We start from the raw sequence: 57,671 nt of genomic DNA on the forward strand, positions 1-57,671 counted from the left end.
TCCTATCAAAGTCGGAGAACACGAATCTCAAGCAATCAAATTGGTCGTGCAGAACTCACCTCAATTGCTCGACGGAAATGGCAATCCTCCGGTTATTGTAAAAACAGAAGTCTCTGAAATTGAGCCGTATTTACAACAGGAAGTTATCTTAAGCGTCCAGCTTTATACTTCTGTTGCTCTACAAAACGCCAACCGTTCCGTACCATCACACCCCGATCTTGTTATTGAGCGCTTAATCGATGACCAAATGAGTTATCAGACGATTAATGGCACACAGTATCAGGTGATTACACGAGAATATCTTGCATTTCCTCAGCGCAGTGGCTTGCTCACCATTCCACCACAAACGTTGCAAGCCATGATCAATACATCAACTGGCAGAAGAATGATTAAGGTGCAAAGCGAGCCGTTGAATTTGCAAGTGCTGCCTATTCCTGCAAGCTATTCTAGTGACACTTGGTTACCAAGCTCTAATGTGACTGTTTCAACAAAGCTAGAAAAAACCAACGACTCGCCACGAGTGGGAGACACATTGATCTGGACGATTGATATCAAGGCAAAAGGTGCGCTTCCTGAGCAAATCCCTACCTTGGATTTCAACAGCACACGCGATTACAAGCTCTACCCAAAGCCACCTAAATTCAATACGCAAAAAACAAGTAATGGCGCCACTGGAAACCAAACAATCACGGTCGAGGTTGTACCCACAGCAGATGGAGCCCTTCAGCTACCCGACGTGAACATTACTTATTGGGATACGGAAACAAGAGCAATCAAAACAGCTTCAGCCACCACCGAAGAAATCTTGGTTGCACCTTTACCAAGCAGTGCAACACAAAATCAAACCGATTCAAGCACTCCTAAGATCAGTGAGCCTCTTCCTGCTCAACCACGCTCTGTTGCGCCCATATCCTTAGCGAAAACACCAACGAAAAAGGCAGACACTGCAAATGAACCGGCTTCAATGGAAGTCGCCATTACAGAAACTTCTTCTAGTTGGTCATTACGAGATTATTTAATTGCTGGACTGCTGTTGCTCTCTTTATTGACGATCGCTGGCTGGTTGGCTATCTGGTTTAAAAAGCGACAAAAGAGCGCTCCTGAAAGCGCAACACAGGTTCCAACATTACAAGATTTCGCTCCATTGAGCACAGCAGATGAAAACTCGGCTTATAAAGCCTTGATTGAATGCTGCCACAACAACAACCTTTCGGAACTGAGATCTTGCTTATTAGAGTGGGCTAGACACCGTTGGGGAGATCACGAAATTCATAGCGTTGATGACATAAAACGGCTCACATCTGTTGAAGTAACTCAACTACTCATGGAATCAGAGCTTCTTATGTATTCCAACAACCCGATTCATGAGTGGTATGGTGAGTCTCTCGCAGATGCTTTAGAAGAATTTACTAGCGGCCAGCCTAAGCCTTCTCAGGCTGGACAGCTAAAAACACTTTACCCAAACTTTTAAGATAAACCGATTACAAAAGGACTATCTGAATGACTTCATTCCAATCCGGCATTATTGCTGAAGCGTCGAGTGACGCCCTTTTTATTACTCTTAACATTAAGCACTCAGATATTAGCAAAGCTAAACAAGCCCTTGCTTCTGTCCCTTCTATCGTGAAAGAAACACAAGAACAGTTCCCTGACGGGCAACTGCATGCTTCCGTTGGATTAAGCAGCCAAGTGTGGAGTGAGTTCGACCAGAAACAACCAAAAGAGTTGGCACCCTTTCCTCACATTAAAGGTCAAGAAATAGACGTTGTTCCGACTGATGTGGATTTAGTATTGCACATTCGTTCATCACGACACGATGCCAGCTACGAGCTTGGCAATAAGATCTTTTCTGCATTTGGGTCCAGTGTTGAACTCGTTGAAGAAGTCAGCTGCTTTAAATATTTAGATAACCGAGACCTAACTGGCTTTGTCGATGGAACAGAAAACCCAGAAGGTGAAAACCGCAAGAAAGTAGCTCTTGTTGGAGAGGAAGATCCTGATTTCAAAAACGGTTCTTACTTTAATTTAATGCGCTTTGTTCACGACCTAGAAAAATGGGAAAAACAACCCATCAAAACGCAAGAAGACACCTATGGTCGAACTAAGTATGACAATGAAGAATACGCTTCTGCAGATAAATCTGTGCATGCACATACCAAGCGTACATCGCTTAAAGACGACAATGGGAACTCAATAGAGATTTTACGTCACAGCATGCCATTCGCTTCATTAACTGAAAAAGGCTTGATGTTTGCGAGCTATGGAAAAACACCAACCGCATTTAACCTTATGTTAGAAAGCATGGTGAAAGGTGATGAACACGGCAACACGGATCACTTAATGAAATATACCAGCATTAAGACTAGCCAAGCTTTTTTTGTTCCTGCCGTTGAGTGGTTTACCTCTCTGAAAGATTAACCTTGTCAGCTGATATTTAGACAATAAAACAAAGCAAAGGCCTGCAAGAACACACAAAAAAGCCACTCAATAGAGTGGCTTTTTTAGTAGCAATGGCGACCAATTAACGTTCTATCGTCGCTTTACCTTGTAGATAACTTTGCTGACCTTCTGTGCTCAAGCTCGCTTGAATTTGATTCAAGTATTGCTCGTAAGCAAGTTTCTGCTCATCTGCAACTGAGTCTTCACCAACTGTTACGGCATTCAATCGAATCAAGACCAGATCACCATTAGCAAGGCCTTTAACCTGTAACTCAGGACCCGAAGTTGGGTGAGGCAGAGAAAAAGCCAATGAGGCAATTTCATCTTGGCCACGCTTAGCATTGGCAACAGACGTCCATTCCGTATCAGAAGCCTCTTTCGCAGCTTCTGCTTTCGCTTGAAGCGATTCTAGTGCTTTGTTTTGAATAACAATGGAAGCAACCTGATCTTTAGTCTCTTCAAAAGTCTGGAATGCTTCAGCCTTGTGATCATTCAAATGTATCACAGCAACTTGATCATCACTTAATTCAAGTAAATCACTGTTTTGATTATCTTCTAAAACAGAAACACCAAAAGCAGAAGCGATTACAACAGCATTACTGGTAATTTCGTCATCACCGCCTTCACGACCAAAGTACGCACTTTGAAGCACGTCTACGCCATATTCTTTCGCGATATTATTTAGGTTGTCACTTGCGTAAGCCAAATCTGTAATATCTTCGTGAGCGCTTAGCAAAGCATCTCTGGCTTTAATTTCGATTAACTGTTGCTTAAGTTCAGCTTCTTGTGAAGCAAAGCTTGGTACATCTGCATCAACGATATCGTTTAGCTTAATCAAATGATAACCAAATGGGCTTTTAGCAGATTTAACTTCATCTTTTTCCATTGAAAACAATGCATCATCAAATGCTTCATCAATAGAGCCTTTCTCAATGTAGCCAAGATTACCGCCATCATTCTTCGACCCGATATCGTCAGAATATTCCGCAGCCAAATCCGCAAAACTTACACCAGAATCCAGTTTAGCTTGCACTTCATCAAGACGAGCTTTTGCTTCTTCATCACTTCTTTCTGACGTATCAATTAAGATATGGGAAGCGAATCGCTCTTCTTTCGCTAAGCCAGCAATAGACGCTTCATACGCACTCTGCAACTCTGCATCTGTTACTTGAACTTTTTCATAGAAGTCAGAACTAGAAATAACAACGTAATTTACTTTTACTTGTTCTGGTGTTTTAAAACTTTCTTTGTTCTCTTCGTAATAAGCCTGTAGCTCGTCATCGCTAACACTCGTCACTTCTGATTCATCCGCTAGAGAATACGTAGCGTAATCGTATGAACGCTCTTGTGATTGTAAAGCAGAGACACTGTCGACTTGATAAGGTAGAACGAATTCCGAGCCAGCTATTGCATTTCGCGGCTGCTGAATAAGAACATCTTGTTTAATGCGCTCTTTAAAAGCCAAAGGTGTAAAGCTCAAAGACTGAATGAAGCTGAGATATTTATTCTGATCAAATTGACCATTTGTTTGAAACTGCTCAGCTTGCAATAAATAGGAATCTACTTGAGCGTCTGATACACCTAGCCCAAGATCTGCCGCTTGATTTGTTAATACAGCACGTTGAATCAATTCATCCAAAGCACGGCGTTGCAGCAAACTATCTTCTAATAACTCAGGGCGAATCTGCCCACCCATCATGGAAATTAATTGGCGACGTTGAGTTTCGGCACTTTGTAACAATTCTGTACGTGTAATTTCAACGCCATCAACTTCGGCAACCGTTTCCGAAGAGTTAAAACTTGTAACTAAAGCGTCTACGCCAAATAGAGCAAAAGTCACAACGATAAAGCCAACAATGATCTTTACCACAATGCCTTGCGACTTATCTCTGATATCTTGGAGCATTACTGCCTCCGAATGAATGAATTAAATAACTAATAAAAAAGGTGCATTCCGCTCGGAATACACCTTTTGTGTCTAATGGCGGAACAGACGGGACTCGAACCCGCGACCCCCTGCGTGACAGGCAGGTATTCTAACCAACTGAACTACTGCTCCAAAAACATTAGTTTACAGCGTCTTTAAGACCTTTACCGGCTTTAAAACCAGGTACTTTCGCTGCTTTAATTTGGATTTCCTCACCTGTTTGAGGATTACGACCTGTACGCGCCGCACGTTCTTTAACTGCAAAAGTACCAAAACCAACTAGTGTAACCTGGTCACCTTTTGCTAACGCTGCTTCAATTGTTTTCAAAGTAGCATCAAGCGCATTGCTTGCAGAAGCTTTAGATAAATCAGCAGACGCCGCAATAGCATCAATCAATTCAGATTTGTTCACGTTGTACCCCTTCAGTATTTTCGTGGTTCCTTAGAATTATTTTCGGCGCAATATAAATGCCTACTCACAAGGCCGAGCGAGAAGTTATACAAGCCCGACCTACTTCCTGTCAACACAGGATATGACTTTAATGATGACTGACAGTTTCTTGTTCATCAACAGTTTTTTCACTCGAAGGTAAGGTTTCTACCTTTTTTGGCGAGGGAATATACTCCAAAGCAATATCAAGTACTTCATCAATCCATTTCACAGGAACGACCTCAATGTCAGCCTTGATATTATCAGGAATTTCTTTCAAATCACGAGCGTTTTCTTGAGGAATTATCACCGTTTTAATCCCTCCCCTGTGAGCCGCTAGGAGCTTCTCTTTTAGGCCACCTATAGGTAGCACCTCTCCTCGCAGAGTAATCTCGCCAGTCATCGCCACAGAAGCTTTAACAGGGACCTTTGCCAACACAGAAACAATTGCTGTACACATGGCAACACCTGCACTTGGACCATCCTTCGGAGTCGCCCCTTCTGGCACATGCAAGTGAAGGTCGGTTTTTTCATGAAAATCATCATCAATTCCCAAGCCAGCAGCACGACTTCGAACAACTGTCAAAGCAGCTTGAATGGATTCTTGCATCACATCACCAAGGGAGCCGGTTTTAACATGGCGACCTTTACCTGCAACACCAGCCGCTTCGATGGTCAATAATTCACCACCAACAGAAGTCCAAGCCAAACCTGTTACCTGACCAATTTGATTTTTTTCTTCCGCTTTTCCATAACTAAATTTATGAACACCAGAGAAATCTTCCAAATTAGCAGCACTTACTTCAACTGCTTTCGCCGCTTTGCCTTTGCTTAAAGCTTGCTTTTTAACCACTCGACGGCAAATTTTACTTAATTCGCGCTCTAATCCACGAACACCCGCTTCTTTCGTGTAATAACGGATAACATCCATTAAAGCATCGTCAGTAACTTGAATTTCATTCTCTTTTAAACCTGCCAACTTAACTTGTTTTGGTAACAAATAACGCTTAGCAATGTTCAGTTTCTCATCTTCTGTGTAACCCGGAATACGGATAACTTCCATACGATCAAGCAAAGGACCTGGAATATTCATACTGTTAGAAGTACAAATAAACATAACATCAGATAGATCGTAATCGACCTCAAGATAATGGTCATTAAAGGTATGGTTTTGCTCTGGATCAAGCACTTCTAATAATGCAGAAGCAGGATCCCCACGCTGATCCATGCCCATTTTGTCGATTTCGTCCAATAGGAAAAGTGGGTTCTTAACTTTCACCTTGGCCAATTTCTGTATTAATTTACCTGGCATAGAGCCAATATACGTACGACGATGTCCACGGATCTCCGCTTCATCTCGAACACCACCAAGCGCCATACGTACATATTGACGGTTTACCGCTTTCGCAATTGATTGACCCAATGAAGTTTTACCTACACCTGGAGGCCCAACCAAACACAAAACAGGACCTTTTACTTTTTTCACGCGCTGCTGAACAGCCAAAAACTCAAGGATTCGCTCTTTTACATCTTGAAGGCCGTAGTGGTCTTGATTCAACACTTTTTCTGCGTAAGCCAAATCATTACGAACTTTGCTGCGTTTCTTCCATGGTAAAGAGATCAACCAATCAATATAACCACGAACAACTGTTGCTTCCGCAGACATAGGAGACATCATGCGAAGCTTTTTCAATTCCGCTTCCGCTTTATCTTTTGCCTCATCGGTCATTCCAGCTTCAAGAATTTTTTCTTGTAGCAAGTCGAGCTCATTACCACCATCTTCCATATCACCAAGCTCTTTTTGAATGGCTTTCATTTGCTCATTCAAATAGTACTCGCGCTGGCTTTTTTCCATTTGCTTCTTAACACGGCTACGGATGCTTTTCTCAAGGTGAGCAATATCCAACTCACCATCCATTAAGCCAATCAAATACTCACCACGCCCAACCAAGGAATCAATTTCCAAGACTTTCTGCTTATCTTCAAGCTTTAGGCTCATATGACCTGTAATGTTATCAATCAACTTAGACAGATCATCAATAGACTTTAAAGAAGCAACAACCTCTGCTGGGATACGCTTACTACCGGCAACGTATTCATCCAGTTGCTTTAATAATGCATTACGGATAACACCATATTCACTTTGATCTTCTTCTTTTAGGTCTAGCTCAACGACGCCACCCAAAACAAAACCATCTGCTTCTTCCATTTTTTCAAGACGAGCACGATTACCACCTTCAACCAACACCTTTACAGTGCCGTCTGGTAGTCGCAACAATTGCATTACTTTTGCAGTGGTACCAATAGAATAAAGATCGTCTAACGTAGGATCGTCTTTGGATGCATCCTGTTGAGCAACAAGAAAGACATACTTATCATTTTCCATCGCAGACTCTAGTGCTGCTATAGATTTAGCTCGGCCGACAAACAATGGCAAAACCATATGTGGATATACCACCACATCACGAAGTGGCAGCATTGGCAGGAGTAAGGAATCCGTCATATTAATTTCCAATCTGGGCGCATAAACAAAAGCGCACTTTATATTTCAACATTGATTAGGAAAGAGATAAGGGCAAAGCCTTAAATTACAAGAGTAATACCTATTTGATTTTAGCCTATAGAAAAATTTTAGAGGTAAAGGAACATAAAAAAACCGAAATGAAGCTAAATATTCATTTCGGTTTTTTAGTCATGTATTTAAGATCAGACCATTACGGCTAAGCGTTTTTCGCTAAATCTTCTTTCTCAACCACCATCAAAGGCGCTGATTCGCCGCGAATAGATGATCCATCCATAACCACTTTAGAAACATCATTTCGTGTTGGAAGTTCATACATGCAATCCAACAAAGCAGATTCCAAAATACTACGCAAACCACGAGCACCTGTTTTACGCTCTAGCGCTAACTTTGCAGCTTCACGCAAAGATTCAGGAGTAAACTCTAACTCAACACCTTCAAGCTCAAACAAATGCTGATATTGCTTAACAAGCGCATTTTTTGGCTGACTCAAGATGGTCATTAAAGCTTCTTCATCAAGTTCAGATAAAGTCGCAACCACTGGTAAACGACCAACAAACTCAGGAATCAAACCAAACTTAACCAAGTCTTCTGTTTCTACACGATGAACCGCTTCTGAAAAAGATTTCCCTTCCTCTTTACTCTTCACCATAGCCGAGAAACCAATACTACTTTTCTCTGTTCGATCACTGATTACACGTTCTAAACCTGCAAACGCACCACCACAAATGAACAGAATATTAGAAGTATCAACTTGCAAAAATTCTTGCTGAGGATGCTTACGTCCACCCTGAGGAGGAACAGAAGCAACGGTTCCTTCGATTAGCTTAAGCAATGCTTGCTGCACACCTTCACCGGAAACATCACGAGTAATAGATGGATTGTCAGATTTTCTAGAAATCTTATCAATCTCGTCTATATAAACGATCCCACGCTGCGCTTTCTCAACATCGTAATCGCAACTCTGTAATAGCTTCTGAATAATGTTTTCAACGTCTTCACCAACATAACCCGCTTCTGTCAGGGTTGTCGCATCAGCAATGGTGAAAGGCACATCAAGAACACGAGCAAGCGTTTGCGCCAGCAAAGTTTTACCGCTACCTGTTGGACCTATTAGCAAGATATTACTCTTACCTAATTCAATATTAGTATCTGACTTACCTTGGTGACGTAAACGTTTATAGTGATTATAAACCGCTACTGCTAATACTTTTTTCGCCTTGTCTTGACCGATAACATAATCATCTAAAGACGCGCTTAGTTTCGCAGGCGTTGGCAATTCATCTTCTGTCTCTCCGCCTTCTACTGTAGCTTGAGACAATTCTTGAATGATAATGTTGTTGCATAAATCCACACACTCATTACAGATATAAACCGATGGGCCTGCAATAAGCTTTTTGACTTCGTCCTGACTCTTTCCACAAAAAGAGCAATACAATAGTCGATCCGAGTGGTCACCACGGCTAAAATTATCGTCCGACATTTATTCCACCCTTTTTAAACTGTACGTTTCTGTAAAATATCATCAATTAAGCCGTACTCTTTTGCCGTTTCCGGATTCATAAAGTTATCACGGTCAGTATCAATAGCGACTTGCTCTATATCTTTACCAGTATGGAAAGAGATAATTTCATTAAGCTTATGTTTAATACTTAGAATCTCACGAGTGTGGATCTCAATATCAGATGCTTGCCCTTGATATCCACCTAAAGGCTGGTGAATCATCACGCGTGAATTTGGTAGACAATAACGCTTACCTTCCGCACCCGCAGTCAGTAACAAAGCACCCATGCTTGCTGCTTGACCAATACACATGGTGCTTACATCAGGCTTAATAAATTGCATTGTGTCATAAATAGACATGCCCGCTGTTACGGAGCCACCTGGCGAGTTGATGTATAAATGAATGTCTTTATCTGGGTTCTCAGACTCCAAAAACAAAAGCTGAGCAACAACCAAATTGGCCATGTGGTCCTCGACTTGACCAACCAAGAAAATCACTCGCTCCTTCAACAAACGCGAATAAATATCAAAAGATCGCTCGCCTCGGGCTGTTTGCTCAATAACCATAGGAACAAGGCCATTACTTGTAATTGCAACAGGGCCTGTAGTTGGGTTCGTCAAATTCATATTGCATTCCTTAAAAGCAAAAAAGCCGACATAACATGAGCTATGTCGGCCTTTATTAAAAAGATAAGCTAATGCTTATGCTTCTTCCCCAGCTTCTTCAGCTTGGGCATTTGGCTTGATAGCATCTTCATAACCCAAAGTTACTTCTGTAACTTGAGCAGATTCTAACAGTTTATCAACAACTTGCTCTTCAAGTACAGCGGATTGCACTTGCGCTAGTTGCTCTTTATTCTTCAAGTAAAATTCAACAACTTGCTGTGGTTCTTGGTAAGCTTGCGCCATATCTTCAAGGAAAGCACGAACACGTTCGTCATCTACTTTCAATTCGTTTTGCTTGATTACTTCAGAAATCAAAAGACCAAGTTTAGCACGTTTCGTTGCTTCTTCTTGGAACAATTCTGCAGGTAATTGGGAAGCATCAAAGCCTTCACCACCAAACTGGCTAGCAGCTTGTTTACGCAAAGCATCAACTTCTTGATCAACCAATCCAGAAGGAACTTCCACTTCATTGATAGAAAGCAAACCATCAAACAAAGCATTTTTCAGTTTAGCTTTAACCGCTTGGTTAAGTTCACGCTCCATGTTTTTACGCACTTCTGCACGCAAGCCTTCAATTGTAGCGTTTTCTAAACCGAATTTTTCAACGAATGCTTCATCCAATTCAGGAAGTACTTGCTCAGCTACTTCAGATACTGTGATCTTAAAGCTAGCTTCTTGTCCTTTTAGGTTTTCTGCTTGGTAATCTTCTGGGAAAGTCACAGAGATCGTACGCTCTTCACCTGCTTTAGCACCAACGATGCCAGATTCAAAACCAGGAATCATAGTGTTAGAACCAAGAACAAGCTTATGACCTTGAGCTGCACCACCTTCAAACGCTTCATCACCTAAGTAACCAACAAAGTCGATTGTTACTTGGTCGCCGTCAGCAGATTCACGCTCAACAGCATTCCATTCAGCATTTTGCTTACGCAAAGTTTCTAGCATCACATCAAGATCAGCATCAGTTACTTCTGAAACAACACGATCAACTTTGATTGCAGAGTTATCAGCTAAAGTAACTTCTGGGTAAACTTCTACTTTAACAACAAACTCAAGATCTGCGCCTTCAGCGAAGTTCTTAGGTTCAATAGAAGGCATGCCAGCTGGCTGAATAGACTCTTTTTGAATCGCTTCAACATAAGCATCACGCATAATTTGCTCAACAGCATCCATACGGATACCTTGACCGTAGCGCTTTTTAACTAGGCTAACAGGAACTTTACCTTTACGAAAACCATCGATGCGAACTGTTTTCGCAGTTTTCGCCACTTCAGCACTTACTTTTTCTTCGATACGAGCAGCAGGAACACTAATTGTTAAAACGCGCTCAATTGGAGACGTTGTCTCTACAGAAACTTGCATAAAACTTCCTCACGGGAACTTGCTTTAATTTGTTGGTCATCTATCAATCAATAAGACATAGATTTAATCGTAACCAACAAAACCTAAATAAAAACTTAATTAAAGTAATCGACTGAAATGGTGCTCCGTACTGGATTCGAACCAGTGACCTACCGCTTAGAAGGCGGTTGCTCTATCCAGCTGAGCTAACGGAACTAATGTCATTACATTTCATTTGGTGGGCTATTATAGGGATGGAATAGCAATCGTCAACAGATAGACATAAAAAAGCCCAGTAAACTGGGCTAAAATGACTATTTGCAACTAAGGAACCGAGAATAGCTTTAGAAGCTATCTCTTCAGCACAAATATCACAAAAGGAACAAGACGAATAATACAAGTCTATTCAAAGAAAAACAAGCCGAGTGCGCCAAATAAATGCACCTTGCACCCTATTTGTGCAATTCAATTCCAAAGAAGTTTTTATAATCTATTTGCAAGCTGTGTTATCTTGATAGCATCACTTTCAAAACGATATAAATCATGCAAGATCACACATCTCACTCACTCTTAACGCTCAAACGATATGCATTGCTAACAGCAAACCGATTTAAGCGCAGCCAACTCCCTCAAAAGGCCGCCCAACTCACGCTTTCAAGTTTACTTGCTGCAGTTCCGATTATCACAATCATTCTTGGGATACTCAGTTTTACTCCCGCTTTAGAAGCCATGCAGGCACAGCTTTTTCAACTGCTTGAGCAACATCTGGCACCTGGCTCTAGTGACATCGTACTTCCTCATTTAATGAAGTTTGCCTCTCAAACTAAAAACCTGCCTATTGCGGGCCTTGTCGCCCTTTTTTTGACTGCTTTACTACTACTAAACAGCTTTGAAAGCAGCGTTCAATCTATTTGGCAAATTGAGAAAGCCAGAAAATTAAGAGAACGACTACTAACTTATTGGGCAATCCTAACCTTGGGGCCCATTATCTTCGCGACATCCTTGAGCCTTTATGGGACGCTTATTTCCATCCAAATAAGAAACGTCGATGAGAGCATTTGGCTTAGTAGCCTATTAGAAGCAGGTAGTATCATTCTGTATTTTCTAATGCTACTAACATTAAACTTTCTAACACCCAATGCAGATGTTTCAATTAAGTGGGCTGCGGTATCCGCACTAGTTGGAAGCATAGGCTTATATATTTTGAACACTATATTCGGCTCATTCGCACAGTTTTTCACAAACTACCAAGTGGTTTATGGTGCCTTTGCCGCCATTCCTATTTTCCTCATCTGGTTACAGAGTTCTTGGCTAATCGTACTTGCCTCTATTTGCCTTTGTGCCACATTACACAGCATAAAGACTTAGCATCAGGTCAGGATTAATGTAAAATCGCGCAAATTTTCTATAATAGGCCCAGCATGACCAACACGATTACCGACTTAAACAAAATACTAGATGAAGCAGATTGCTTAGTTGATGAAGCAGAACTGAACAAAGCGCTAGATAAAATGGCGGCTCAAATCACTACAGACCTTTCTGATAAGCTACCTCTTGTTCTTTGCGTTATGAATGGTGGATTAGTCCCAACAGCAGCTTTGATAGAAAGACTTAATTTCCCACTTGAACTAGACTACATTCATGCAACTCGCTATGGAATGGACACAGAAGGTGCGACCTTAAACTGGTTAAGCTACCCACAAACTAGCTTAAAAGACAGAACCATCCTTGTTATTGATGATATTTTTGACCAAGGCCATACATTGCAAGCCATCCAAAAATGGCTAGAACAGCAAGAAGCCAATAGCGTTTATACCGCCACCGTCATCAATAAATTACACGACAGAAAAACAAACATGACTCCCGACTATATCGGTACAGATGTAGCTGATCGCTTCTTGTTTGGTTACGGCATGGATTACAAAGGATTTTTCAGAAACCTTAAAGGTATCTATGCAATAAAAGACAGCTAATTCATTCTTTTATTTCTAGAGTAATAGCCATAAAAAAACGCCTGACTTTCACAAGTAAGGCGTTTTTTTTATTTCTACAAAGCGCAATTAGAAAACTCGGTTAAAACCATTTAGTGCGGCAACACGATACGCTTCAGCCATCGTTGGGTAGTTAAATGTCGTATTCAAGAAATACTTCAAGGTATTCTGTTCGCCCGGCTGTTTCATAATAGCTTGACCGATATGAACGATCTCAGAGGCTTGGTCACCAAAACAGTGAATACCTAGCAATTCCAAAGACTCACGGTGGAAAAGGATTTTCAGCATCCCGACCGCTTCCCCTGTAATCTGAGCACGCGCTGTGTTCTTAAAGAACGCACGCCCTACTTCATAAGGTACTTTTTCGGCAGTCAACTCTGCTTCCGTTTTACCAATGGAACTAATCTCAGGAATAGTGTAGATACCAGTAGGCACTTCACTAATAAATTCACCACCTTCCAAGCCAAACATATTCGCAGCAACAGATCGACCTTGATCATAAGCAGCACTTGCCAAACTAGGCCAACCAATGACATCACCAGCGGCATAAACATTTTCAACTTGAGTTTGATAATTATCGTTCACTGCAAGCTGACCACGGCTATTTACTTCTAAGCCGATTGATTCTAGACCTAAATTATCTGTGTTGCCGGATCGGCCATTACAGAATAATAAAGCATCAGCTCGTAGTTTTTTGCCTGAAGCCATATGCATAACAACACCGCGATCTGTAGCTTCAACTGATTCATAAGTTTCATTATGACGAATCAGAACACCACTATCGCGAAGGTGATAACTTAATGCATCTGTAATCTCATCATCCAAGAAGCTCAACAGTTTCTTGGCAGGGTTTATAAGTTCTACACGAACACCCAATCCACAAAATATTGAAGCGTATTCAGATCCAATGACACCCGCACCATAAATAATTAAGGAACGAGGAGTATGACTCAAACTCAAAATAGTATCTGAGCAATAAACACGAGGATGAGAGAAATCAATATTGGTCGGTCTATATGGACGAGAGCCAGTAGCAATAACAACCTTCTCTGCAACAAGAAGCTCAGGGCCTTTCTCGTACGTGTTTACTTCTACCGTATTGGCATCTTTAAACTTGCCTCGACCAAAGTAAATATCAATGCGGTTACGAGCATAATATTCTGTGCGACCTAAAACTTGCTTATCGATCACTTTATTTGCGCGATCCAACACTTTAGGAAAAGAGAACCAACGAGGCTCACCAATATCACGGAACATTGGGTTCGTGTTGAAGACAATAATTTCTTTTACAGCATGACGCAAAGCTTTCGACGGAATGGTCCCCAAATGCGTACAGCTCCCGCCAACTTGCGAGCTCGCCTCAATAACAGCAACTTTCTTACCCGCTTTAGCTGCACTCATAGCAGCACCTTCACCCGCAGGACCCGTACCTAAAACCACAACATCATAATGCCTTGTTGTCATAATACCCTCTTCCCGTTAAATTATTTCGATGCGTCATAAAACGTATCATCTGAAGTTTGTTCAGCAATGCCTTTTTTCGTTTCTTTCTCGCATTTGCCTTTATCGCCACCACAAATATCGCAAGCGACTTCCATACCTAAAGAGCTCATTCCGCCGCACGATCCAGAGATAGGCTTACGTCCCATCAAAACACCGACAGCCATAGCTGCAACCAATAAAAGCATTAGAGAAAATGCCAAAACAATTGTTAACATAAAATTTCTCCTAAAATCTAAACTTACTTTATTTCAAATAAGACTGAAACGCATCCGAATAAAGCTCTTCAAAACCAAAATCTGTCTTTACCAATAGGTATGCAGAAATGCCATTATCCTGAGCAAACGCCAAACCTTTTTCTGGACCAAGCACGGTAATCGCCGTTGCTAGACCATCGGCCATCGTCGCCGTCTTATCAATTACAGTAACAGAAACCAAACGATGTGTTATTGGTTTTCCCGTTATAGGGTTTATCGTGTGAGAATAACGAACACCGTTTTTCTCAAAATAGTTTCTGTAATCACCCGATGTGGCAACCGCTACACCATCAAGTGATAAAATACGTTCAGCCATAGAGTGACCACCGGCAGGACTCTCAATCGCTATCTTCCAAGGAGAACCATCAGGCTTCACACCTCGAGATGAAATCTCTCCGCCAACTTCGACTAAGTAGCGTTCTACACCTTTATCGCGCAGCACTCTTGCGACTTCATCAACACCATAACCTTTTGCGATAGAAGACAAATCAACATAAATGTCTTTCTCTTTTGTCAAACGCTGATCATTAAGTGTTAAGTATTCATATCCAACACGTTCTTTCGCTTCATCTATTGAAGCTTGACTTGGTACTTTATCTTCTCGTTTACCTGGACCAAATCCCCAAAGATTAACTAGAGGACCAACAGTCACGTCATACTCACCTGATGTCATTTCGCTTATCAACAAAGCTCTATCAACAACGTATGCCATATCCTTGCTAATGTCTGCAGATTGGCCAGCAGGAAGCTTGTTAAATTCCGAAAGCTCTGATGTTGGATCATAAGTCGACATCAACTTATTAACCTTGATCAAAACATCATCAACATCATCTTTTAAATCCCAAGGATTACTCACTTGCTCTGTAGTATAGAACTTAACAGTGTATGTTGTTCCCATTGTAGGGCCAGAGAAGCTTACCAATTCAGGAGAAAAGGAGGAAAGACGATAAACGATAGCTGCCGCTATAAGAAAAAAAGCAGGGAACAGTATTTTTTTGCGCATATAAAATCTTTTTCAATCATCAACAAAATAAAGACCCACCAAGTGGTGGGTCTTTATTTAGATACTAGCCGCCGAAATCATCAAGCAAGATGTTTTCTTTTTCTACGCCTAGATCTTCTAGCATTTTAATCACCGAAGCGTTCATCATTGGAGGCCCACACATGTAGAACTCACAATCTTCTGGTGCTGGGTGATCTTTCAAGTAGTTCTCATATAGAACATTATGAATAAAGCCAGTCTTACCTTCCCAATTATCTTCAGGTTGTGGGTCAGACAAAGCTAAATGCCACTCAAAGTTATCATTCTCTTCTTGTAGCTTATCATACTCTTCCATATAGAATGCTTCACGCATACTACGAGCACCGTACCAGAAAGACATCTTACGCTTAGAGTTAAGACGTTTAAGTTGGTCAAAAATGTGCGAGCGCATTGGCGCCATACCTGCACCACCGCCAACAAAGACCATTTCTGCTTCAGTGTCTTTAGCGAAGAACTCACCAAATGGACCGTACACTTTGATCTTGTCGCCCGGTTTCAAACTAAAGACGTAAGAAGACATCTGACCTGGAGGCAAATCATCTTTACCAGGTGGTGGCGAAGCAATACGAATATTAAACTTCACAAGACCTTTTTCTTCAGGGTAGTTTGCCATTGAGTAAGCACGGATAACGGTTTCATCAACTTTAGAAGTAAACTTCCATAGGTTGAATTTATCCCAATCACCTCGGTACTCTTCTTCAATATCAAAGTCTTTGTAATGCACTGTATGAGCTGGCGCTTCAAGCTGAACATAACCACCTGCACGGAAGTCTACGTTCTCACCTTCAGGAAGCTTCAACGTTAGCTCTTTAATGAAAGTAGCAACGTTCGGGTTTGACTCAACTGTACACTCCCAAGCTTTAACACCGAATACTTCTTCAGGAACCTCTACATCCATATCTTGCTTAACAGCAACCTGACAAGATAGACGGTAACCTTCTTTTTCATCTCGGCGAGTAAAGTGAGATTGCTCTGTCGATAGCATAGAGCCACCGCCGCTTGTCACTTTACATTTACATTGGGCACAAGTACCACCACCGCCACAAGCAGATGATAGGAAAATGCCACTGTTTGCCAAAGTTTGAAGTAATTTACCGCCCGCTGGAGCAGTAACTTCTTTTTCACCATTGATGCGAATTGTAACGTCACCAGTACTTACCAAACGAGCACGTGCAGCAAGGATAATTGCCACTAGCGCAAGTACGATAGCTGTGAACATCACCACACCTAGAATAATCTCTAAGTTGACCATGTTAGTTAAACCTTATTCTTGGTTGTCCCACTGTGCAGCAAATTAAAGCTGCACACCAGAAAATGACATGAAACCTAAACTCATTAGACCAACAGTAATGAACGTGATACCAAGACCACGTAAACCTGCAGGAACATCTGAATACTTAAGTTTCTCCCGAATACCAGCAAGCGCAGCAATAGCAAGCGCCCAACCAACACCAGCACCTACACCGTACACAAGACTTTCACTGAAGTTGTAATCACGCTCTACCATGAACAAAGAAGCACCCATGATTGCGCAGTTTACAGTGATAAGAGGCAAAAACACGCCCAATGCGTTATACAATGCAGGCATATATTTATCTAATGTCATTTCTAAGATTTGAACTACTGCGGCGATAACACCAATGTAGCTCAACAAACCTAGGAAGCTAAGATCAACACCTGGCAAGCCTGCCCACTCAAGTGCACCGTCTACCAAAAGGTTCTGATACAACAAGTTGTTCAAAGGAACTGTGATCGCCAAAACAACCACAACGGCAATACCTAAGCCAATTGCTGTTTCTACTTTCTTAGACAAAGCCAAGAAAGTACACATACCTAGGAAAAAGGCCAAAGCCATGTTTTCTACGAAAACAGCCTTAATAAATAGACTTATATAATGTTCCATTTATAGCGCCTCCTGAGCACGTGAGTTGGCAGCAATCTTATATTCTGGCTCTTCAACTTGCTCAGTTTTGTAAGCGCGTAACGCCCAAATAACCAAACCAATAACGAAGAAAGCACTTGGTGGCAACAACATCAAGCCATTAGGCTGGTACCAACCACCATTCTGAATAGTCGTGAAGATTTCAACACCAAACAACTTACCAGCACCTAACAACTCACGAAAAATAGCTACGATGATCAACATTGCGCTATAACCCAAGCCATTACCGATACCGTCAAGGAAACTCATCACTGGACCATTTTTCATGGCGAAGGCTTCAGCACGACCCATTACGATACAGTTAGTGATAATCAAACCTACGAAAACGGAAAGTTGCTTGCTGATTTCAAAAGCAAAAGCTTTCAATACCTGATCAACCACAATTACCAAAGAAGCGATAATGATCATTTGAACAATGATACGAATACTGTTTGGAATATGATTACGAATAATAGCAATGAAGAAACTAGAAAAAGCCGTTACCAAGGTAAGCGCGATCGCCATTACCAAACTAACACTTAAACTACTCGTTACCGCCAAAGCAGAACAAATACCCAAAATCTGCAAAGCAATTGGGTTGTTCGCAAGAATTGGCCCAAAAAGGACTTCTTTCACATTAGACATTATTGAGCTCCTTCGCTACGTAGCACTGACAAGAAAGGACCAAAGCCTTCTTCGCCTAACCAGTATTGAACAAGGTTTGTAACACCACGACTTGTTAATGTGGCACCAGACAACCCGTCTACTTTATGAATTGCTTGTGGATCAGCACTGTCTACACCACCTTTAGCAAGCTGAATAACAGCTTCACCTTGGTCGTTATAAACTTTTTTACCTTCCCACAATGCTTTCCAGTTAGGGTTATCAACTTCACCACCTAACCCTGGTGTTTCACCTTGGTCATAGAAGCCAAAACCGATAACAGTATCAAAGTCATTTTCTAGTGCGATAAAACCGTACATAGTTGACCACAATCCGTAACCGTGAACAGGTAGGATTACACGATCAATGCCAGCATCAGATTTCACCAAATAAACAGAAGCAAACTTAGCGCGACGCTTAATACTTGCAGGATCATTTGCACCAGCAAGAGCAACAGACAAGGCAGGATCTTTCGCTGCAGCTTGCTGATCGTAAGTATCTGGAGAGATACCCGCAGCATCAAGCTCTTCTTGAGTTGCAAAAACACCTGTTTCAAGGTTTACAAGGCGCGTTTCAATTCTTTCGAATACCTCATCAACAGATGTTGAAGCATCCAACATATTTGCCGCAGACAAGATATTACGCTTACGGTCTAAGTCTTTATTAGCGCTCTGTATTGGCTTTAAACCTACCGCTGCTGCTGCAACAAATATAGAACATACTAGACATAGAGCCAAAGCAACCGTAATGGTTTTTTGAATACTATCGTTATTGCTAGCCATTGCGTGCAATCCTCCGTTTAATGTTCGCCTGAACAATAAAGTGATCTATGAAGGGCGCAAATAAGTTTGCAAACAAAATCGCCAACATCATACCTTCTGGATAAGCTGGATTCACTACGCGAATCAAAACAACCATGACACCAATCAAAGCACCATAGAACCACTTACCACGGCTTGTCATTGAGGCAGAAACCGGATCCGTCGCCATGTACATCATACCGAATGCAAAGCCACCTAAAACAAGGTGCCAGTACCAAGGCGTAGAGAACATTGGATTCGTTTCGGAACCAATCATATTGAATAGTGAAGAGGTAACAACCATACCCAAGAACACACCAGCAACGATACGCCAAGCAGCAATACGCATTACTAACAGAGCACCACCACCGATCAAGATTGCAAGAGTCGATGTTTCACCCATGGATCCTTGAATAAAACCAAAGAAGGCATCTTGCCAAGCTACAGTTAAACCAGCAACGCCATCAGCAGCCAATTGGCTTAATGCTGTTGCGCCAGAGAAACCGTCGATCGCAGTCCAAACCGCATCACCAGACATAGACGCTGGGTAAGCGAAGAACAAGAAAGCACGACCAGCAAGTGCTGGGTTAAGGAAGTTTTTACCTGTACCACCAAATACTTCTTTCGCCAAGACAACACCAAAAGTGATACCTAAAGCGACTTGCCATAAAGGAACAGTTGCAGGTAAAGAAAGCGAGAACAGAATAGAGGTAACAAAGAAACCTTCATTCACTTCATGCTTACGAACAGAAGCGAATAACACTTCCCAGAAACCACCAACAACAAAGGTAACAAGATAAACAGGCAAAAAGTACATTGCACCGTAAATCATATTATCCCAAAGGCTAGACACATCGTAGTTGGTCAAACTTCCAATAATAGCGTGACGCCAAGAATCAGGAGCAGAAACACCCATTGCATCAATAGCGCTGTTCGCTTGGAAACCAATATTGTACATACCAAAGAACATAGCAGGGAATGTACACATCCAAACCAAAATCATGATGCGTTTCATATCCACAGCATCACGAACGTGTGAACCATTTTTAGTAACAGAACTTGGACGATAAAAAATAGTATCTACCGCTTCAAAAAGCGCGTACCAGTTTTCGTATTTTCCACCTTTGTGAAACTCAGGTTCTATTTTATCGAGTACTTTTCTAAGACCCATGAATTAACCCTCTTTCTCTATTAGAGTTAGACAATCCCGAAGGATCGGGCCGTATTCGAACTTACCTGAACAACTGTAAGTACACAAAGCCAAATCTTCATCATCCAGTTCAAGCGCACCAAGTTTCTGTGCCTGTTCAGTATCATTTACAACCAACGCTCGTAGTAATTGAGTTGGTAAGATATCTAACGGCATCAGACGCTCAAAGTTACCAAGTGGCAACATGGTACGATCACTGCCATTTGTCGTTGTTGACATATCAAACGACTTTTTACCCGTAAGCTTAGATAAGAAAACATTCATAATAGAATGCTTCTCTACACCAGCACGTAGGTAATGCATCATTTGACGTTCACGACCTTCAAGCAATACAGATACTTGAGTGTGATAACGACCTAGGAAAGCAAAAGGGCCAAACGCATTACGACCAGAAAGTACAGAACCAGAAATCACACGATTTTCACCGTCTAACAACTCGTTCGCAACCAAACCTTCTAAGCTTGCACCAACTTGAGTGCGAACTAAGCGAGGCTTTTTAACTTGAGGGCCAGCAAGAGCAATAACACGCTCAGAGCTCAATTCACCTGACACAAACAATTTACCAACAGCAACAACATCTTGGTAATTGATAGACCAAACTGTTTTCTTATCGCTTACTGGATCAAGAAAATGAATGTGTGTACCAGCAAGACCCGCTGGGTGAACACCAGCAAACTCTTCAACAGTCACATCAGCAGTTGTTGGAATTTTTGCACCTGGAGCCTTACAAAGAAAAACCTTACCTTCAGTCAAACGTGTTAACACTGTAAGACCGTCAGCAAATGCTTCTGCTTGATCAGCAAGAACCGCTTCAGGGGAAGCTGCTAATGGATTAGTATCAATAGCAGTAACAAAAATAGAGTTTGGCACTGAAGCAACTTCAGGAACCTTAGAGAAAGGACGCGTACGGAATGCAGTCCACATACCCGATTCGACTAGATTCTCAACTACTTTTTCGCGCTCTAATGATTTTAATTCAGAGCTAGAATAAGCAGCAAACGTTTCAGACTCATCGCCTTCAACATTAATCACGATCGACTGAAAAACGCGACGTTCGCCACGATTAATGGCAGCTACCGTTCCAGAAGCAGGCGCGGTGTACTTAACACCTTCCGTCTTTTTATCTGTAAAGATAACTTGCCCTTTTTTGACCTTATCTCCTTCCTGTACCAGCATAGTAGGTTTCATACCATGGTAGTCAGGACCGATAACAGCAACTGCTGTTGCAGCGGCCGCACTCTCAATCACTTGATTGGGAGCACCGGATATCGGTAGATCTAGGCCTTTTGTAATTTTAAACATATGTTCTGCCCAACAATAAATTGAACACAAAAAGCGTAATGTGCAGCGCTTACACCCCCCTCCGGGAAAACATGCATAAGCAAACAACTAACGTAAAGTTAATTGTAAAGCACAAACTCACTTCACCAAAAAACCGAAGTATTATAAAGATCATTGATCGCCTTGACTAGCGCAGGACACCGTCTTTGAGCGCCAACTTTTACTTAAAAATGAAACTTTATCCTTATCTGATGATATATCGAACAAAAAAAGATCACTTCTTAACCATTTGATTGCACTTATTTAAAGGCAAATAAATAACAAGTCTTAAGAATTAAGAAAATCCAATACAGAGACTGGTAACGTATTCATCTTCATCGCCTTGTTAAGTTGCCTTACAAGACCGAAAACAGCACAATATCCTCTCATTAAATGAGCCAATTAAGCGGAACCACTGACATGATCATGCCAGAAGCTCAAATACACATTAAAAATCTACGTTTACGAACGTATATTGGATTCAACGAATCTGAAAAAAACAACAAACAAGATGTTGTGATCAATGCTTGGATTCAGTACCCAGCCAATCACGCTTACGACACAGACAATGTAGAACACGCGGTAAACTACCGCACTATTTGCAAAGCGATGATAGCTCACACAGAAAATAACCGTTTCCTTTTACTTGAAAAGCTAACAGCGGAATTACTCGACCTCTGCATGCAACAAGAGTGCGTTACTTTTGCAAAGGTCGAAGTCGCAAAACCTCATGCTTTACGCTTTGCCGACTCCGTATCTCTCACACTTTCCGCCACAAGAGAACCATAAAACCAAGATGTCCGATTCTGTATCAATTACGTCAAAACCAGGCTTTAAAAATTTAATCAACGGATTGAATGGCAGCCAAAAGGCCCTACAACTATTAGCCATTGCCGATCAGCACAAAAAGCCCATTCTTTTTATGGTAAATACGGTTGCTGAACTAAACGAGCTTGAAGACGAAATACAGTTCCTTAATCAAGGAAAGAAAGAGCTACTAAGATTCAGTGATTGGGAAACCCTTCCCTACGACGCTTTCTCGCCGCATCAAGACATTATTTCTCAGCGATTAGAAACTCTCGCAAAGATATCTGAAGTAAAGAACCCTATTATTCTCACAACCGTTGCTTCTTGTCTAACTAGACTTTGTCCAAAGCAGCACATTGATGCCCAACGCTTTCACCTACAAGAAGGGCAAGAACTGCCTCTCGAACAACTGTCGAAAAAACTTACTAGCGCCGGATATCTAAACGTCGAAAATGTTCACGGTCATGGAGAATACGCCATACGCGGCGCGTTAATGGACATTTACCCAATGGGTGCAGACAACCCAATCAGGGTAGATTGGTTCGACAATGAAATTGAGTCAATTCGCTGGTTTGATCCAGAAACACAGCGCAGCATAAATAAAGTCTCAGAAATAAAAATGCTGCCGGCCAAAGAGTTCCCTACGACATCACAAGGCATTCAACAGTTTCGCCAAGCCTTTCGCGAGCGATTTAATACCGCACCGCTTTCAAGCCCCATTTATCAAGACATCTCAAATGGCCTAATTCCAGCGGGCATTGAATATTACTTACCTTTATTTTTTGAACAAACCTCAAGTATTTTCGACTATTTACCAGACAATACGTTTATTGTTCGTTCAAACAATTTCAACGAGCAAGTCGCTAGCATCCAGCTGGATTTTCGCAGTCGTCACGAATCACTTAACTACAACATAGAGCAACCTATTTTAGAGCCAAATGAAATTTGCCTAAAAGAAGACGAACTGTTTGCTCAATTAAACTTATTCACTAATGTGATTTTCTCAGCCGAAGGACAGCACCCTGCTTATCAAGCTCTTGAAAGCGTCAAAATTGATTCAAAAGCGCCTTCACCGTTAGGAAGATTACAGAGCTTTTTAGATCAAACCAGTGCGCGAGTACTGATCGTTGCGGAATCCGCAGGTCGCCGAGAAGCACTTTTAGAGCTTCTCAAAAAACACAAAATAGCTCCAAAACAAGTGAAAGACTGGCAAGACTTTAAAAAGTCAAAACACGCCATCGCTATTACTGAAGGCAATATTGGCCGTGGTTTTATCATTAATGATGAGCTGGCTTTAATCGCTGAAAGTGAAATTCTGGGTGAACGTGTCTCTCAACACCGCAGACGAAACAAGCAAAACAACATCAGTGAAGACGCTATTATTCGTAACCTCACTGAATTGCGCATGAACGCTCCCGTCGTTCATATTGATCATGGTGTCGGGCGCTATCTTGGCCTCACCAATTTAAGCATTGATGGACAGGAAACCGAGCTATTAACTCTAGGCTACGCTAATGATGCCAAACTCTACGTTCCCGTTTCGTCGTTACAACTTATTTCTCGTTACACGGGCGCAGATGAAGACACAGCCCCACTTCACAAATTGGGCACAGACAAATGGAGTGTCGCAAAACAAAAAGCCGCTGAAAAAGCCCGCGACACCGCAGCTGAGCTTTTAGAAATCTACGCAAAACGCGAAGCTCGCGTGGGTTATGCTTTTGCGAAGCCGGACGATCAATACGAGTTGTTTGCAGCCGGATTTCCATTTGAAGAAACTCCAGACCAACAAATGGCCATCGATGCTGTTATGAAAGATATGTCAGCGAAAAAGCCGATGGACAGATTAGTTTGTGGTGATGTTGGTTTCGGTAAAACAGAAGTCGCCATGCGTGCTGCATTCTTAGCAGTTCAAGATGGCAAACAAGTTGCCGTACTTGTGCCAACCACTCTACTCGCTCAACAGCACTATGAAAATTTCTGCGACCGCTTTGCTGATTGGCCGGTTGAAGTTGAGTTACTCTCTCGTTTCCGTTCGGGCAAACAATCTAACGCCGCCATTGATCGACTCGAACAAGGCAAAGCAGACATTGTTGTCGGCACTCACAAATTAATTCAAAGTGATATTAAGTTTGCCAACCTTGGACTGGTTATCATAGATGAAGAGCACCGTTTTGGAGTAAAGCAAAAGGAGCAATTCAAAGCTTTGCGAGCGGAAGTGGACATTCTGACACTGACAGCCACGCCGATTCCTCGAACACTCAACATGTCTCTTTCTGGCATACGCGATTTATCCATTATCGCCACACCACCAGCCAAACGACTGTCGGTTAAAACCTTTGTGAAGCAAAAGGATGACCACCAGATAAAAGAAGCCATCTTGCGAGAACTCCATCGTGGCGGGCAAGTTTACTTCCTTCACAATGAAGTGCAGACGATTCAAAAAGCCGCAGAGGAACTAGAAGAACTGATTCCAGAAGCTCGCGTCATTGTTGGTCATGGTCAAATGCGTGAACGTGAACTAGAACAAGTTATGTCCGACTTTTATCACAAAAGAGCCAACGTACTGGTGTGTTCAACCATTATTGAAACAGGCATAGACATACCTAACGCTAACACCATCATCATTGAAAGAGCAGACAAGTTTGGCTTAGCGCAATTACACCAATTACGGGGTCGCGTTGGGCGCTCACACCACCAAGCTTACGCTTACTTACTGACGCCAAGCGACAGAAAAGTCACCAGTGATGCAGAGAAACGCCTAGAAGCCATTACCTTAGCGGATACTCTTGGCGCCGGCTTTACCTTGGCCACACATGACTTAGAAATACGCGGTACAGGTGAATTATTAGGCGACGGACAAAGTGGCCATATCGAACACGTCGGCTTCTCACTCTTTATGGAAATGCTAGATCGAGCTGTCGCTTCGTTGAAGAATGGCGAATCACCTGACGTTGATATATCTTCACCGGCACAAACAGACATTAACCTTCGTGTGCCAGCACTTATTCCTGAAGACTACCTAGGTGATGTACACTCTCGACTAATACTTTATAAACGCATCGCCAGTGCGAAAACAAATGGCGAACTTAAAGATTTACAGGTAGAAATGATTGACCGATTTGGATTGTTACCTGATGCCACTAAAAATCTCTTCCGCCAAACAGAGCTAAAACTGAAAGCGGAAAGTCTTGGCATCAACAAAATCGAGGCAAACGCCAAAGAAGGGAAAATATTCTTCAACAGCAAAACACCTGTCGACCCAATGAAGCTCATTCGGTTAATTCAAACCAAACCGGATACGTACAAACTTTCAGGGTCAGATACTTTAAGATTTATAGCAACAATGAACAGTGCCGAAGAGCGCTTCCAACAAACCACCAAAACATTGGAACTATTACATTGAAAGCCTTAACGCCGATATTTTTATCTCTTAGCCTATTAAGTACGCCGCTTTTTGCCAACGACAGAGACATCAACCCAGACACAGCAAGAGCATACCAAGGCTACATGCTGACTTTTTTATGGCCAGAGGGACAATCTAGCGAGCACATTGATTATAAAAACGTGCTCACTGTGGACAATTTAATCCGTCTTCCAAAAGAAAGTGACGAAGAAAACATCTCTGTGACAAACAATGAAGCGTCAGCCTCTTCTGAGAGTACGCCATTTGACAATATGGAACAGAAATTAGATCGCCGCGTGACCATTCTCGCCAATGAAAAATGGGCTCTTATTTTTAAAGCGCCTGGCGACACAATCAAAAAACAATTCACTAGCAAACAAGTGAAAGACAGTTATCCTGAACTGACGGGAGACATCGCTATCAAACTTGGCCGTTATCTAGAATCCGACATCCACTACAAACACTACCTATTTGATAGTTTTACTCAGCCAGAGATTGACCCAGAAGCTGTAAATAACAACAAGAGCAACTTATTCTCTCCAGAGACAGACGATATGGAATCTGACGTAAAAGCGTTTGAACCCGCTCTCGTTCTTCAGCTTCACATGTCTAATAGAACCGCGAGTAAGAAAGTAAACTACTTGGATCATCCTACAATCGGCACACTTCTATATTTTCATCCTATTGAGTTAGAAGACGCTATGGCGGCCATTGCTCTAGAAACTATGACACCCGAAACGGGAGCCAGCCTAGATTACGACGAACTACAGAGTACGAATGAGCTGTTTGAATCCAGCACCAAAGTCGATCCTCCTTTTATTCCTCAATAAAAAATAAAAAGGGCAACATCAAAAATGTTGCCCTTTTTATTTTGCCTACTCGCTTTATGCCATCAACCGATGAACAAGCTGAATTTAATAGCCTTTCGATTGAGTCAACTTACCGAACCAAGAAACTGCCTTTTGCTCAAACGCAGAAAACACAGATAAACCAAAACGCTCTGCCATGCCTTTTGGTTGCTTATAAGTAACCTGTATGACATCGGCGTTGTCATAATGAGAAACAAGATAAGCATCACTTGTCATTACCGCATCAACCAACTTATTTTCCAAGGCTTCAGAGCCATACCAAGTATCGCCTGTTGCAATATCTTCTATTTCCAACTGAGGACGCTGACTAGAAACAAAACGCTTAAACAACCCATGAGTGTCTTCCAAATCTTGCTTGAATTTCTCACGACCTTCATCAGTATTTTTGCCCAACATAGTCAGAGTTCGCTTATAACGCCCAGCCGTATGAAGCTCAACATCGATCAAGCTTTTATCAAGCAATCTATGCACGTTAGGTACCTGAGCAACCACACCGATAGAACCTAAAATCGCAAATGGCGCAGCAATAATTTTGTCGGCCACACAAGCCATCATGTAACCACCGCTGGCCGCCACTTTATCAACACAAACAGTAAGAGGAATATTGGCCTCGCGGATACGCTGTAATTGAGATGCTGCCAAACCATAACCATGAACAACGCCACCACCACTTTCTAAACGCACAACCACTTCGTCTTGAGGTTTAGCCACACTCAATACAGCCGTAATCTCTTCACGCATAGAAGTCACAGCAGACGCCTTAATATCACCATCAAAATCCAAAACATATAGGCGTTTCTTTTCTTCCGTTACGGCCTCTTCTTTCGTTGTTTTCTTCTGTGCTTTCTTTTCTAACTTTGCTGCTTTTTTCTTTTCTTTCTCTTTGTTTTTAAGATCTTTCTTATCTAATAACTGGCGGTCTAACTCCGCCTTCATGGCATCGTAGCTTTCATTTAGCTTGGTAACAGACAAACTACCCGGCTGAGCTTTACGTTTTCCGCTGGCAATCATGGCTAAGATAACGACAATAAAAATGCCAATACTGATGAGCTTTAACAAAAAGCCCGCATAGTCAGTTAAAAATTCCAATCTTATATTCCTCTAAATAATTCTAAGTTCCTGAGATAATGGGGCTATTTGCGCAAATAACAACATCTATTGCTCATTAATCGTTATAGATAGTCCCTTACTTATCACTTATTATCTGCGCACTTTCAAAATAGATAAAAATAATGCTTTTAAAAGGAGCAAGAAATGAAGACCTCTTTGTCACAGGCGCTTGGCAATAACTTTTTGGGAAATTCTCCCTTATGGTACAAACAAGCTGTGATCGCTTTCCTTATTATCAACCCAATCGCTGTTCTTACGCTCGGCCCTTTCATTACTGGCTGGCTGTTGATTATTGAGTTTATATTCACCCTTGGTATGGCACTAAAATGCTATCCTCTTCAACCTGGTGGATTAATTGCCATTCAAGCCGTCTTATTAGGCTTAACCACACCCGATGGTGTTTATCATGAGGTTATCAAAAACTTCGACGTAGTTTTGCTATTGATGTTCATGGTTGCTGGCATCTATTTCATGCAAGACATGTTGCTTTTTATCTTCAACAAATTGCTTATTAAGATACGTTCTAAAGTCCTTATTTCTCTCGTATTCAGTTTTGCTGCTGCTGTTTTATCTGCGTTCCTTGATGCCCTTACCGTTACCGCCGTGCTCATCAGCGTCAGTGTCGGGTTTTATTCTGTTTACCATAAGGTTGCATCTGACCAGTCACCAAACAGCAAACACAATCCAAACAGCGATGACAACATCTTGCCTGTTAATCAAAAAGATTTGGCTGAATTTCGCTCTTTCCTACGCAGTTTACTTATGCACGGCGCAATAGGAACAGCCTTAGGTGGTGTTTCAACTTTGGTTGGCGAACCTCAAAACCTGCTTATCGCAAAAGTAGCAGGCTGGGACTTTGTGGATTTCTTTTTGCGCGTGGCTCCTATTTCTATGCCAGTATTGGCCTGTGGCTTACTTACCGTCATTGTTTTGGAAAAAACAAAATGGTTTGACTATGGTGCACACCTGCCAGAGAACGTACGCAACATACTCAAAAATTTCGAAGAAGAAGAGTCTAAAAAAAGCACGAACAAGCACAAAGCTCAGTTAATTATTCAAGGTCTTGTCGCCATCGTGCTGATACTTTCATTGGCCTTCCACGTTGCGGAAGTCGGCCTAGTCGGATTGATGATTATCGTCTTATTAACAGCATTTAATGGCGTGATTGAAGAACACCAAATCGGTCACGCTTTTGAAGAAGCGCTGCCGTTTACTGCATTATTGGTTGTCTTCTTCACCATTGTTTCGGTTATTCATGAGCAGCATTTATTTCAGCCTATTATTGATGTTGTATTGAATATGCCAACTCATTCTCAGCCCATCATGTTCTTTATTGCGAACGGTATTTTGTCCGCCATCAGTGACAATGTTTTTGTAGCAACGGTTTATATTGGCGAAGTTAAAGCAGCTCTTGACGCAGGCACCATTAGTCGTGAGCATTTTGAAACATTGGCTGTTGCGATCAACACAGGAACCAACTTACCAAGTGTGGCAACACCAAATGGCCAAGCGGCTTTCCTATTCTTGCTGACATCCGCCATTGCGCCGTTACTAAGATTATCTTATGGAAAAATGGTTTGGATGGCTTTGCCGTACACCATAGTACTTAGCTTGGTTGGCGGTTTTTGCGTTGTCTATTTTCTATAACTAAACCTAAGTCATCACAAAAAGAGGCCGCTGATTTCTATTCGATATCAGCGGCCTCTTTTATTTCACCTCATGAAAACATCGATAACAGCTTTTTCACTCAAAATGTCGTATTATCCCCCGTTATTAGCCACTGACTCAGCATTCTAAATTGATTCCTATGATACGACTTTCCAATATCCAGCTTCCTCTTGATCACAATGACACGGCACTAAAAGACAGCATTTTATCCACACTAAAGATTTCAGCAGACCAATTGCTAAGCTTTAATGTATTTCGCCGTGGTTATGATGCTCGTAAAAAAACCAACATCATGCTGATCTACACCTTGGATATCGACACTACTTGCAACCAAGAACTACTTGAAAAGTTTGCAGATCACCAACAGGTGAAAGAAACACCTGACTTGGACTACCATCCTGTCGCCCAAGCGCCGAAAGATTTGAGCGAACGCCCTATTGTCATTGGCTTTGGGCCATGTGGTTTATTGGCTGGATTGGTACTCGCGCAAATGGGTTACAAGCCTATTATTTTAGAACGCGGCAAAGAAGTTCGAGAACGCACCAAGGATACTTTCGGCTTTTGGCGCAAAAAGATATTGAATACAGAATCTAACGTGCAATTTGGTGAAGGTGGCGCAGGGACTTTTTCTGACGGCAAACTTTATAGCCAGGTCAAAGATCCAAAACAATATAGCCGAAAAGTATTGAACGAGTTTGTTACCGCAGGCGCACCAGACGAGATTCTTTACGTCAGCAAACCCCACATAGGTACCTTCAAATTGGTTGCCATGGTGGAAAAAATGCGCGCACAAATCATCGAGCTAGGCGGCGAAATTCGCTTCAGCGCGCGGGTTGATGATTTGCATATTGAGAATGGTCAGATCACTGGCGTTACCCTTGCCGACGGTGAGCAGTTGAATTCAAGTCACATTGCCATCGCCATTGGTCACAGTGCCCGCGATACTTTCGAAATGATTCATAATAAAGGCGTTTACATTGAAGCCAAGCCGTTTTCTGTTGGCTTTCGAATCGAGCACGAACAATCTGTCATCGATAAAGCGCGCTTTGGCCCAAATGCAGGCAATGAAATTCTTGGCGCAGCGGATTACAAACTGGTTCATCACTGCAAAAATGGGCGCTCTGTTTACAGCTTCTGTATGTGTCCAGGCGGAACCGTGGTTGCCGCCACATCAGAAGAAAATCGTGTTGTAACCAATGGCATGAGCCAATACTCACGTAACGAACGCAACGCCAACAGCGCCATTGTAGTCGGCATTGACCCGAATGATTATCCAGGTGGACCATTAGCCGGCATTGAATTCCAACGTAAATTAGAAAGTCATGCTTATGTTATGGGCGGAAGTAATTACGATGCTCCAGCACAAACCGTTGGCGCCTTTTTAAGAAACGAAACACCGGAAGACCTTGGAAGCGTTACACCTTCTTTCAAACCAGGTATCAAACTCACTAATTTGGCAGACGCTTTACCTGACTTCTGCATCGAAGCCATTCGCGAAGCCATCCCAGCCTTCAATAAAAAGATTCGTGGATTTGCCTTTGATGATGCGTTATTAACAGGCGTGGAGACACGAACGTCAGCACCAATCAACATCAAACGCGATCTAGAAAGCTTAGAGAGCATCAATACAAAAGGCTTGTACCCAGCAGGTGAAGGCGCAGGTTACGCAGGCGGAATTATGTCTGCCGCCATAGACGGCATTAAAATCGCTGAGGCCATGGCGCTGAGTATTAACGCCAAGCACACACATTAAAAAGCAAAATACCCTCAATAAAGCGCATCTGATTTTCAGAATGCGCTTTTTTTGATCTTTTTTCACCTTTTTTTCGACAAAATTGAGAACTGATATTCCTTTTTCTCCGTTCTCTCAGGAATTAAGTTCCAAACCATTCCATAAAACCAAATGATATGAAAAAATATACTCAATATATAAACATAAAGAGAACAAAATGCACCTAGATAGCATAGATTTGCAACTGCTTGCCTTAATTCAAAGCGATGATAGTATTTCAACCGAAGCCATGGCTAAGCAAGTTGGCTTGTCGAAAACACCCTGCTGGAGACGTGTTCAAAAGCTTGAAAAAGCCGGCTTTATCAAGCGCCGAGTCGCTTTGTTGGACGCAGACAAATTAGGGTTGGGCGTTTCTGTTTTCGTACAAGTTAAAACCAATCAACACGACGCCAATTGGGCCATTGAATTTGCTCGTGTAGTGGCCGAGTTTCCAGAAGTCGTGGAGTTTTATCGAATGGCAGGAGACTACGATTACTTGCTTCGAGTCTTGGTAAAAGACATTCCGTCTTATGACAAATTTTATAAACGATTAATCAGTGCAACCGCTTTAACAGACGTGACATCTAACTTCGCCATGGAACAAATTAAGTGGACAACGGAGTTACCTTTATCCAGTGAGTAAAGGCTAAGACATCTTGTTTGCTAAGGCTATCGCTAAAAAGGACAAAACATGCCGACAGCAACATTAGTCAAAACAGAAGCTCACAGTGAAAACCAGAACTCTCTATTGGCCCGTATTCGCGAAGGTATTATCGGTAAAGACTGCCAAATCACCACACCATTTGGTCTAAGACAACTGACTTATGCCGACTACACCGCTTCTGGTCGCAGCCTAGATTTTATTGAAGACGCCATTCAACAGCATGTTCTGCCTTTTTACGCCAACACACATACAGAAGCGAATGCGACAGGTCAGCAAACCACAGCTTTTCGCGAGCAAGCTCGACATCAAATCCGCGCCGCCGTCAATGCCAACAGTGAAGACCTCGTTATGTTTTGTGGCAGTGGCGCAACCAGCGCGGTCAATACGCTTATCACTCAATTAGGTCTACGTAATTTATCGCCAGAAGAAAAATCCAACGTCTGTGTTTTCATTGGCCCATATGAACATCATTCCAATGAGTTACCTTGGCGCGAATTGGGCATCAATGTGATTCGAATCGCGGAAGCCAAAGAAGGCGATGTTTGCCTTAATGATTTAGAACAACAGCTACAAGCCCATCAAGGAAAACGCCTTATTGGCAGTTTCAGTGCTGCTTCAAACGTCACTGGCATACTTTGCAAGCAAGACGATATTACTGCGCTTTTACATAGTCACAATGCAGTTTCTTTTTGGGACTTTGCTGCGGCGGCACCTTATGTTGAATTAGATATGAATCCACAGGCAGCCCCCAAAATGGCGAAAGACGCGATGTTCTTTTCCACTCATAAATTCATTGGAGGACCTGGCACACCTGGCATTTTGGTTGTTAAAAGAGCCATTATCGAAAACCAAAAGCCAAGTCTTGTTGGTGGTGGAACCGTTTCTTTTGTCACGCCTAACGATCATACCTTTTTACCTATTGGCGAGCGTCGAGAAGAAGGTGGAACACCGGGAATTGTTGAATCCATTCGTGCGGGCTTGGTCTTCCAACTTAAACTAGCAGTTGGCGCAAAAACGATAGAAACACGCGAGCACGAATTGGTTGAAATGATAGACAAGAGATGGCGTAAAAATCCGCTAATTGAGCGTTTAGGCCACCAAGAAGCCAATCGTTTATCTATTACCGCATTTCGCATCAAAACGGATCATGGCTATTTGCACCACGGTTTTATTACCGCCCTACTTAATGACCTGTTTGGCGTACAAGTTCGCGGTGGCTGCTCTTGCGCTGGCCCATACGGACATCAGTTATTAAACATTAATGAGCAAGAATCAAAACGCATTCAAGAAGCCATAAAGCAAGGTGAGAAACTGGTAAAGCCAGGCTGGGTTCGCTTCAACCTAAATTACTTTTTAGACGATGCGGAAGCCAACTTCATTTTAGATTGCATTGATTTTGTCGCGAAATATGGCTTAACCATTTTGCCTTATTATGCTTACGACCAAGGTGCTGATTTATGGCATTTTCAGGGAAAAACCACCTTGCCAAGAGCGCTATCAGATTTGCTCTGGCAATCTCTAAAGCAATCTGAAAACACCCTAAATAACCAAGCAGAAAACAAAAAAGAAAGTGACAAGAGCCTCTACTTAAAGGAAGCATTAGACATTGTTCAACAATGCAAAGCTGACCAGTTCAGCATTCAAGAACAACCTTTTAATACAAACTTTAACGACCTAAAGCGCTTTGTATTGGTTCAAGATCTTCTATAAAAAGCGAGATACGATACAAGAATGAAAAACGCCAGAGTGACAAAAACCACTCTGGCGTTTTTAGTTATCATTTGTTTCTTATTGGAATAGCTAAGAAGACGAGCCTGATAAAGTGACCTGCATTTTTCGATAAGGAATATCACCTTTATAAAATCGCTCTCCCTGTGGTTGCATTCCAAATCGACGATAGAGTGATATGGCATTTTCTCTGGCATCACACCAAAACATCTCGACTGAATGCTGCTCAAGGAACGAAATAATATGCTGTAATACAGCACTGCCAATTCCTTGTCCTTGATAGGCTTCCAACGTCGCAAACTTACGTAAACGGGCCGTCTTTCCATCAATAAAAATTGACGCTACACACACTAAATCTTGCCCAATAAAAACACCAAAGTGATGACCTGTTTCGTCGTCATCTACTCGGCATTCATCCAGAGTTTTATTTGGCCATAATACTTGATGACGAATCGGCAAGGCTTGTTCAACAGAAATAGGTAAAACCTGAATTCTTACTCGTATTGTAGAAATATTCACTGTAACCACTCTAACCCGTCATAAGGGTACTGCTTTAAAGACTCAAGGCGTGTCGCTAAAGAACCGGCATGGAGTTCCAATTTATGCCCATCAGGGTCTTCGATATACAATGAATCTCCTTCACTAGTATTTTCTTGCCACATATTAACGCACTGAAAAGCGTCTTTCCGACAAATCAATTGCATCGCTTTAGGTTCATAAGTAAAGGCAACATGGCTGTAATCTTGACTTGGTGATGGTGTACCAATAGTCAAACACAACCAACAGTCACCATAAGATAAATAAGCGCCTCGGTTCCAGCGCACTTCTCCCTTAAATCCCAGTAAGTCTCGATAAAAACGTAAAGAGACTTCTAAATCCGAAACACTCAAGGTCAAGTGATTAAAACCAATCACTTTGGCTTCTTGGTATTCAGCACCTTCTAGCACCTTCACCATGGCATAGATTTTTGTGGCTTTTTCAAAGTGATTAAGCTGATGTTTTTCGATCCACCAGCGAGCCACTTCCATCAATGCAACAGGATCGTCATTTTTATTCGCAAAAAAAGCATAAAACGAAACCTGAACGCCCTCGCCTTTTTGCTTTATTTTTTCTGCACATACCGACAGAATCTTGTCTCTCATTCCTATATTCATAAATTTTATCTCTTTTATTTCCAAGCTTTACGCGCGAATCATGTGCAGTACAAGCATGATAAAGAATACCTTTATGAGACTAAAGTCTGACTTCTTATTAATCGGACGCCTGCTAAATTAACTAGGCGTATAAAAATAATTATAAGGAGATCGACAATGTCAGATCATAACAATAATGCAGAAAAATACTGGCAAGCAAACTTACGGCTGATTCTAGGCAGCTTAGTGGTTTGGGCACTCGCCTCTTATGGCTGTGCCATCATACTTCGTCCTATGCTTTCGGGCATTATGATTGGAGGTGCTGATTTAGGCTTCTGGTTTGCTCAGCAAGGTTCCATCCTCGTATTCATCATTTTGACCTTCTTCTACGCTTGGAGAATGAACAAACTTGATGAAGAATTTGGCCTTCAGGAGTAAGTCGTATGGATCAGTTTACTATTAATCTACTTTTCGTCGGTGGCTCTTTTGCGCTTTATTTCGGCATTGCGATTTGGGCAAGAGCTGGATCAACAAAAGAATTCTATGTCGCTGGTGGCGGCGTTCACCCTGTCTTAAATGGTATGGCGACTGCCGCAGACTGGATGTCTGCCGCCTCCTTTATATCCATGGCCGGGCTCATTGCAGCAGGCGGTTACGCTAACTCAACCTATCTAATGGGTTGGACTGGCGGTTATGTTTTGCTTGCTATGCTATTAGCACCTTACTTGCGCAAATTCGGCAAATTTACCGTGCCAGATTTCATTGGCGATCGCTTCTACAGCAGCACTGCTCGCTTAGTTGCCGTGGCATGTTTGATCATTGCTTCAGTAACATACGTTATCGGTCAAATGACTGGTGCGGGCGTGGCTTTCTCTCGCTTCTTAGAAGTAGACAATAATACTGGTTTAATTATCGCTGCTGTTGTGGTGTTCTTCTACGCAGTATTGGGCGGCATGAAAGGTATTACCTATACTCAGGTTGCTCAGTATGTCGTGTTAATCATCGCTTACACAATTCCAGCGGTTTTCATCTCCCTACAATTAACAGACACTTTCATTCCTGCTATTGGTCTTTTCTCGACTCATGCTGAGTCTGGTGTGCCTTTATTGCAGAAACTGGATGAAGTGGTACGTGAACTTGGTTTCCAAGATTACACCGCCGATGTAGATAACAAGCTAAACATGATTCTGTTTACTCTATCCTTGATGATAGGTACTGCAGGTCTGCCACACGTTATCATTCGATTCTTCACAGTACCTAAAGTTGCTGACGCTCGTTGGTCTGCTGGTTGGGCATTAGTATTCATCGCATTGTTGTACCTAACAGCACCTGCTGTTGCGTCTATGGCTCGTTTGAATCTATTAACGACTATTTACCCATCTGGCCCAACAGAGCAACCAATTGAATACGCTGAGCGTCCTGATTGGGTTCAAACTTGGGAAACAACAGGTTTAATCAAGTTTGAAGACAAAAACGGTGACGGCCGAGTTCAGTTCTATAACGACGTTCCTGCTTTCCAAGAAGAAGCAACGGCTCGTGGTTGGGAAGGTAATGAATTAGTTGTTAACCGTGACATTCTAGTATTGGCTAACCCAGAAATTGCGAACTTACCAAGTTGGGTTATTGGTCTAATTGCAGCAGGTGGTCTTGCGGCCGCACTATCAACCGCAGCAGGTTTATTGCTCGCCATTTCTTCCGCAATCAGTCATGACTTAATAAAAGGGTCGATAAACCCCAATATCAGTGACAAAGGTGAGCTTAGGGTGGCAAGGGTCTCTATGTTCGTCGCCATCGCTGTCGCAACTTATTTGGGAATGAATCCTCCAGGCTTTGCAGCCCAGGTAGTTGCTTTGGCATTCGGCATCGCAGCGGCTTCTATTTTCCCAGCTTTGATGATGGGTATCTTCTCAAAACGTGTGAACAGCACAGGAGCGGTTGCCGGTATGCTTGCAGGTTTGATCTCCACCTTGGTTTATATCTTCCTATTCCTTGGTTGGTTCTTTATTCCTGGCACAGCATCTTTCGCCAACACACCAGATAACTGGTTGTTCGGTGTATCACCATTGTCATTCGGTGCCATTGGTGCGGTGATTAACTTCACGGTTGCGTTCGTTGTTTCTTCTATGACTGCACCACCACCAAAAGAGATCCAAGATCTTGTTGAAAGTGTTCGTTACCCACAAGGTGCTGGCGGTGCGGTTGATCATTAATCAATGTTGATATTCACTAGTGCGAAAAAGCACTAGTACAACAACGCACTATCTGTAATGATCGAGCTTTCTACTCTTAGAGCTAGAATGTAGAAGGCTCGATCTCTTAACACCTTTTCTAATAAACAACCCTTAATTAAAAAAGAGAAGATTTATGATTTGGGAACTCATTGCGACGATTTTCGCCGGTGTCGGCGGCGCGGGTATTGCCCTACTAATCAGAAAACTATCTAAACAAATGACGCCAAAATGGCTAGTTCCTGCATTTGCAGGTATGGCTATGTTGGGATTTCAAATACAAGGTGAATACGACTGGTACGATCATCAAACAAGCTTATTACCTGATGGCGTTGTAGTTGTAAAAGCCGTTGAGGAAGAAGCACCATGGCGACCTTGGAGCTATGTGTTCCCTCAAACAATGCGATTCATTGCTGCGGATGTAGCAAACTCTGCGAAGAATAAAATTGATCCAAGCTTGGTTCTTGTAGATTTATACTTTTTTGAACGACGCAGCCTAGCGAAACGAGTACCTCAAATCATTGACTGCGTAAACGAAGCAAGAACAGATTTTACACAGAGCTTCAGCGCATCTACACATAATTCAGCGACTTCAGGCAACCCTGTTGACTCATCAACTAATTGGTTCCCTCTAGAAAGCAACGATCCTTTAATTACCGCACTCTGCAGTTAATCATTTATAACTATTATTTTGTATTCTTATCGCCCTAAAGCCAATCTTTCTAGGGCGATTTTCTTTTCAACCGACACAAAGAAAGCAAACCTTCAAAGTTGTTTATTACCTCAATGATCTTTGATCTCTTCGTGGTTAAGAAATAGCACTTCTGAACAAAAGGTTAGTTTTTTTCATCTATAACGGTATTTTTTATCGTTTGTCATCACTCCTAGTGGCGCCTATTATTTAACCATCGAAAGGCAAAAAATTTTAACCAAAACCACTAGGAGCACATTATGAAAAACACTCAATCAATCATTGTACTACTTGATGCAGTTGATACTTCACACATGACTGAAGCAGAGAAATATGCAATGTTCGCTAATGCAGAACGCGCTGAATATCTATCATCTGGTATCGTTTCTTTAGCAAAATCAATCAAGAAAGTTTTCGCTAATCTTAAAACTAACTTGAACCCACGCACTCTTAAGCACGCATAATATTATCAGCAATACTGAGTATCTGTTGGTTCACAATCAACTAACTCACTCCAATGGAATGGTCGCGAGAATAAAAATATCAGCGCACCACCCATCCATTTTTCCCTTCTACTTTTCTAATCCTTCATCTTTATTCTTCTGCTTACACAAAGCATGGATTTCCTGTTCCCAATCTTTCTTGAACCCCAGTAAAAACAAAGCTTCAACCACAACAAATAACGGCCCAATGACCAAGCCAATAATGTCATCAACAAATGCTGGTTTCTTACCTTCAAAATAATGGCCAATGAACTGGATTATCCATCCGACAACAAATAAGCTGATGCCTACACTTAACCAGATACCTGTTTCTTGTGATGCAATATAGCTTGAAAACCATAAAGACAGTCCTAGAAGAAACACCATCAGCAAGCCAACAACTTTGTCTAAAGATAAGTAAAATATTCCAGATATCATGGCGGCTATCAAAGCGGGTGTAAGCTCTATGCCAAAGGCAGAAAATTGCGGACGAGATAACAAAACCGTAATCGCCACCAAAATCATTGGAATTCCTATAAAATGGGTCACGATATTTTTACGATTTTGATGATAGAAAGCGTATTGTGATAGATATTCAAGTATGGTTTTCATTTTGACCTTCTTATTTTTATTATTTTAGACATAATTAAAATGCATTTCTAAAGAGAGTAATAAATCACTCTATGCATATCAATATTTTTAAATTAACAACGTAATCTAGTTGGGAAGTACATGATGCTGAAATGGCACTGCAAATTATTTGACAAACTCTCTCTACATGAACTCTACGATTTACTGAAAATACGTACTGATGTTTTTGTTGTAGAACAAAATTGCCCTTATCCGGAGCTAGACAATATCGACAAACATTCTGAAACCAAGCATTTGTTCGCCTTAGACAAAGACCAACCTGTCGCTTACGCCAGAATAATCGCGCCTGAGATTAGCTACCCGTCACACTCAAGTATTGGTCGAGTGCTTGTAGTTGAAGAACACAGGCAATATAAAATTGGTCATGAGCTTATTGATCGAGCTATAGACGTTTGCCGCAATACATGGCCAACCAGCTCGATAAAAATAGGGGCGCAATCACGTCTTGAAAACTTTTATCAATCTCATGGTTTTATGACGTCATCTGCGCCTTACATGGAAGATGGGATAGAACACATATCTATGATACTGACTGTTTCAAGTGAGAAAAGTGATTAAGTAGAGTGGCAGTCTTTGATATGTAGAAGCCCAACTTAATGAAAGCCAAAGCTTCTACATATAAAGATCATTTTAATTAGTGCATTACTTTAAGGTCATAAAAGGTAGCCTGAACATAATCATCCGGCTCACCTGATTTATTTTGATTATACACACCAGCTTTGAAATACATGTACTGACCACCTTCATCGTAACCGCTGTCGCTCATATCAGTCACTTTCACAATATCAGCTTTGCCTGGGCGCATAATGGTCACTGTTAGCTTGTTACCAACAACGTCAATTCGATAACTGAATTTCTCATCTAGAGCAACGCCATCTTTTGGGTTCTCTGCTCTATCACTTCGACTACCAATCATCTCAACATACACTTCATCGTTCACTCTAGGCTCATGGGCATAATAAATAGAACCAAGTGTGTTGCCAGGCAGTTTACGATAGTAAATACGTACAGGCTCATCATCATTCGCATGGATTTGACCAATGATTACTCGACCAATCTGATACGCTTTGCCTGTTGTTGTGACATGGTTAACAGCAAGAATGGCTTCCATAGAACCATCCACGGCACCTGCATTCTCTAGGTCTTTTTCTGGCGCAGTTGAAAACACCCAATTATTACCACCAACACCTTTTGTTTTATGACTTGTATCTCCGCGGCGAATCATTTCACGCAATTCAGAGCGCGTGTAAGTTGTATTTTTTGAGGTTTTAGCCCCCTTTACCGGTGACTTAAATACCATACCGCCGTCGTCATTGAGGTAGAAAAACTCAGATGATACATAGCCCGTATTCAACTGTTTCTCTTTAATTTGATCAGACTTACCATCGCCGTCCTTGTCTACTGGAACACTAAGCGTCCAACCTAACAAATCAAACTTGGTTGATGGTGCTTCTGCAGCGATCACAGCATTACTGGATACAACAGATAGCAACAGTAAACTCTTAATTAAAAGGCCCTTTTTCATGTTTACCTCAAATTTTATATTTTTTAACCAAATCCCTGATTATTTCAGGCGCTCATTCCAAACCTGATTGGCAGCTTGATGAAGTAAACTGTGTCGCCAAGCTACTTTTTCCTCCTGCCTATCGTACCCTCCACCGATAACACAAGCGGTTGGAATATTAAGAGTCATGCAAGCATTAATAACATACTTGTCTCTTTCTAGAATACCGTTGTCCGTTAAATTCACGTACCCAAGTCGATCATCTTGATGAACATCGACACCCGCATCGTAGAAAACAAAATCCGGTTGGTGCTCTTGCAAAATATTAGGGAGCGTCTTTTTAAGAATATCTAAGTAATCCGAATCTCCTGCTCCTTTTGGAATCGGTATGTTTATCCCCGCTGTTTTTTTAATCGCTGGGTAGTTTTCCTCACAATGCCAAGACACAGGAATAATGTCCTCTCGCCCTTCACAAAAAGCAATCGTTCCATCACCTTGATGAACATCGCAATCAAGTATCAGCACTTTCTTGGCTTTATTTGTAGTAACCAAATTAAAGGCAGCAACAGCAAGATCATTAAAGATACAAAAACCTGAACCTGAGGCAGGATGAGCATGATGCGTTCCTCCCGCAAGATGGCACGCAAGACCATGTTGAAGAGCAAGCTCGCTTGTCAGCAAGGTTCCAGAAACAGCACGCAAAGTACGCTCAACCAACCATTCAGACCAAGGTAAACCAATTTCCTTGACCTCTAACGCCGTAAGCCCTCCTCGAATGAAACGCTGAACATAGCCAGAGTCGTGGGCTTGCATCAAGGTCGTAAGTGAAAGTGGCTCTGGGGTGTATTCATTTTCATTGGTTAAAATACCTTGCTCACGCAAAGTTTCTGCCAGAAAACGAAACTTAGACATAGGAAACCTATGACCAGAGGGGAAAGGAATACTGTAGTGCGGATGAAAAACAAGAGGCAATAATCGGTTATTCATATTAAAGAAAGACCAACTGCATATTATCGGCTTTTCGCCACTAGGGCTTTACGCATTGCAGAGTTAAAAGACTGAATAAGATGAGGTGGAAATGCTTTACCACTTTCTAAATTCACCATTTGAATGGCTCGCATAGCACTTTTATTGTATTCCTTGCCAGATTTCCCCCAAACGATATCAAGAAACATAACCGCCATAGAGATAATAAATGCGCCCTGTGGAATTAAAGAACCAATTAAACCATCTGGTGAACCAGTACCATCAAATCGCTCTTTATGATGCTTGACCATTAAAGCGGCCTCTTCCCAGCCTTCATGCTTGGCTAGTAATTGAGCACCAACCATAGGATGATTCAACTGGGCATGCTTCTTCGCTTCTTCGTCATCATCACTGCAATTCAGAATTTGAGCCTTTCCCATATTATGCATGTAAGCCGCAGCGCTTAATTGTGCAGGATCAACAGGGTCAACACATTCAGAATTAATCAACTGACATAGCTTAAGAATTCTCTCGCTTCTTTCATTAGAAAAGCCAAGCAATCGATTCAGTTTCTGGCTAAAGCCTGAAAATAAATCAATGTCTGCTTGCTGACTTTCAGAGTATTCAACCTTAATAATGAGTGACTGAGATTCCGATTCTTCTTCCTCTTCATCAACCTCTTGATCACATTTCTTCAACAGACTCACCGTCAAGGACAAACGCTTAGCTTCATTTTCTTCTTTGTAAATAGCGTCCAAGCCTGTCTGCAAAATGTCTCGCACTTCGCTTTCCGCTACATGAAACTGATAAATTTCTTTTAAAAGGACAAAAACTTTTTCAATCACACATTGAATCAATTCACCTAAATGAATGTGGTACTGAATATAGCCGCCTCTCATGCCGTCAACGATTTCTTCTAATCTATGTAAAACATCAACTAAGGGGTCTAAAAAACAAACTGAACAGTTCCCCTTCATGCTATGAAGAGATCGAAATAATTGGTCTAACTTATCAAACGAAAAACCGTCTTTGTCGATCGCAATGAGGATATCTTCTATCTCTTCTTGTGCTTCTACATAGCATTCCAGCAAATCATCTTTTAGTTCTTTCTCTAATCCCGAAAATTCTTTACACGCAAAGTGACTCATATTTACGATCCATTAGGACAACGAATATTTCCTCAAAATATTGAGACTATTTTTTAAAAGTATCAGGTAACTTTAAGGCAATCCGTAAAAATTTAATACCTCTTTATACTAGTAGATAAAATTCTCATAATCGTTAATATATTGTATGTTTTTCAATCAGATTAGATCATTATGACAAACTATTGGATCATGAAATCTGAGCCAGATGCTTTTTCCATTGATGACTTGAAGCGTTTGAAGAGTTCATCATGGGATGGCGTGCGAAACTATCAGGCTCGAAACTTCATGAAAGAAATGAAAGTGGGCGATCTAGTATTTTTTTACCACTCAAGTTGCTCACCAGCAGGCATTGTTGGTATTGCAAAAGTATGTAAAGAAGCTTACCCCGACCATACCAGTTGGGATAGAAACAGTCCGTATTTTGATAAAAGATCGACCGAAGAAAAACCACTTTGGTTCATGGTTGATATTGAGTTTAATCAGAAGTGGTCGAAAATGATCACTCTTGCAGAGCTCAAAAAATCACCAGATCTGCAAAATATGGCGTTGGTAAGGAAAGGCAATAGACTTTCTGTTATGCCCGTTACAAAAAATGAATGGGAACACATAACGTCAGTTTTAAAAAGTAGTAATTAGTAAGAAATAAATGGACAGGTAAGTAAAAAGCTTCAGACAAGGACTCTCATAAATGAAGATAAAGTGCATATGGATCGCAATATATTTTTTCAGTTCTCTTTCTTTTGGTGCGAGCCACTCTCTCTATTCAGAAGATTTAATGGTACTGCTAGAAGACTCTGATAAAGATGGTGTTATTAATGCCAGAGATCTTTGCGAAAACACAAAACAGGGGTCAAAAGTAGACAATGATGGATGCCCTGAAATATACCTAGAGTCGTTTCATATCAATTTCGATGTTCAATTTGAAACAGATGATTACGAGCTTCACCCACAACACTATTCCGCATTAAAAGACCTAGCTCAATTCTTACAAGACTACCCAGAAACCATCGTCATTATTGAAGGTCATACAGATAACAAAGGCTCTAGAACACATAATTTAACTCTATCTGAGAAAAGAGCTGAATCCATTGCAGGAGCATTAGCAACCAATTTCGATATTGATCCAAACCGTATAAAAACGCTTGGCTACGGACAAGAGCACCCTTTAAGCTCCAACCAAACTGAAGCCGGTAGAAAAGCCAATCGAAGAGTTATTGGTGAAATCATCCAACCACAAATCACATCAGAAAGTCGATCAGAAAACCATCACAGTACATTCACAATTCCGTTCGCTCTCAATCAATTTGTTAGCCCAAAAAGTCATCAAGCTATCATTGAAAAGCTCGCAAACTTTTTACAAATCAATCCCAGCTCCATAACCATTATTGAAGGACACACAGACAGCACAGGAAGCCCAAGCATAAACCTCGCATTATCCAAGAGGAGAGCAAATCAAGTAGCCGATGTACTCACTGATCAATTTTCTATTCTAGACGATAGAATAAAAGCCATTGGGTATGGAGACTCCAAACCGCTTCAATCAAACCGCACATTGGAAGGTAGAAAAAGTAATCGTCGCGTAGAAATCATAATTGGAGAGCGTTTCGCCACGTATAAAGAAACGCCCTTACCGAAATGGACTATTTGGAGTGTAGACACAGAGATAACGCCAGATGACTAAAAGCTTAATGAAACTCTTTTTCTCGCTGCTGCAAAGAGACATTATGGTCAAAGTAATATTGAAGGATAACGCCTAAATAATCATAGTCTTCGCCTGTTCTGAATATGATTCCAACGCTTCCCTTCTGCTCATATTTCTTGGGTTGGAAATAGGTCTCTAGACGCCAACCTATGTTCTCTTCACCGTATTCTTCTCTGTAGAAGGAGATACGCTGATCTTCATTGATATAATAACCAGCTCCAAAACGAGAGCTTGTTACATTGCTTAATGTTAATTCGTTTGAAATATAATGAGCCGACAAAGAGAAGTCATCGATAAATAATTCCCCAATAACCTGCCCCATTAATTCTCGCTCAACATCTAAGCTTTCATCCATGGGCTCTAGCTCGCTAAAACCTAAGCCCAAACCTATTCGTCCATAACGATTACTCAAAAACCAGTTGGAAGACAGTTCAGATTGCGCAAAATTTTCTTCAGTTGATCCTGTGATCAAATAGTTACTATTTAACAACACCTGCGTGGATATATGTTCTGCCACTGGCATATTAATAGCGAAATCTATGTTCACCAGCGAGTCATTATCTAATACACCATAACCTAGACCAAACACAAAGTTAGGGTGTTCTACTTCTGCATAAAGAGGGCGAGCAATAACACCTACACAGATCAAAAACATCAACACAGAAGCACGAAAATAAGCTTTCAAAACATCTCCAAAACCAATCCATTAGTTCAACTATTCTGACCTCTCTTGATTAAAAGCTCCAGTCAGAAAAAGTATGACTCTCTCACGTTACTTTTTTTACTTAAAAACACAGGGAATTCATAACAGCTCTGGGCTTCCAGAGCAAAGCCCAATATAATAACCCCAAAGTCGATTAGACGAACTCTTTTTAGGTTTATAGGTTACATGGCAAAGAAACTTTTTATCCAAACTCATGGCTGTCAAATGAACGAATACGATTCTTCTCGTATGGCAGATTTACTTGGCGAAAGCCATGAAATGGAACTCACAGACAACGCAGACGAAGCAGACGTATTGCTTCTAAATACCTGTTCCATTCGTGAAAAAGCACAGGACAAGGTATATCACCAACTTGGGCGCTGGAAAAAGCTAAAACAGAAAAATCCAGACCTTGTAATTGGTGTTGGTGGTTGTGTTGCAAGCCAAGAAGGCGACGCAATACGCAAGCGAGCTAAACACGTAGATATGATTTTTGGACCTCAAACACTGCATAAGCTGCCTGAAATGGTCAATGCAGCAGGTAGCCAAATTCCAATTACCGACGTCACTTTCCCGGAGATTGAGAAATTCGACCACCTTCCTGCGCCTCGCGTAGAAGGCGCGGAAGCTTTTGTGTCTATTATGGAAGGTTGCAGTAAATACTGTACTTTCTGTGTCGTACCTTACACTCGCGGTGAAGAAGTTAGCCGACCATTCGACAGCATTCTTGTCGAAGTAGCTCAATTGGCTGAACAAGGTGTGCGCGAAATCCATTTATTAGGGCAGAATGTCAACGCATATCGTGGTGAATCGCCTGAAGGCGATGAAACGGATCTTGCTGATATTATTCACGCGGTTGCGCAAATTGATGGTATAGAGCGTATTCGCTTTACAACGTCTCATCCTGTTGAATTTACAGATAGCCTTATTGAAGCCTTCCGCACTGAACCTAAACTGGTAAGCCACTTACACTTGCCAGTTCAAAGTGGTGCTGACAACATTTTAAGTGCGATGAAACGTGGGCACGATCGTCAATACTACATTGATAAGATCAACCGAATTAAAGAAGCTCGCCCTGGTATCAGTTTGTCTTCTGACTTCATTATTGGTTTCCCTGGCGAAACGGATGACGACTTCGTTGATACTATGAACCTTATTCAAGAAATTGGCTTTGATCACTCTTTCAGCTTTGTTTATAGCCAGCGCCCTGGCACTCCGGCGTCTGATTTAGAAGACGATACGCCAGAAGATGTTAAGAAAGAGCGCCTTTCTATTCTACAACGCCGTATCAGTCAGCAAGCTTATGACATTAGCTTAGCCATGGTTGGTGAAGTGAAACGTATTCTGGTCAGTGGTTATTCACCTCGTGATCCAGGACAGCTTCAAGGTCGAACAGAGAATAATCGAATTGTGAACTTCCGCGCATTCGATCCTCAATTGATTGGCAAATTTGCGGATGTCGTTATCACAGATGCTTACCCTAATTCTCTGCTTGGTGAATTAGTTGGCTCTGAACTCGACACTGACTTTGTGCTTCAATAAGCTTTACACTGAAAAGCTTTCTACTCAAATAGACAAAGGCAAACCTTGGAAATTACACAGACAACTCAACAAACTCGTCTAACTCCAGCCAATGCTGATGCTTTGGCTGGTCTTTGTGGTCAGCTCGATGAAAATATCAAGCTAATAGAAAAACGCTTGGATATTTCTATTCAATATCGAGCAGACCTCTTTAGTATTTCTGGCGACGACTCAGAGCACGTAGCCGCAGCTAAGATGCTTCTTGAAAATCTTTACCGAGAAGCCCTTGCCAGCAAACAAATTTCGCCTGAAACCATTCACTTGTACCTTCAAGAGTCGGCTATTGAGTCTCTTACCAGCAGCAAAAGAGAGAGAAATGATCAGGTTGTGATCAAAACTCGCAAAGCTTACATCAAGCCAAAAGGCGCAAACCAGCAGGGCTATGTTAAGCAAATTCGCCAACACGATATTAACTTTGGTATCGGTCCAGCAGGAACAGGAAAAACCTACTTAGCCGTTGCTTGTGCCGTTGAAGCCTTAGAAGCAGATCGAGTTGAGCGTATCATGTTGGTTCGACCCGCGGTTGAAGCGGGCGAGAAACTGGGCTTTTTACCGGGCGATTTATCACAAAAAATTGACCCTTATCTACGCCCTCTTTACGATGCCTTATATGAAATGCTTGGCTTTGAGCTAGTCGATAAGTTGATTGAAAAAAATGTCATCGAGATTGCTCCTCTTGCCTTTATGCGTGGACGTACACTGAACAACGCTTTTATTATTCTCGACGAAAGCCAGAACACCACACGAGAGCAAATGAAGATGTTCCTCACTCGTATCGGTTTCGGTTCAACCGCTGTGATTACGGGTGATACGACACAGGTTGATTTACCTCGTGGTACGTCTTCTGGCTTGGCTCACGCCATGCATGTTTTGAAAGGCGTGAATGGCATTAGCATGGCCATGTTCAATTCTTCAGATGTGGTTCGTCATCCAATTGTTCAACGCATTGTTGAAGCTTATGATCGTTTTGATATCGAAGAAGAAGCCGAAAAGAAGGCTCGTAATGAAGCTCGCCGCGCAGCCCAAGCTGAGCAGATATCCAGCGACAAAACTACAGGTAAAGAGTAATGGCTCACTTGGATTTAGACCTACAAATAGCGACTGACGCTGTAGACAACTTACCAAGTGAAGCTGATTTCAGACTCTGGGTAGAAAAAGCACTGCCAACCTCTGGTGATGAATTTGAAGTAACCATTCGCATTGTCGATGAAGAAGAGAGTCACGCTCTCAATCATGAATATAGAGGCAAGGACAAGCCAACAAATGTGCTTTCTTTTCCATTTGAAGCGCCACCTGGGCTAGAACTCCCATTATTAGGCGACCTAGTCATTTGTACTCAAGTTGTCGAAAAAGAAGCAAAAGAACAACAAAAACCCTTACTTCATCATTGGGCACATATGACTGTTCATGGTATCTTGCATTTACGCGGCTATGACCATATAAATGATGATGAAGCAGAAGAAATGGAATCAATAGAGACCGAGCTGTTAGCGTCTCTGTCCATTTCCGACCCCTATTTGATAAAAGAGTGAGTTAACACCCTAATGAGCGATGACCGATCGAGTTTACCTAACGATCAACAAAAATCTTGGTTTGAGCGTTTAACGCAAGCCTTCAATGATGAACCACGCAGCCGAGGCGATATCGTTAAATTGCTAGAAGCCGCTGTAAAATCCGACATTATAGATAAAGATGCTTTCACTATTGTTGAAGGCGCTTTAGAAGTATCGGAAGTGCAAGCACGTGACATCATGATTCCACCATCACAAATGGTCGTCATTAAGTCTGAGGATGATCCAAAAACGTCGATTCGCAAAGTAATCGATTCCTCCCATTCTCGCTTCCCTGTTGTCGGGGAAGATTCAGACGAAATACTCGGTGTATTACTAGCGAAAGACTTACTTCCTTTATTGTTCAAAGAAGAAGGCATTTCAAACGAAGACATTCTTGCTCGTTTGCGCCCTGCCAATTTCATTCCTGAAAGTAAACGCCTTAATGTTTTGCTTAACGATTTCAGAACCAAGCGCAATCATATGGCATTAGTGCTAGATGAATATGGCAGCGTATCTGGTTTGGTTACCATTGAAGATGTACTTGAACAAATCGTCGGTGAAATTGAAGATGAAACCGATAAGCACGAAGATGAAAGCATTCAGATAACAGGCGAGCCAGGTGTATATTTGGTTCCTGCTCTTTGCAGCATAGAAGACTTCAATGAGTTCTTTAAAGTCGAGCTTAACGAAGAAGAGTTCGATACTGTTGGCGGTATTTTGGTTCAACAATTTGGCCATGTACCATTGCGAGATGAAGAACTGATTTTTAACGGCTTCCATTTCCGTATCGTTAAATCCGATGGACGACGAATCAAAACGATTCAAGTTTCAAAACCAACACGAGAAACCTCAGAATAATATGTCAGCTCCCCACCCCGACTTAACAAACCACAAGACGGGGCGGGAGTCTCGTCTTCTTAAATTACTTAATCAAGCATCTCCTAAAGTAACCATTCTAATCGGCCTTATTGCAGGTGCATTAGGTGTCACTAGTTTCGCGCCTTTTCACTTTTGGCCAGGTTACTTTATTAGCCTAATCGCCTTTACGCTATTCATCTTAAGCAGCCCGACGGCCAAAATCGCCAGTCAACGTGGCGCATCCGTTGCCTTAGGTTTTTTTGGTGCTGGGGTTTCATGGGTTTACGTCAGTATTGCCGAATATGGTCAGGTGGGCGTTATTATTGCCGCTATGATCACACTGGCTTTTGTCTCTGTACTTTGCCTATTTTGGGCTTTTTCAGCATGGCTATCTTGGCGCTTAATTAACAAGTTCTCTCAGTTACCAACCAGCCTTTGGGTCACTCTCGCACTACTATTAGGCGAATTTGCTAGAAGCACTCTCTTCACTGGCTTCCCTTGGCTGCTGCCGGGTTATGCGATTGAAAATACTTGGTTGTTTGAATTGCTTCCTATCGGAGGCATCTGGCTATCAAGCGCTGTTGTAATTTTAACAGCCAGCACTATTGCCAGTTTATTGCTAAAAAAATCCAATCACATAGCCCCAGCGCTAACGGTTCTTGTTGTTTGGGCTGGAGCCGCATTTTTAAGTTACTTTCCTGTCTCCTGGGTAGAAGAAACTGGCTCATTAAAAGCCACCTTGGTTCAAGGAAATGTGAAGCAGAACGAGAAATGGCTTGCCCACATGGCAGGAAAATCACTTACTGAGTACCAGCAAGCTACAATGGAACACCTAGACAGTGATCTTGTAGTTTGGCCAGAAACCGCCATTACTTATGCTTATTCACAAATAAGACCTCACTTATCTTCGTTCAGCCAAGAACTTGCAGACAGCAACACGACTTTGATCACTGGTGTTCCTGATGTCAGCGATGATGGAAAAGATTACTACAATGCTATTTGGGCAACAGGCAATGGCTTTGGGCTTTATTACAAACAAAGACTCGTGCCATTTGGTGAATACACACCGCTCGGTGACTACATTGGTCCTTTGCTTGATATTTTCCAAATGCCAATTTCCAACTTCAAATCAGGTGACGATAATCAACCCGTTTTGCAAGCTGGAGAATGGGGAATTGCGCCTTTTATCTGCTATGAAATTGTCTATGCAGAGCAAGTACGGCGTATGGTAAGAGACAGTGACTTTTTAATCACCATCAGTAACGATGGCTGGTTCGGCACTTCTTTTGGCCCTTGGCAACATCTACAAATCGCGCAATTTAGAGCTAAAGAAGCAGGTCGCTACTTGATTCGAGCAACTAATACAGGCGTCACTGCGTTTATTAACGAGAAAGGGGAAATTGTTGCTCAAGCGCCACAATTTAAGCAAACCACACTCACCGCTGAAGCAAAAGCTTTTACAGGTATAACACCTTATGTCAGCCTTGGTTATTGGCCAACCTTAATCTTATTGGCATTCTGCATTGTGTTTTCCTATTTGAGTGGCTTGCTCATTAAACGAAAAAATAACTAATCATGTAAAAAAAGAGCGAGCCACTCCACTTACAAACTCGCTCCTATTTATTGGTTATGTGTCGACATCAATCCGTAATGACATATTTCACAAGGCGTTAGTGCCTGCTTGCTTTCTAATACATTGTCATGACCACAAGACATACAATGATACGTTCCAGACTCGACAACACTACCGACAACATGACATTGCTCTAGTGGAACAGGATTATTGTTAACATGATTGATCAACCACAATAGTGCAGCGTCTTCTTTTTCATCCAGCTCCTCAATCAATTCATGTCCTTCATCTAAAACAAGGTGCCAATTTGCATCAACCCAGGCTTCGGTATAGTCCATTTTGTCGTGCCAATAAGCACTCATCAAAGCAACGTCTTCCAATAACCAATCTTTCGCACCTTGCAATGTTTTACGCGCTTCTTCCACTAAATTAGAACTCTTAATGGATTTTGGTAAATCTTTTTTCATTGATTTCATAACTCCTCCTCCATGCACCTTCTAATTAAGGCTTCATCTCTATAAAATAGCGTATATTTTTTAACTCTGTTGGCCATTTCAGCATTATCCTGCGCTATGTCGCTATAATGCTTCCGCTTTATCAAAAGAGAATATGGGTCTGCCAACCTCACGTCGATCATGGGATACGATTACATCATGCAAGAACAATATAATCCGCAGCAAATTGAACAAATTGCACAATCTTTTTGGGACGAAAACAAAGTCTTCAAAGCCGTCGCTGACTCTAGTAAAGAGAAGTTCTACTGCCTTTCCATGTTCCCTTACCCAAGTGGCCGACTTCACATGGGCCATGTTCGTAACTACACCATTGGCGATGTAATCTCTCGCTATCAGCGCATGCAAGGTAAAAACGTTCTACAACCAATGGGTTGGGATGCGTTTGGTCTGCCAGCAGAAAACGCCGCCATCAAAAACAAAACGGCACCAGCCAAATGGACAATGGAAAACGTTGCCTACATGAAAGGCCAACTAAAAGAACTTGGCTTTGGCTACGACTGGGATCGTGAAATTGCCACTTGCACACCTGAATACTACAAGTGGGAACAATGGTTCTTCACTCAATTAGTTGAGAAAGGCTTGGCTTACAAAAAAACTGCAGCAGTAAACTGGGATCCAATCGATCAGACAGTATTAGCCAATGAGCAAGTTATCGATGGTCGCGGCTGGCGCTCTGGTGCTTTGGTTGAACGTAAAGAGATTTCTCAATGGTTTATCCGCATCACAGATTACGCAGAAGAGCTATTAAACGACCTTGATCAGTTAGATGGCTGGCCTGAAAACGTTAAAGCCATGCAACGTAACTGGATTGGCCGCTCTGAAGGTCTAGAATTCAGCTTCGAAGTAGAAGGCAAAGAAGATCGCTTGTCTGTTTACACAACTCGCCCAGATACAATCATGGGTGTGACTTATGTGGCCGTTGCGACTCAGCACCCATTATCTTTAGAAGCTGCTGAAAAGAACCCAGAATTAGCTACTTTCGTTGAAGAATGCAAACTAATCTCTACAACAGAAGCTGATTTGGCCACTGTTGAAAAGAAAGGTATGGACACAGGTTTTAAAGCTGTTCACCCAATTACAGGTGATGTGGTGCCAGTTTATGCAGCCAACTTTGTCTTGATGGACTACGGCTCAGGCGCGGTAATGTCTGTTCCTGCCCATGACCAACGTGACTTCGAATTCGCTAAAAAATACGGTTTGGAGATCAAACAAGTTATTCAGCCAGCGGACGAAGAAGCAATTGATTTAGACAAAGCTGCATTCACTGAAAAAGGCGTCTTATGTAATTCTGGTGAATTTGATGGTTTGGCTTTTAAAGAAGCATTCGATGCTATCTCAGCTTGGATGACAGAGCGCAAAATCGGTGAAGTCAAAGTCAACTACCGCCTTCGTGATTGGGGTGTCAGCCGCCAACGCTACTGGGGGACACCAATCCCAACCATCAACCTAAAAGATGGTTCTGTGGTTCCTGTTCCAGCCGATCAACTGCCAGTTGAATTGCCAACAGACGTCGTGATGGATGGCGTTAATTCGCCTATCAAAAACAACCCTGACTTCTCTAACATCATATTCAACGGTGAAGAAGCCGAACGCGAAACTGATACCTTTGATACCTTTATGGAATCTTCTTGGTACTTCGCACGCTACTGCTGCCCAGACTCAACAGACGCGATGTTAACCGAAGAAGCAAATTACTGGCTTCCAGTAGACCAATATGTTGGTGGTGTAGAGCATGCCATTCTTCACCTTTTGTACTCGCGTTTCTTCCATAAATTGCTTCGCGATGCAGGCTTGGTGAACTCTGATGAACCATTCAAACGCTTGTTGACTCAAGGCATGGTAAACAAAGACGGCACCAAGATGTCGAAGTCGAAAGGCAACACGGTCGATCCTCAAGAAATGATCGAGCAATATGGTGCAGACACAGTTCGTTTGTTCATCATGTTTACCGCTCCACCAGAGCAATCCCTTGAGTGGAATGACGCTGGTGTTGACGGCGCTTCTCGCTTCTTACGTCGCCTATGGGCGCTTTCATACCGTCACGTTAATGCAGGTAAAGTTGGCAAACTGGACATTGAAGCTCTTAATGGCGCACAAAAAGCATTGCGTCGTAAAACACACGAAACCATCCAAAAAGTCACCGACGACATTGAACGTCGCCAGACGTTTAATACGGCCATTGCTGCTGTGATGGAGCTTTGCAACGAGATCAGTAAGTTTGAAGATCAATCTGAACTTGGTCTTGCGGTAGAACGTGAAGCATTAGAAGCAGCAACCTTGTTGTTGTCTCCTATTGTTCCTCATATCGCTCACCAACTTTGGACAGACCTTGGCCATACAGACAACGTAGTTGATACGCCATGGCCGACATTGGACGAAGCCGCGTTAGTTAAAGATGAGCTAACCATTGTGGTTCAAGTACTTGGTAAAAAACGTGCAGAGTTAACGGTTTCAGCCAGTGCCGATGCGAAAACCATTGAAGCAGAAGCTCTTGCTCACCCGAATGTTGCCAAGTTCCTTGAAGGCAAAACGGTTCGCAAAGTCATTGTTGTTCCTGGTCGTTTGGTAAATATCGTTGCCAACTAATAGGAAATAAAACAAGGGGTAACTTAAGTTACCCCTTCTTTCTTACAACACAATACAGAAGGGAATATGAAAGCCACATTCATACACACTACTCGCTACTTCTTATTCGCGATATTGGCGATGAGCCTTACTGCTTGCGGTTTCCATTTACGCGGCCAAGTAGACCTTTCAAGCTCTCTTAAGACATTAACTTTAACGTCAGAAAGTGGCTCAGATGAATTTGATCGAGCTTTGCGTATTGCGTTGGTAAAAGCTGGCGTTGTCATCCTTGAAGAAAGTAACGCAAACGAAAATACATTTAATCTGAAAGTGAACAAAATCACCTCCTCAGATACAGACTTAGCCTACGACTCGTCAAATGATGTAACACAGGTTCAACGACGTTTAAGCAGTTATTACTTTATTCGTCAGGCTGATGGAAAATCACTCTATGGCCCAAGGCAAATAAGCACTAGCAGAGTATTAGAAAACCAAGATAGCTCAGCGAGTACCGCTTTGTCTTATAACACGTCGCAAATGAAAGCCATGTACACTGATCTGGCGGCGCAATTAGTCAGTGATTTGAATTACGCTCCACTATAAGCAAATCGCTTTTAGGCCAACAAAATGAAAGTACGAGTTGATCAATTAGAGCAACAGCTGAAAAAAAGCCTCGCACCTATTTATATTATTTCTGGGGACGAGGTTTTGTTGTGCCAAGAAGCCGCAGATGCCATTCGCAAAGCCGCCCTTGCTCATAACATTGATGAACGCTTACGCTTTGTCGCCGACGCACAATTTGATTGGCAAGATGTAATAAACGAAAACAACAGCTTATCGCTTTTCTCATCCCGTCGCGTCTTTGATATTCAAGTCGACAAAATGGCAGAAAAACACAGTAAAGCACTGGCTCAACTTGGTCAGTCCCTTAGCGACGATAATGTTGTTTTGCTCACGCTTCCGAAAGTAGACGCTCGTACACAAAAAGCCAAATGGTTCACTCAATTAGAATCAAAAGGCGTATTTGTTCAAATTTGGCCCATTGATAGCAACCGCTTAGGAGCTTGGGTTCAACAAAGAGCTCAAGCGCTTGACCTGTCTTTAAGCCGTGACGCCGCCAGCATCATTTGTGAACGTGGCGAAGGGAACCTTCTCGCCCTATCACAAGAGCTTGAAAAATTGGCATTAATACATGGCTCTGGCGCGAAAATTGACGCAGAAAAAGTCGTTGAATCCGTCGCAGATAGCAGTCGTTATTCCATTTATGATTTGAGCGATCGCTTGCTCATGGGCAAAGTAAAAGAAGCCATGCATTGCCTTAGTCAACTTATCAGCGAAGGCGTTGAGGCAAACATTATTCTCTGGTTGTTTAATCGCGAAATACAAACTTTGACGAACCTACTTCAAGCGATGAAATCCTCTAGCTTACGACAAGCTTGCCAAGGGGAAAGAATTTGGGATAAGCGCATCCCATTTTATGAAAGCGCCATGTCTCGTCACAACCAAGTAACGCTTCCTTATATGCAGAACTACCTTGCCCTTATGGACAAAACCGTTAAAGGCTTAGAAGGGCCAGATATCCATACAGGATTTCGTAATCTGGTTATGATGTTTTGTGGCTTCAAACCAGTTTCAACAGAGTTAGATTTGCCTTATTAATCTAACTCTCGCAGCATTTTTATTTAGGCCTGAATTATGATCGACACTCCTATTATCGAAGAAATTAACGCATGGACAACACCTTTGTTTGTCACCACCATGCCCGATCATGATTTTTTAAAAGAGGCCTTACTGGCCGCTGTTTATCAGCAGAAATCCTTACAAACGACAGCCATCGAGAGCCGCATCGCGCCAAAAGCCAAACACGCCCTTCATGAAAGTACATTGGATTTCTTAGAGATTGCAGATGCCAATATCATGGAAGCAAAGCGAGTCTTTGAGGAATTAATCCTTGAAGTGGCAGCCTCGGTTAACCAAGCATTCTGGCCTGAAGATATGGAAGCAGATGCGCATATTATAGAATCTTGGTATCACGTTACTCAAAGTGGTGGCTACCATGATGTTCACTCTCATCCTAATTGCTCTTGGTGCGGTATTTATTATCTTGAACCTGGCGATGCCAAAAACGAAGGCTGCGGTGGTTTGAACCGTTTTTACGATCCAAGAGCCAATGCCGAGCATTATGCTGATCCTGGTACCGCTTATTTAGGAGGACAAGGCGTTTGGGACTTTACACCGACGGAAGGCCAAATCATCCTTTTCCCATCGTATCTTAAACATTCTGCGTTACCCTATTTTGGTGAAAAAGATCGAGTGGTTATTGCTTTTAACAGCATCATAGAAGCCTACTAGAAGGTCAAAATAAATTAGATCAAAACTTATCTGGCATGCGAGCCTTCGTTATTTTGCACTGGCTCGCATCAAACCGACATTCATCTCATTGTTTTTCTTTACAATAAATTTCATAAGTTTCCACTCAAACATTCACAATCAATTGCTATCTGTAGTAATTTAATAAGTCATGTTTAACGGTGAGGAAATTTATGCGTTTCCAATTTGATCAACTTTCAGGCAATCAGCGTTATCACTTAATTACTCAAACGATCACACCGCGCCCTATTGCATGGATTTTAACGAAAAACGAAAACACAAAGTTAAATCTGGCGCCCTTCTCTTACTTTGCCGCTCTTTCTTCTGACCCTGCATTATTAGTTGTTTCAATTGGCAACAAAACAGACGATATTGCAAAAGACACAAAACAAAATCTTCTCCGTGAAAAGGAATGTGTTTTGCATATTCCTAGCGGAGAGTTAATGCATGCAGTGAACGAAAGTGCAATGAACCTGCCAACGGGAGAATCCGAACTTTCCCAAATAGGCTTGTCTCTCATTGAATTCACGAAAACATTGCCAAGAATTGAAAAGGCGAAAGTTGCACTGCATTGTCGATTATTTGATGTACATAAACTAGGCAATAGTACTTTTGATAGTCTTTACTTAGAAATACTGGATTTATATGTGGATGATGAATTAGTCACCCAAGAGAACGATCGAGTCATTATCGACAATAAAAAGCTCAACCCGCTCGCTCGATTAGGCGGCAATGATTATGGCCTTTTAGGCGAGACAGTGACGATTAAACGTCCCAACTAGGGCAATACAGATTTTGAGGTATAAAAGATGGACGTAATTAAACAAATACAAGCTTTTCCCTTTATAGAAAATGCCGATGCAGATTTAATCTCCGCTCTGGCGGATCTCGCCAGCGTCAAAACCCTAAAACCAGAAGAAGTATTAGCAAAGCAGTTTGAAATTGGGCAGCATATTTACTTTCTAGTGAAAGGCGAAATTGCCATTTCTGTTCCTCTGCAAGAAGCAGGAAAATCCTATAACGTTGGCCTGATCAATGATCCCCTTGCTCCTATTGGCTGGTCTGCATTTCGTCACCCGTCTCGCTATGCAACCACCTTTACTGCAACAAAATCCTCGACATTATTAATGTGGCCTATTTTAGAGCTGCAAAAGATCTTAGAAAGTAACCCTGAATTTGCAGAACAATTTCTACAATTTATCTATCAAGAATCTTTACCTGTTCTCACAAACATCCAAAACCAAACACGCCCCTTCTTCTCAAATGAGTCTTTGGCTTTTGAAGAAACTCGCCCCTTCTCAGGCAGTGAAACACAAACTCATTCTTTGAAAGACGCCATTAATTTGCTGAATTATGCTCCCTTCTGTGAAACCTTCACTCAAGCGGAAATACACACCTTAGCCAAAAAATCGTCCATCTTGTTAGCGCACCAAGGCGACATACTCTGCCAGCAAGACCAACCTTCTGATGGCTTATATTTACTTATAAAAGGCAAAGTGGTTGTCAGCTATCAAACGGATTCTGGCGACATCATTACCACACGTTCGATTTCCCGTGCAGGTACGGTTTTATCTTGGACAACCAAAAACGCCACCCTAAAAAACCGCTCTTCTATCATCTCGTCAAGAGACAGCAGCATCTTGTTTATCAAACGTGATGACCTGCTCACCATACTTGAAGACAATCCGAAGCTGTCTGTTAAATACTTATATCGACTCATTTGGCTTGTAGGCACTCATTTATTGGCCGCTCGTATGCGTTATTTGTCGCAAAGTGCTAACGATGAAACGCTTGCTGTAACAAACGTCATCGAACAAAATGCCGCCCTTTTACCGGTGAGTTCACCACTTTACAAAGTAGGCGAATTACTGAAAAGTGCGATCACCACAGATGAAGC

The 57,671-nt window shown here is 42.0% G+C and carries 53 protein-coding genes, 2 tRNA genes and 1 pseudogene (2 of these 56 only partly in view); 29 read left to right on the top strand and 27 right to left on the bottom strand.

Annotation, left to right across the window (positions count from 1 at the left end; all coding sequences use genetic code 11):
* Window positions 1-1,471, top strand: the 3' portion of a protein-coding gene (locus tag AC0L46_RS03075) for a BatD family protein (protein ID WP_473505665.1). The gene continues 356 nt to the left of window position 1, outside the view; 1,471 of the gene's 1,827 nt are visible here — the last part of the coding sequence; its start codon lies off the left edge, out of view; the stop codon is at window positions 1,469-1,471.
* A 29-nt stretch (window positions 1,472-1,500) separates the two neighbouring features.
* The gene (locus AC0L46_RS03080) at window positions 1,501-2,418 is read left to right on the top strand and encodes a Dyp-type peroxidase (RefSeq protein WP_473505667.1); all 918 of its coding nucleotides are present in this window, start codon (window positions 1,501-1,503) and stop codon (window positions 2,416-2,418) included.
* 103 nt (window positions 2,419-2,521) lie between these two features.
* Here the strand turns inward: AC0L46_RS03080 and AC0L46_RS03085 are convergent, their stop codons facing one another.
* From AC0L46_RS03085 to AC0L46_RS03120, 8 genes are all read right to left on the bottom strand, one after another.
* On the bottom strand, window positions 2,522-4,345 hold the full coding sequence (locus tag AC0L46_RS03085) for a SurA N-terminal domain-containing protein (protein WP_473505670.1): 1,824 nt from the start codon (window positions 4,343-4,345) through the stop codon (window positions 2,522-2,524).
* A gap of 76 nt (window positions 4,346-4,421) precedes the next feature.
* Window positions 4,422-4,498 (bottom strand) — tRNA-Asp (locus AC0L46_RS03090).
* A gap of 7 nt (window positions 4,499-4,505) precedes the next feature.
* Window positions 4,506-4,778: an HU family DNA-binding protein gene (locus tag AC0L46_RS03095; protein ID WP_036163501.1), complete on the bottom strand. Its 273-nt coding sequence runs from the start codon at window positions 4,776-4,778 to the stop codon at window positions 4,506-4,508.
* A 127-nt stretch (window positions 4,779-4,905) separates the two neighbouring features.
* Window positions 4,906-7,299: an endopeptidase La gene (lon, locus tag AC0L46_RS03100; protein WP_414680895.1), complete on the bottom strand. Its 2,394-nt coding sequence runs from the start codon at window positions 7,297-7,299 to the stop codon at window positions 4,906-4,908.
* A 217-nt stretch (window positions 7,300-7,516) separates the two neighbouring features.
* Window positions 7,517-8,800, bottom strand: a complete 1,284-nt coding sequence (clpX, locus tag AC0L46_RS03105; RefSeq protein ID WP_473505672.1) for an ATP-dependent protease ATP-binding subunit ClpX — start codon at window positions 8,798-8,800, stop codon at window positions 7,517-7,519.
* Window positions 8,801-8,814: 14 nt separating this feature from the next.
* On the bottom strand, window positions 8,815-9,447 hold the full coding sequence (clpP, locus tag AC0L46_RS03110) for an ATP-dependent Clp endopeptidase proteolytic subunit ClpP (protein ID WP_347982335.1): 633 nt from the start codon (window positions 9,445-9,447) through the stop codon (window positions 8,815-8,817).
* Window positions 9,448-9,522: 75 nt separating this feature from the next.
* The gene (gene tig, locus AC0L46_RS03115; protein WP_473505674.1) at window positions 9,523-10,848 is read right to left on the bottom strand and encodes a trigger factor; all 1,326 of its coding nucleotides are present in this window, start codon (window positions 10,846-10,848) and stop codon (window positions 9,523-9,525) included.
* 118 nt (window positions 10,849-10,966) lie between these two features.
* Window positions 10,967-11,043, bottom strand: a tRNA-Arg gene (locus AC0L46_RS03120).
* 327 nt (window positions 11,044-11,370) lie between these two features.
* Between AC0L46_RS03120 and AC0L46_RS03125 the strand changes: the two genes are divergently transcribed.
* Both AC0L46_RS03125 and AC0L46_RS03130 read left to right on the top strand, forming a co-directional pair.
* The gene (locus AC0L46_RS03125; protein WP_473505676.1) at window positions 11,371-12,195 is read left to right on the top strand and encodes a YihY family inner membrane protein; all 825 of its coding nucleotides are present in this window, start codon (window positions 11,371-11,373) and stop codon (window positions 12,193-12,195) included.
* Window positions 12,196-12,248: 53 nt separating this feature from the next.
* Entirely contained in the window at window positions 12,249-12,800 is a 552-nt protein-coding gene (locus AC0L46_RS03130; protein ID WP_473505678.1) for a hypoxanthine-guanine phosphoribosyltransferase, read from the top strand.
* An 87-nt stretch (window positions 12,801-12,887) separates the two neighbouring features.
* Here AC0L46_RS03130 and sthA read toward each other — a convergent pair whose 3' ends face one another.
* The 9 genes from sthA to AC0L46_RS03175 all read right to left on the bottom strand — a co-directional run bounded on the left by sthA (window position 12,888) and on the right by AC0L46_RS03175 (window position 21,513).
* A complete protein-coding gene (gene sthA / locus AC0L46_RS03135; protein ID WP_414680900.1) occupies window positions 12,888-14,282 on the bottom strand; it encodes a Si-specific NAD(P)(+) transhydrogenase in 1,395 nt (464 codons plus the stop codon).
* A 20-nt stretch (window positions 14,283-14,302) separates the two neighbouring features.
* Entirely contained in the window at window positions 14,303-14,536 is a 234-nt protein-coding gene (nqrM, locus tag AC0L46_RS03140) for a (Na+)-NQR maturation NqrM (protein ID WP_317004397.1), read from the bottom strand.
* 28 nt (window positions 14,537-14,564) lie between these two features.
* Complete coding sequence (locus tag AC0L46_RS03145; protein WP_473505680.1) at window positions 14,565-15,578, bottom strand: FAD:protein FMN transferase; 1,014 nt, start codon at window positions 15,576-15,578, stop codon at window positions 14,565-14,567.
* Window positions 15,579-15,642: 64 nt separating this feature from the next.
* Entirely contained in the window at window positions 15,643-16,869 is a 1,227-nt protein-coding gene (nqrF, locus tag AC0L46_RS03150; RefSeq protein ID WP_414680902.1) for an NADH:ubiquinone reductase (Na(+)-transporting) subunit F, read from the bottom strand.
* 42 nt (window positions 16,870-16,911) lie between these two features.
* Window positions 16,912-17,520 (bottom strand): NADH:ubiquinone reductase (Na(+)-transporting) subunit E, encoded by a 609-nt coding sequence (gene nqrE, locus AC0L46_RS03155; RefSeq protein WP_317004399.1) that lies wholly within the window; start codon window positions 17,518-17,520, stop codon window positions 16,912-16,914.
* Window positions 17,521-18,183, bottom strand: a complete 663-nt coding sequence (locus tag AC0L46_RS03160; RefSeq protein WP_347982342.1) for an NADH:ubiquinone reductase (Na(+)-transporting) subunit D — start codon at window positions 18,181-18,183, stop codon at window positions 17,521-17,523.
* Window positions 18,183-18,983 carry a Na(+)-translocating NADH-quinone reductase subunit C gene (locus AC0L46_RS03165; RefSeq protein WP_317004401.1) on the bottom strand — a complete coding sequence of 267 codons (801 nt, stop codon included), beginning with the start codon at window positions 18,981-18,983 and terminating at the stop codon, window positions 18,183-18,185. The genes AC0L46_RS03160 and AC0L46_RS03165 overlap by 1 nt, the downstream gene beginning before the upstream one ends.
* Window positions 18,976-20,172: an NADH:ubiquinone reductase (Na(+)-transporting) subunit B gene (locus AC0L46_RS03170; protein WP_414680904.1), complete on the bottom strand. Its 1,197-nt coding sequence runs from the start codon at window positions 20,170-20,172 to the stop codon at window positions 18,976-18,978. Before AC0L46_RS03170 ends, AC0L46_RS03165 begins: the two co-directional genes overlap by 8 nt.
* 3 nt (window positions 20,173-20,175) lie before the next feature.
* On the bottom strand, window positions 20,176-21,513 hold the full coding sequence (locus AC0L46_RS03175) for a Na(+)-translocating NADH-quinone reductase subunit A (RefSeq protein ID WP_473505683.1): 1,338 nt from the start codon (window positions 21,511-21,513) through the stop codon (window positions 20,176-20,178).
* A gap of 438 nt (window positions 21,514-21,951) precedes the next feature.
* Here AC0L46_RS03175 and folX point away from each other — a divergent pair, with 438 nt between their 5' ends.
* The 3 genes from folX to AC0L46_RS03190 are packed head-to-tail and all read left to right on the top strand — an operon-like array spanning window position 21,952 to window position 26,571.
* Entirely contained in the window at window positions 21,952-22,320 is a 369-nt protein-coding gene (gene folX / locus AC0L46_RS03180) for a dihydroneopterin triphosphate 2'-epimerase (protein ID WP_410506548.1), read from the top strand.
* A 7-nt stretch (window positions 22,321-22,327) separates the two neighbouring features.
* A complete protein-coding gene (mfd, locus tag AC0L46_RS03185; RefSeq protein WP_473505685.1) occupies window positions 22,328-25,741 on the top strand; it encodes a transcription-repair coupling factor in 3,414 nt (1,137 codons plus the stop codon).
* Window positions 25,738-26,571 carry a hypothetical protein gene (locus tag AC0L46_RS03190; RefSeq protein ID WP_473505687.1) on the top strand — a complete coding sequence of 278 codons (834 nt, stop codon included), beginning with the start codon at window positions 25,738-25,740 and terminating at the stop codon, window positions 26,569-26,571. The genes mfd and AC0L46_RS03190 overlap by 4 nt, the downstream gene beginning before the upstream one ends.
* A gap of 84 nt (window positions 26,572-26,655) precedes the next feature.
* On the opposite strand, the gene sohB is transcribed toward AC0L46_RS03190, so the two are convergent.
* Window positions 26,656-27,699 (bottom strand): protease SohB, encoded by a 1,044-nt coding sequence (gene sohB / locus AC0L46_RS03195; protein WP_473505689.1) that lies wholly within the window; start codon window positions 27,697-27,699, stop codon window positions 26,656-26,658.
* A gap of 165 nt (window positions 27,700-27,864) precedes the next feature.
* Between sohB and nhaB the strand changes: the two genes are divergently transcribed.
* The 4 genes from nhaB (at window position 27,865) to AC0L46_RS03215 (ending at window position 33,533) form a co-directional block, all read left to right on the top strand.
* Window positions 27,865-29,367, top strand: coding sequence for a sodium/proton antiporter NhaB (gene nhaB, locus AC0L46_RS03200; protein WP_414680909.1), 1,503 nt, complete (start codon window positions 27,865-27,867; stop codon window positions 29,365-29,367).
* A 160-nt stretch (window positions 29,368-29,527) separates the two neighbouring features.
* Window positions 29,528-31,141, top strand: a complete 1,614-nt coding sequence (locus tag AC0L46_RS03205; RefSeq protein WP_473507097.1) for an NAD(P)/FAD-dependent oxidoreductase — start codon at window positions 29,528-29,530, stop codon at window positions 31,139-31,141.
* A 196-nt stretch (window positions 31,142-31,337) separates the two neighbouring features.
* Complete coding sequence (locus AC0L46_RS03210; RefSeq protein WP_473505692.1) at window positions 31,338-31,802, top strand: Lrp/AsnC family transcriptional regulator; 465 nt, start codon at window positions 31,338-31,340, stop codon at window positions 31,800-31,802.
* Window positions 31,803-31,850: 48 nt separating this feature from the next.
* Complete coding sequence (locus AC0L46_RS03215) at window positions 31,851-33,533, top strand: aminotransferase class V-fold PLP-dependent enzyme (RefSeq protein ID WP_473505694.1); 1,683 nt, start codon at window positions 31,851-31,853, stop codon at window positions 33,531-33,533.
* A 90-nt stretch (window positions 33,534-33,623) separates the two neighbouring features.
* Here AC0L46_RS03215 and AC0L46_RS03220 read toward each other — a convergent pair whose 3' ends face one another.
* The 3 genes and pseudogenes from AC0L46_RS03220 to AC0L46_RS03230 all read right to left on the bottom strand — a co-directional run.
* Window positions 33,624-34,070, bottom strand: a complete 447-nt coding sequence (locus AC0L46_RS03220; RefSeq protein WP_473505696.1) for a GNAT family N-acetyltransferase — start codon at window positions 34,068-34,070, stop codon at window positions 33,624-33,626.
* Entirely contained in the window at window positions 34,067-34,507 is a 441-nt protein-coding gene (locus tag AC0L46_RS03225; protein ID WP_473507099.1) for a VOC family protein, read from the bottom strand. Before AC0L46_RS03225 ends, AC0L46_RS03220 begins: the two co-directional genes overlap by 4 nt.
* A gap of 54 nt (window positions 34,508-34,561) precedes the next feature.
* Window positions 34,562-34,705: pseudogene (locus AC0L46_RS03230) on the bottom strand (DUF6500 family protein); the annotation flags it as partial.
* 156 nt (window positions 34,706-34,861) lie between these two features.
* Between AC0L46_RS03230 and AC0L46_RS03235 the strand changes: the two are divergent.
* The 4 genes from AC0L46_RS03235 (at window position 34,862) to AC0L46_RS03250 (ending at window position 38,067) form a co-directional block, all read left to right on the top strand.
* A complete protein-coding gene (locus AC0L46_RS03235; RefSeq protein WP_036160285.1) occupies window positions 34,862-35,122 on the top strand; it encodes a DUF4212 domain-containing protein in 261 nt (86 codons plus the stop codon).
* Window positions 35,123-35,127: 5 nt separating this feature from the next.
* Window positions 35,128-36,894 (top strand): sodium:solute symporter family protein, encoded by a 1,767-nt coding sequence (locus tag AC0L46_RS03240; protein WP_473505698.1) that lies wholly within the window; start codon window positions 35,128-35,130, stop codon window positions 36,892-36,894.
* 154 nt (window positions 36,895-37,048) lie between these two features.
* Window positions 37,049-37,585: a hypothetical protein gene (locus AC0L46_RS03245; protein WP_414680917.1), complete on the top strand. Its 537-nt coding sequence runs from the start codon at window positions 37,049-37,051 to the stop codon at window positions 37,583-37,585.
* Window positions 37,586-37,863: 278 nt separating this feature from the next.
* Window positions 37,864-38,067, top strand: coding sequence for a hypothetical protein (locus tag AC0L46_RS03250; RefSeq protein WP_317004412.1), 204 nt, complete (start codon window positions 37,864-37,866; stop codon window positions 38,065-38,067).
* Between the two features lie 108 nt (window positions 38,068-38,175).
* Here AC0L46_RS03250 and AC0L46_RS03255 read toward each other — a convergent pair whose 3' ends face one another.
* Window positions 38,176-38,697 (bottom strand): Mpo1 family 2-hydroxy fatty acid dioxygenase, encoded by a 522-nt coding sequence (locus AC0L46_RS03255; protein ID WP_473505700.1) that lies wholly within the window; start codon window positions 38,695-38,697, stop codon window positions 38,176-38,178.
* Window positions 38,698-38,817: 120 nt separating this feature from the next.
* On the opposite strand from AC0L46_RS03255, the gene AC0L46_RS03260 reads away from it, so the two are divergent.
* Window positions 38,818-39,294 (top strand): GNAT family N-acetyltransferase, encoded by a 477-nt coding sequence (locus AC0L46_RS03260; RefSeq protein WP_473505702.1) that lies wholly within the window; start codon window positions 38,818-38,820, stop codon window positions 39,292-39,294.
* A 76-nt stretch (window positions 39,295-39,370) separates the two neighbouring features.
* Here the strand turns inward: AC0L46_RS03260 and AC0L46_RS03265 are convergent, their stop codons facing one another.
* The 3 genes from AC0L46_RS03265 to AC0L46_RS03275 all read right to left on the bottom strand — a co-directional run bounded on the left by AC0L46_RS03265 (window position 39,371) and on the right by AC0L46_RS03275 (window position 42,354).
* Entirely contained in the window at window positions 39,371-40,228 is an 858-nt protein-coding gene (locus AC0L46_RS03265) for a polysaccharide lyase family 7 protein (protein ID WP_473505704.1), read from the bottom strand.
* Window positions 40,229-40,300: 72 nt separating this feature from the next.
* Window positions 40,301-41,227 carry a histone deacetylase family protein gene (locus tag AC0L46_RS03270; protein WP_473505706.1) on the bottom strand — a complete coding sequence of 309 codons (927 nt, stop codon included), beginning with the start codon at window positions 41,225-41,227 and terminating at the stop codon, window positions 40,301-40,303.
* A gap of 23 nt (window positions 41,228-41,250) precedes the next feature.
* On the bottom strand, window positions 41,251-42,354 hold the full coding sequence (locus tag AC0L46_RS03275) for an HD domain-containing phosphohydrolase (RefSeq protein WP_473505708.1): 1,104 nt from the start codon (window positions 42,352-42,354) through the stop codon (window positions 41,251-41,253).
* A 171-nt stretch (window positions 42,355-42,525) separates the two neighbouring features.
* Between AC0L46_RS03275 and AC0L46_RS03280 the strand changes: the two genes are divergently transcribed.
* On the top strand, window positions 42,526-42,990 hold the full coding sequence (locus AC0L46_RS03280) for an EVE domain-containing protein (protein ID WP_473505710.1): 465 nt from the start codon (window positions 42,526-42,528) through the stop codon (window positions 42,988-42,990).
* A gap of 139 nt (window positions 42,991-43,129) precedes the next feature.
* Window positions 43,130-44,035: an OmpA family protein gene (locus tag AC0L46_RS03285; protein ID WP_473505712.1), complete on the top strand. Its 906-nt coding sequence runs from the start codon at window positions 43,130-43,132 to the stop codon at window positions 44,033-44,035.
* Between the two features lie 4 nt (window positions 44,036-44,039).
* On the opposite strand, the gene AC0L46_RS03290 is transcribed toward AC0L46_RS03285, so the two are convergent.
* Window positions 44,040-44,741, bottom strand: a complete 702-nt coding sequence (locus AC0L46_RS03290; RefSeq protein WP_473505714.1) for a hypothetical protein — start codon at window positions 44,739-44,741, stop codon at window positions 44,040-44,042.
* 204 nt (window positions 44,742-44,945) lie between these two features.
* Between AC0L46_RS03290 and miaB the strand changes: the two genes are divergently transcribed.
* Genes miaB through lnt form a run of 5 tightly spaced genes read left to right on the top strand, consistent with a single transcriptional unit; the run spans window position 44,946 to window position 50,324 of the window.
* Entirely contained in the window at window positions 44,946-46,301 is a 1,356-nt protein-coding gene (miaB, locus tag AC0L46_RS03295) for a tRNA (N6-isopentenyl adenosine(37)-C2)-methylthiotransferase MiaB (RefSeq protein WP_414680926.1), read from the top strand.
* Between the two features lie 45 nt (window positions 46,302-46,346).
* Window positions 46,347-47,408, top strand: a complete 1,062-nt coding sequence (locus AC0L46_RS03300; protein ID WP_414680927.1) for a PhoH family protein — start codon at window positions 46,347-46,349, stop codon at window positions 47,406-47,408.
* The gene (gene ybeY / locus AC0L46_RS03305; RefSeq protein ID WP_414680928.1) at window positions 47,408-47,872 is read left to right on the top strand and encodes an rRNA maturation RNase YbeY; all 465 of its coding nucleotides are present in this window, start codon (window positions 47,408-47,410) and stop codon (window positions 47,870-47,872) included. Before AC0L46_RS03300 ends, ybeY begins: the two co-directional genes overlap by 1 nt.
* A 12-nt stretch (window positions 47,873-47,884) precedes the next feature.
* The gene (locus AC0L46_RS03310) at window positions 47,885-48,751 is read left to right on the top strand and encodes an HlyC/CorC family transporter (RefSeq protein ID WP_414680929.1); all 867 of its coding nucleotides are present in this window, start codon (window positions 47,885-47,887) and stop codon (window positions 48,749-48,751) included.
* 1 nt (window position 48,752) lies between these two features.
* Entirely contained in the window at window positions 48,753-50,324 is a 1,572-nt protein-coding gene (lnt, locus tag AC0L46_RS03315) for an apolipoprotein N-acyltransferase (protein WP_473505716.1), read from the top strand.
* A gap of 47 nt (window positions 50,325-50,371) precedes the next feature.
* Here lnt and AC0L46_RS03320 read toward each other — a convergent pair whose 3' ends face one another.
* On the bottom strand, window positions 50,372-50,800 hold the full coding sequence (locus AC0L46_RS03320; RefSeq protein ID WP_473505718.1) for a zinc ribbon-containing protein: 429 nt from the start codon (window positions 50,798-50,800) through the stop codon (window positions 50,372-50,374).
* 177 nt (window positions 50,801-50,977) lie between these two features.
* Here AC0L46_RS03320 and leuS point away from each other — a divergent pair, with 177 nt between their 5' ends.
* From leuS to AC0L46_RS03350, 6 genes are all read left to right on the top strand, one after another.
* Window positions 50,978-53,425 (top strand): leucine--tRNA ligase, encoded by a 2,448-nt coding sequence (gene leuS / locus AC0L46_RS03325; protein WP_473505720.1) that lies wholly within the window; start codon window positions 50,978-50,980, stop codon window positions 53,423-53,425.
* 66 nt (window positions 53,426-53,491) lie between these two features.
* Complete coding sequence (locus AC0L46_RS03330; RefSeq protein ID WP_473505722.1) at window positions 53,492-54,007, top strand: LPS-assembly lipoprotein LptE; 516 nt, start codon at window positions 53,492-53,494, stop codon at window positions 54,005-54,007.
* A gap of 24 nt (window positions 54,008-54,031) precedes the next feature.
* A complete protein-coding gene (holA, locus tag AC0L46_RS03335; RefSeq protein ID WP_473505724.1) occupies window positions 54,032-55,063 on the top strand; it encodes a DNA polymerase III subunit delta in 1,032 nt (343 codons plus the stop codon).
* Between the two features lie 36 nt (window positions 55,064-55,099).
* A complete protein-coding gene (locus AC0L46_RS03340; RefSeq protein ID WP_414680935.1) occupies window positions 55,100-55,756 on the top strand; it encodes a putative 2OG-Fe(II) oxygenase in 657 nt (218 codons plus the stop codon).
* Window positions 55,757-55,947: 191 nt separating this feature from the next.
* Window positions 55,948-56,556: a flavin reductase family protein gene (locus tag AC0L46_RS03345; RefSeq protein WP_473505726.1), complete on the top strand. Its 609-nt coding sequence runs from the start codon at window positions 55,948-55,950 to the stop codon at window positions 56,554-56,556.
* A 27-nt stretch (window positions 56,557-56,583) separates the two neighbouring features.
* Window positions 56,584-57,671 carry the start of a cyclic nucleotide-binding domain-containing protein gene (locus tag AC0L46_RS03350; protein ID WP_473505728.1) on the top strand. Its footprint extends 1,537 nt past the window's final position, so 1,088 of the gene's 2,625 nt are visible here — the first part of the coding sequence; the start codon lies at window positions 56,584-56,586; its stop codon lies off the right edge, out of view.

The sequence above is a fragment of the Marinomonas sp. 15G6-16 genome, from assembly GCF_055809555.1.

Bases quoted from the DNA above. Each gene is read 5' to 3' on its own strand.
- lon (WP_414680895.1), bottom strand. From the start codon at position 7,299: ATGACGGATTCCTTACTCCTGCCAATGCTGCCACTTCGTGATGTGGTG.
- lnt (WP_473505716.1), top strand. From the start codon at position 48,753: ATGTCAGCTCCCCACCCCGACTTAACAAACCACAAGACGGGGCGGGAG.
- leuS (WP_473505720.1), top strand. From the start codon at position 50,978: ATGCAAGAACAATATAATCCGCAGCAAATTGAACAAATTGCACAATCT.
- AC0L46_RS03205 (WP_473507097.1), top strand. From the start codon at position 29,528: ATGATACGACTTTCCAATATCCAGCTTCCTCTTGATCACAATGACACG.
- AC0L46_RS03170 (WP_414680904.1), bottom strand. From the start codon at position 20,172: ATGGGTCTTAGAAAAGTACTCGATAAAATAGAACCTGAGTTTCACAAA.
- AC0L46_RS03245 (WP_414680917.1), top strand. From the start codon at position 37,049: ATGATTTGGGAACTCATTGCGACGATTTTCGCCGGTGTCGGCGGCGCG.
- AC0L46_RS03240 (WP_473505698.1), top strand. From the start codon at position 35,128: ATGGATCAGTTTACTATTAATCTACTTTTCGTCGGTGGCTCTTTTGCG.
- ybeY (WP_414680928.1), top strand. From the start codon at position 47,408: ATGGCTCACTTGGATTTAGACCTACAAATAGCGACTGACGCTGTAGAC.
- mfd (WP_473505685.1), top strand. From the start codon at position 22,328: ATGTCCGATTCTGTATCAATTACGTCAAAACCAGGCTTTAAAAATTTA.
- nqrE (WP_317004399.1), bottom strand. From the start codon at position 17,520: ATGGAACATTATATAAGTCTATTTATTAAGGCTGTTTTCGTAGAAAAC.
- sthA (WP_414680900.1), bottom strand. From the start codon at position 14,282: ATGACAACAAGGCATTATGATGTTGTGGTTTTAGGTACGGGTCCTGCG.
- AC0L46_RS03340 (WP_414680935.1), top strand. From the start codon at position 55,100: ATGATCGACACTCCTATTATCGAAGAAATTAACGCATGGACAACACCT.
- tig (WP_473505674.1), bottom strand. From the start codon at position 10,848: ATGCAAGTTTCTGTAGAGACAACGTCTCCAATTGAGCGCGTTTTAACA.
- AC0L46_RS03310 (WP_414680929.1), top strand. From the start codon at position 47,885: ATGAGCGATGACCGATCGAGTTTACCTAACGATCAACAAAAATCTTGG.
- AC0L46_RS03250 (WP_317004412.1), top strand. From the start codon at position 37,864: ATGAAAAACACTCAATCAATCATTGTACTACTTGATGCAGTTGATACT.
- AC0L46_RS03235 (WP_036160285.1), top strand. From the start codon at position 34,862: ATGTCAGATCATAACAATAATGCAGAAAAATACTGGCAAGCAAACTTA.
- AC0L46_RS03085 (WP_473505670.1), bottom strand. From the start codon at position 4,345: ATGCTCCAAGATATCAGAGATAAGTCGCAAGGCATTGTGGTAAAGATC.
- AC0L46_RS03270 (WP_473505706.1), bottom strand. From the start codon at position 41,227: ATGAATAACCGATTATTGCCTCTTGTTTTTCATCCGCACTACAGTATT.
- AC0L46_RS03225 (WP_473507099.1), bottom strand. From the start codon at position 34,507: ATGGTGAAGGTGCTAGAAGGTGCTGAATACCAAGAAGCCAAAGTGATT.
- AC0L46_RS03320 (WP_473505718.1), bottom strand. From the start codon at position 50,800: ATGAAATCAATGAAAAAAGATTTACCAAAATCCATTAAGAGTTCTAAT.
- AC0L46_RS03330 (WP_473505722.1), top strand. From the start codon at position 53,492: ATGAAAGCCACATTCATACACACTACTCGCTACTTCTTATTCGCGATA.
- AC0L46_RS03130 (WP_473505678.1), top strand. From the start codon at position 12,249: ATGACCAACACGATTACCGACTTAAACAAAATACTAGATGAAGCAGAT.
- miaB (WP_414680926.1), top strand. From the start codon at position 44,946: ATGGCAAAGAAACTTTTTATCCAAACTCATGGCTGTCAAATGAACGAA.
- AC0L46_RS03080 (WP_473505667.1), top strand. From the start codon at position 1,501: ATGACTTCATTCCAATCCGGCATTATTGCTGAAGCGTCGAGTGACGCC.
- AC0L46_RS03275 (WP_473505708.1), bottom strand. From the start codon at position 42,354: ATGAGTCACTTTGCGTGTAAAGAATTTTCGGGATTAGAGAAAGAACTA.
- nqrF (WP_414680902.1), bottom strand. From the start codon at position 16,869: ATGGTCAACTTAGAGATTATTCTAGGTGTGGTGATGTTCACAGCTATC.
- AC0L46_RS03175 (WP_473505683.1), bottom strand. From the start codon at position 21,513: ATGTTTAAAATTACAAAAGGCCTAGATCTACCGATATCCGGTGCTCCC.
- nqrM (WP_317004397.1), bottom strand. From the start codon at position 14,536: ATGTTAACAATTGTTTTGGCATTTTCTCTAATGCTTTTATTGGTTGCA.
- AC0L46_RS03145 (WP_473505680.1), bottom strand. From the start codon at position 15,578: ATGCGCAAAAAAATACTGTTCCCTGCTTTTTTTCTTATAGCGGCAGCT.
- clpX (WP_473505672.1), bottom strand. From the start codon at position 8,800: ATGTCGGACGATAATTTTAGCCGTGGTGACCACTCGGATCGACTATTG.
- clpP (WP_347982335.1), bottom strand. From the start codon at position 9,447: ATGAATTTGACGAACCCAACTACAGGCCCTGTTGCAATTACAAGTAAT.
- AC0L46_RS03255 (WP_473505700.1), bottom strand. From the start codon at position 38,697: ATGAAAACCATACTTGAATATCTATCACAATACGCTTTCTATCATCAA.
- AC0L46_RS03260 (WP_473505702.1), top strand. From the start codon at position 38,818: ATGATGCTGAAATGGCACTGCAAATTATTTGACAAACTCTCTCTACAT.
- AC0L46_RS03165 (WP_317004401.1), bottom strand. From the start codon at position 18,983: ATGGCTAGCAATAACGATAGTATTCAAAAAACCATTACGGTTGCTTTG.
- AC0L46_RS03215 (WP_473505694.1), top strand. From the start codon at position 31,851: ATGCCGACAGCAACATTAGTCAAAACAGAAGCTCACAGTGAAAACCAG.
- AC0L46_RS03345 (WP_473505726.1), top strand. From the start codon at position 55,948: ATGCGTTTCCAATTTGATCAACTTTCAGGCAATCAGCGTTATCACTTA.
- AC0L46_RS03160 (WP_347982342.1), bottom strand. From the start codon at position 18,183: ATGTCTAATGTGAAAGAAGTCCTTTTTGGGCCAATTCTTGCGAACAAC.
- AC0L46_RS03280 (WP_473505710.1), top strand. From the start codon at position 42,526: ATGACAAACTATTGGATCATGAAATCTGAGCCAGATGCTTTTTCCATT.
- AC0L46_RS03285 (WP_473505712.1), top strand. From the start codon at position 43,130: ATGGTACTGCTAGAAGACTCTGATAAAGATGGTGTTATTAATGCCAGA.
- AC0L46_RS03210 (WP_473505692.1), top strand. From the start codon at position 31,338: ATGCACCTAGATAGCATAGATTTGCAACTGCTTGCCTTAATTCAAAGC.
- holA (WP_473505724.1), top strand. From the start codon at position 54,032: ATGAAAGTACGAGTTGATCAATTAGAGCAACAGCTGAAAAAAAGCCTC.
- folX (WP_410506548.1), top strand. From the start codon at position 21,952: ATGATCATGCCAGAAGCTCAAATACACATTAAAAATCTACGTTTACGA.
- AC0L46_RS03125 (WP_473505676.1), top strand. From the start codon at position 11,371: ATGCAAGATCACACATCTCACTCACTCTTAACGCTCAAACGATATGCA.
- nhaB (WP_414680909.1), top strand. From the start codon at position 27,865: ATGAAGACCTCTTTGTCACAGGCGCTTGGCAATAACTTTTTGGGAAAT.